The organism is Protofrankia coriariae (assembly GCF_001017755.1).
In the GTDB taxonomy this organism is placed as follows: domain Bacteria; phylum Actinomycetota; class Actinomycetes; order Frankiales; family Frankiaceae; genus Protofrankia; species Protofrankia coriariae.
In genome coordinates, this window is sequence record NZ_JWIO01000032.1 from 1 (window position 1) to 41,010 (window position 41,010).

The window sequence follows — 41,010 nt, forward strand, 5'->3', positions numbered from 1 at the left end:
CTGCCGTCGTCCGTGCGGACCCGGGCGGTGAGGGTGTGTTTGCCCGGGCTCGGATTGCCCAGCGGGACGCTGAACGGCGTGTCCCGGTCGTCGAGCACCGTGTCACCGTCGAGGGAGAACTTGACCCGTTCGACCTTGTCCAGGGTGTCCGTGCCCGCGGTCAGGTTGATCTCGGTACCGCCCTGGATGGACTGTCCCTCGAGGGGGCTCGTACCGACGGTGAGAACCCAGCGGCCGAGGGGGCGGGCCGGGGTGGACGCTTCGGCGAGCGCGGTCGGGGGCGTGGCGGCCGCGGCTATCTGGGTGGGCACCGGCCTCCGCCCGCCCCGGGCGAGGAGGATGCCAACGATGATGACAAGCACAAGCCCGGCGGCGCCGATTCCCAGCCACGGCCGGTGCCGTGGGTCCGTCAGCGCACGCAGGTTCAGCCTGCGCCCTTCGGACCGGGTGTCGGTGCTTTCGCCGTGGAGGTCCGTGTCGGTGCGGGTGTGGCCGTCCACGGGTGTGGGCCTCATCCGCTTCTCCTTGCTTTCCGGCGTCCGAGTTCGGTCAGCATCGGAGCATACCCGGATCTTTCTGGGCAATCTGCCAGGCTGTAGGCGCCCAGTTGATCGGACACCGAACTGATCGGACCTGATGGTGTCGGCATGTTTGCCAAGTCTGCGCCTGCGGGCTGTCGCCGATGATGCCGGGTCCGACGCCGGGGCGGCGCCGGCCGGCCGCGCCCGCTGCCGCCCGGCGCCCATGTCCCGAGCCCTGCCCCGAGCCCTGTCATGCGCGTGTGTGGTGGCGGGTCGGGGCGATCCGGCGGGCGGCGGACGCCNNGCGGGCGGCGGACGCCGCCGTCGAGGCCGGGGCATCATGGTGCCACCGGATGGTGCCACCGGCCGGTCCGTCGGTGTTGGCCGCGGGCCGCCACGGTTCCTTTTCCATTACCGCGAAAACGCTGTTCATTCGGCCCGGGACGGGCTGTGTCATCCCGGCTTTCCAGGCTGGCGGGCCGGGACCACCGGACGCAGGAACGGCCACTGCCGACAAGGCAGCCGCGGCCGGCCGGCCGGCGGGCGAACTGTTCCGGATGGCTTTTCCGGGGCTGTCGCCATACCGTGTGGCCGACCTCGGCCCGGATTTCCCGGACCGGCTGCCGCACGCACTGGACCTGCTGGTCCGCGCGGCGGCCGATCGTACCGGGAAATGATTGTTCCGGGGGCTTTCCGAGCCTTTCCGGAAAGCGGGGTGAGCCGGGAGCCGCCCCGCGCCGGCGGCCCGCGGCGGCCAGCCTCGCGACGGGCTGCCCGCGTACCGGCCGGCGGGGATTCGGGGTACGGGCCAGGGCCGCGCCGCGGGCTTTGCCGGCCCCGCGGCCGACCTCGCCGCGGGTGCGTCACCGCATGGCTGGGCGAAGATCTGACCGTCATCCGTTGTGAAACATAAACGTAACCTGATGTAGGTCTGCCTGCGGATATGCGGCGCCGGCATCCGGGGCCCAGTGCGGGGGCGGGTGCCGCTCGAGGGTGAGCGACTCGCCGACCTGCGTCTGGATGAGCTCGACGAAGGTCGGATCGTGTGCTTAATGTTGCTGGCTGTCACCACGACGTTGATATCGTGCCCCGGGCCCCGGACACACGCTAGAAAGATGTAGTCATGGCCGCTTGCCCGCGTCCAACGCCCATCCGACTCTATAGCTTTGGCGGTGGGCGTCACTTCTGGTTGGTTGGTTATGTGTCAGGTTGTCGCCTCGGGGGATCGCCGGGTAGACGATGGGGAGGCTTGTGTGCGTGAGGTTAAGGTCAAGTTCCACGTGTGGGACCGGGAGGCGCTCTTCCTGAGCCTCAAGGCGCGAGACATCGAGTTGGGTGAGCCGTTCTTTCAGGACGACCAGGCGTACGCCCCTGATCGTTGGACCTTCGAGGACAGTCGGCTGGGGGTGTCCTTCCCGCGGCTGCGTACCATAAACAACCGTCATTTTTTCACATTGAAACAGCCCACGGTCAACGCCCAGGCGTACGTCTCGTTCGAGACCGAGGTCGCCGATCGTGATCAGATGCATCAGGCCATTCTGAACATGGGTTTCTGTCCCACGGTACGGGTGGCCAAGATCCGGCGAACGGCGCGCCTGGGCAACATGTCGCTCTATGTGGACGAACTCGACGGGCTGGGTATGTTCCTGGAGCTCGACTGCCCGGTGCCCGCGCACGAGTCGGCGGTCGCCGTACAGGAGACGTTGAATGCCTTTGTGGCATCCCTGGGAGTTGATGTGACGCGTACCGAGGAAACATGTGACGCGCTGGTGCGGACCGCCCAGTTGCGTGCCGCCTGAGATCCCTTGAGTGCTTTTTCGGATCTGCTGTCCGGGTGGTCCACGCCCAGGCGGTCCCTGGTGCGCGTCGTCGCCCGCATGCCGCCGCCGCCCCTGGCGGACGTCGCGGCCCGGACCGCGACGGCACCGGGACCCCGGCCGGTCGAAACGGTCCCAGTCGGCCGATACCAGTCGAATAGTGCCAGTCGGGCGGCGCCAGCCGTCCGGTACTAGTCGTCCGGTACCAGCCGGCCGGCGCCGGTAGCCCGGTGCCAGTTGTTCGGTGCCAGCCATGTGGTACCAGTTGTCCTGTATTAGCCCCTTTCGGGACTTGTTGCCTGGCCGTTGACAGAGGAGAGTTCGTTTCCTGTTGGCTGGGTGTCCGGATGCGGTTTGGCCTCCCGCCGCACGGTCCGCGTCGGGCTGTGGGCCTCTGGCGACCGCGGCGGCGTGAGCCCGGTGGCGCACGATCACTGGTATCTGGCCGGGGCGAGGTCGGGTGGTCGCGGCGGCGGGGTGGACGGGCGGCGGCGCGGCCGGGACGGGCCGTGCGCGATCCGCGCCAGCATGAATACGCCAGGTTCATACTGAGGGGGCGGCCACAAAGGTTTCCGGCCGGTTCGGCGCACCCGGTCCCGCCGCTCGCGGATAAAATCTTTCCCGGGTGGCAGGATGCTCGCGCCTGGTAATCATTTGTCGACGTAACCGTGGATTCCGGCCGGAATGGTGACGTGGCGTACCAGCGAGGTGTGAGGTTCTCCACCAGATTTTCCCGCGGATGACGCGGGCAGCCACGGGCGACTACATATGTCACACGACCACATATGACCCGGCTACCCGGGCGATGCAACCGACTACAGACGGGTGGGCCACGGCACATGGTGCAAAGCTGTGCCCGGGCAGATGGCCCGGCCGCGCTTTCACGGGTGTCGGCCACGGCCAGGCGGCCCGGACGGCGGGCCGGCGTGCTGTGCGCCGCTGCTGCCGGTCGTGCCCGAGCGCTCGTCGTCCGCATCGTTCACGCCGTGCTGTCGATCCTGCTCCCGGCGGCGCTGCCCGGCCGGAGCGTCTCTGCCGGCCACGGTGTGCGCCTGGCCCAGCCACGCGGTTCCTCCGTGGTGTCTTCAGCGGCCGGGACTCTCAGGTATGCGATGGCCCGCCGGGGCCCGCCGGGAGCCGTCCACCGGCCGTGAGATGAGCGTTGGCCGGTCCGGCGGTTAGCCCGGCCCGTGGCGGTGTGGCCGTCACGGCGGGGGCCGGCGGCACCACACCCGACAGAGCAGATCGTTTTTCGGGTGCTCGGGGCCGGCACAGCCGCCGCCGGCACGTTGATCCGTCGACGTCGTCTTCCGTCGAGGAGGCTGATCCGACGACCGGATGACGCCGCCACCCACGGCCGCGCCCGCTGCTCGCGTCCGTCTGCCAGCTCACTGTCCATATGCCACGCGCCGGCAGGCTCCTCAATGCCGGCGCTTTCCCTCGATGCCTCCGGGCTGCGCGGTGTGGCGCATCGGTGCGTGCCTGTCACGACCGACACACCGGCCATTCGCGCCCGCCACTGTCACTTCGGCGGATCATGCCGCCGACACGCCCTTCACCATCCAAGGACGGTCCGTGTTGACTACTCTGGGCCCTGAACCCGCCCCACGAGGTGACGCTCCGCGAGGCGACGCCTCACAGGATGACACCCCACGAGATGACGCCTCACGAGATGGCGGCGAGCACCAGCCGCCAGCTGCCGATGGTCCGGTGGCCCGGCGCCAGCCCGGTCAGTTGGAGGCGGCGGTCCTCGCGGTTGTCTGGGCGGCGCGCGCACCGGTGAGCACCGGCGACATCCAGCGGGAGCTGGGTGGGGAACTCGCGCACAGCACCATAGCCACCACGCTCGCCCGCCTCATCGGCAAGGGGCATGTCGAGCGGGTCCGAGTCCGTCGGCTCTGGATGTATCACCCGACCCGGCGCCAGGAGGAACACGCCGCCGCCCAGATGCTCGCGGCACTTCAGCGGGCGGGCGACCCCGACGCGGCACTGGGCCATTTCGCCGCGGCTCTGCCGCCCGGGCAGGCACGCCTGCTGCGCAGGCTGCTGGAGCCCGCGGCCACGGACACCCCTGCGACCACAGATGCTCCCGGAGGCGGGGATCCGGACGCGGGGTGAGGTGACGATCCGAGCACCGGGCGCGGTACCGAGGGGACCGACGGCGATCGTGGCGCGAAATGCGGGATGAGACGGTGCAGGCTGGGACGAGGCACGGACGGGACGTGGACGGGACACAGCCTCGGGCCTCGGCTCGGCATCTGCCGGGCGGCCTTCCTCACGGGAGCGGCGCGTTCCCACGAGGCGTGCCACAGCCGGCACACAGGCCGCGAAAGATGATCTGTGCCTCGTCCAGGGTGGCGATACCGGCATGGGCACCGGCGTCCGGATGCAGACAAGGGGGTGTGCCGAGGACGCAGGCGATGTCCTGGATCGACCCGCAGGAGCGGCAGACGAAGTGGTGGTGGAAGGTACCGCCCGCTTCGTAGAGGGTCACGCCCGAGCCGACGTCCGCCAGCAGCGCGAGCCCGGCGGTGGTGAGGTCGCGCAGGACGTTGTAGACACTGGCCCGGACAAGATCGTAACCCTGGCCCGTCAGGTGGTTGTGCACCTCGTCGGCACGCCGGTGGCCACCGAGACGTACCAGGGCGTCCAGCACCGCGAGCCGGGGGCCGGTGGCCCGCAGGCCCGCGGTGCGTAGCCGGGCGCTCAGTTCAACTGTGCGCCAAACATCCATGTGTGCTTGTCCAGGGTCGCGGTGAGGCCGATCAGAAGGTCCTGGGATACCGGGTCGAGTTCGTCGAGCTGGTCCACCCGCGTACGGAGGGCGTCGGTGACCTTCCGTAGCCGGTCGGCGATCGCGCGAAGCACGTCGGCGTCACCGATCGGCCCCGCGGGCAGTTCACTCAGCGGTGTCTCCTTGGCCACGGTAGCGCTGCGCCCGTCCGGATGGTAGCCAATGGCCACCGCGCGTTCCGCCACCTCGTCCGCGCCCAGCCGCACGTCGTTGACCAGTGTGTCGAGCTGTTGGTGCACCGGGAGGAAGCGGGGGCCGACGACGTTCCAGTGGGCCTGTTTGCCCTGCTGGGCAAGATCGATGAACTCTACCAGTGTGGCTTGGAGCAGACTACCCACGCGATCAACCTTGTTGATCATATTCGCGTCTCCTCTTCTTTGGACTATGTCCAATCTACCCGCTGTCCGTGATGTGATCACGATGTTTTTCCGGGTGGCCGAAGACGCCGGAGATGCCGTCGCGAAGCGGCGTCGCGGTGTCGCGGGGCCCCGTGCGGGTGAGGGTGTGGCCGTCGGGAGTCGGGACGGTCCACCCGGCCGGGCCCGACCGAGGCGGGCGGGGCGGTCCATACCCCCTCGCGGGCGGGCCGACACCAGGCCGATCGCGACGGCGAGCGCCGTGCGCTCGAGAGGACGAGTGCCGCGTACCCGCGAAAAAGGACCGTCGCGGCGATGGCGAATCCGCCGCCGCCGAGCGCGTTCGACGTCACCGACAGTGGTGGTGTGACTCGTGCGCGCCGGTTCTGGGTGGGAAAGGGATGGCTTTGGCGGGTAGGGGGCCTGGGCGGTTGTGCCGCCGTCGGCCCGTCGGGTATCGGATCAGCGCTGGTGATGGGCGTCCCCGCGGGTCTCATGCCTGGCCTGGCTTGACGAGATGTGGTTGAGCCGCGTTCTCAAATACAGGCAAATGATTGTCATGTTTCTGTCCAGTTGGCCCGCATGGTCGACCGTCGAAGCCACCTGGAAGTCCGGTGTGACAGGGAAGGCGATCTGGTTGTCTTCGGCTGTCCGGGTGACGCCGCGGGCCCGCTGTATCCCGTCATTCCGTGGATTTGAGGTCGTTGCGGATGACGTCGACAACAGCGACCAATGGGGCGCTCGTGCCTGGTGGATGTCACTGGACAGGGCCGCTGAACAGGGCATTCGTCAGTACGGTGCGGTATCCGGGCCGGGGTGCGGCCTCCGGTGGTGGCCGTTGTCCCCCACGGTTGTCTTCCGTGGTCTGAAGGCGGGCGTTCACCGCCGAGAGGGCTCGGGCTGGCGGACGGAAAGGCCCCGGGGCATCCGCCGGACAGTGGTCAGTCAGATCCGCTGCGGTTGCACGCCCGGGCATCGGAAGCCCGTCGATGTGGGTACGTCGATTGTGTGTCACACGGTGTTGTCCAGGGGCCTCTCCGGGGGCTCCCGTCCGCGCGCTCCCTGCCCGCCGGCTTGTCCGATTGCTCACGAAGAGTGACGATCGAATCGTCTTCGTTCGGTCAGATCTTTCGCCGTCGGTAGTACTCGACGATCCACGCGTCGATGTCGCGCTTGCGCCAGACCCGGGTCCCTTTGGAGCCCTCGGTCGGCGCGTTGACAACCTGCAGGGGAGGAGGGAACTGCGGGTCTTTGCGCGTCCAGTAGTCAACCGCCTGGCGCGTGATCTTCAGTTGGAACGCTATGTCCCCGATGCCAACCAATCGCTCACCGTCGTCCACGCGGAACATCGTAGCCTCTTTGCTAACCGTCAAGGTTGCCGCTATGGTTTGTTTTGCTAAACAGCAAATACTTTGGGAGGACGTCGATGGTGACACCGGTGACCCGTCGTGCCGGCGTTCGAGCGATGCTCGACCGCGACGAAGCATATGATCAAGATCCGAAAGGGGAGCCTCCGATCTCGGTACCCCGGTACCGCCGGGCCCTGCGGGCAGCGATCGATGTCGGCCCCGAGCTCGTGGCAGAGCAGGGAATGCCCAGGTCAGGAGCGGAAGCCAAGGCATACTCGGCAGGCGTGCGCGACGCGCTGGACACGGTTGTGGGCGCTATCGCACAGGAAATCGAGTATGTCCCGGCCACGAGCCCCTCGGCCGACGAGCCCCCGCGGACCGAGAGGTGACCGGTACGACACCCCAGGAGCGGGGCATGCGTGCTCAGGAGGAAGGCCGGCTGGCACCGGACGGGCCGGGCGGGCCGGACAGGCCGGACAGGCTTGTCGGACGCTTCCAGCAGGTCGGATGCTTCCAGCAGGGAGGAGGAGCGCTCGTGTGGGACGGGGAACGGTCCGACGACGACCGTGACATCGGTTGGGGTGACGATCAGGACTGGTTGGAGGAGGAGCCGGACGCCGACCTCGAGCGGTTGCGTGCCGAGCGCCCCCCGCACCACATCGAACGGGACGTCCGCTGACGTGCGCGAGGACGGGACCAAGACGTCGCTGCGCGCACGCCTGCTCGCGGCGCGAGCAGGTCGCATCACCGGTACGGACCACCCCGTCGCCGTAGGGGCGACCGAGACGGACGGCGCCGCGACGACGGCTCGGCGGATTCTCGATCTCCCGGAGGTCGCCTCGGCCCGCTGGGTGGCGGCCTATGCGAGCCTGCCCGGTGAGCCCGAGACCGGTCGTCTGCTCAGACGGCTCAGGGGGCGAGGGATACGGGTGCTGCTGCCCTCCATGCGGCCCGATCTTGATCTGGATTTCCGGGAGTACACGGGCGCGCTGATCGCCGGCGCGTTCGGTACCCGTGAGCCGCCTCTCGGTGCGGCCATCTTCGAACTCGTCCAGGCAGATGTGATCGTTGTCCCGGCGCTGGCGGTCGACGTGCACGGCCGCCGGCTCGGTCGTGGCGGGGGGTCCTACGACCGGGCGTTGCGCCGGGCGAGGCCGGACGCCCTGATCGTGGCTGTCGTGCACGACAACGAGCTGGTTGATCGTGTTCCCACCGAGGCGCATGACGTCGCCGTTCATGTCGTTGTCACACCAAGAGTCACGCTGCGTTGCGGAACGTCCGATGGTGCACAGGATTCATACTCGCGGTGACGTTGTGGGTGCGTGATGTTGTTCGTGTCACTCCACCGGGCAGAGATCGAAGATCATGTTTTTGCCGGCGGAGCTCGCGGGCCGACTCGGAGAAGGGTGTCCGGAGCGTAGGGCGCCGGGCCGTTCGCGGCTGTCAGGGTGCTCTTGGAACGCGCGAGGTGTGTCTCGGGTTAGAGTTAGCAGTCGTCGAAGTCGAGTGCTAACTCCGGGGAGGAGTCCGTGCCGCGCTACGAGTACCGCTGCACCGCATGCGATCGTGACCTCGAGGTTGTGCAGAGTTTCAATGACGCGGCGCTGACCGAGTGCCCCACCTGCAGCGGCAGACTGCGCCGGGTGTTCAGTTCGGTCGGGGTCGTGTTCAAGGGCTCCGGTTTCTACAAGACCGACAGCCGGTCCGGCGGTAGCAGCGGCGTCCGGGACAGGGCGAAGGACAAGACCGGCAAGGATGCCGGCGCTGGTACGTCGGGCAAGGAGGCAGTGGGTGCTGGTGCCGCTGCCGGCGGTTCGACGGAGGGCTCGTCGAGCACGTCCAGCTCTTCGACCTCCACGAACTCGTCGTCATCCCCGTCGTCCACGTCATCTACGGGATCGTCCACTTCGGGTACCGCCGCGGCCTGAGCCCCGGCTGCCACGATGTACGTCTTCGTGCATCACACGTCCACCGTCATGGCCTGATATTCACAGGCCATGACGGTGGACGGCACTTGGCCGCGAGTTGTCCACAGCGCGCGGTCGAGCGATGACGCCGGTTCGCCGGACGGCTAACGTGATCTTCGTTCTGTCGAACGATGATCACGGAGGTCACGATGTCGCTCGTCGAACGCCGGGTGGCCCGTTCCGGGTATACGCGTGCCTGGCGAATCGCGGTCGGCGCACGACGTCGGGTGCTGGCGGCCGTTCTTGCCGCTTCGGCCATGCTCTTTGCCGTCGCGGCGGCGCGCCCGGCACGGCCGCCGTCCCCGACGCCGGTGGTGGTCGCGGCTGCTGATCTGGCCGGTGGGGCCACCATGGCGGCGACCGACGTCCGGATGGTGTCGTTGCCGACGGATGTCGTACCGGCCGGCGCCGTACGCAGCCCGCAGGATGCGGTCGGACGTACACTGACGGCCGCGGTCCGGCAGGGCGAACCGATCACCGATGCGCGCGTCCTCGGCCCCGGGCTGATCACGCGGAGGCAGGCGGCGGCTGGCCTGGTGGCCGCACCGGTCCGTATCACGGACGCCGGTTCGGTCCTGTTCCTGCGTGTCGGTGACCATGTGAACGTGCTCGCGGCTGCCACCGACGTCGGTGGCATGTCGCTACCACAGCCGCGGGACGGGGCAGCATCCGTGGGCCAGCCCGCGGGCCAGTCCACGGATCACGCCGGGCCCGCCGATATCGAGGGGTCGGTGACGCCGCCGGCGGAGGTCCCGCGCGCGAAGGTCCCGCGCGCGGAGGTGGTTGCCTCGGACGTCGTCGTTCTCGCGCTTCCCGGAATCGGGGAAACCGCGCAACGCGGTCTCGGTACGGAAGAAGGCGCACTGGTCATCGTTGCCGCGACCGCCGGGGTGGCCGCGGCGCTCGCGGGCGCGGCAGTGCACGCCAGGCTGTCGGTGACCGTGCTGGGCGAGACGTCCGTGGCCGTTACATCGTGATTGCTAAGTTGTGATCGTTACGTCGTGATTGCTACGTTGTGGTTGGTGCATCGTGACTGGATCCGTGGACGCCGGCATCCACCCGTGTCCGTCCATCCCGTGCGTCCGTTCGCCCCGCACGCCGGGGCCAGCCTGTCCGATCAGCTGGTTGCGCACTGTCCAGTCGCACTCCCGCGCAGCCCCTCCGCTGTGGTGGCCGGTCGTCGATGCCCGCGGTTCGTTACGCTAAGAAGTCAAGACAAAACGGAAAGTTTTAACCCGGTGTACGGGCTTCGGGCTGTGCGTGCTTGTATCGGGCTTGTCGGCCGAGCGGACTTTGGCCGTCCCCGGCACGGGACTGTTCACAGCGACTGATCCGTGCCACTGGTAACTGGGCTGCGACGAGGCAGCTCAGACACACGCAGGAGGGAACGACGATGGGTGTCTCCATCGACGATGGTGCCTGTGGCACGTGGCAGCGTGTGCCCGAGGAGGTCATCGGCCGGTTCGACGGCCTTCCGGGCGCGGCGTACGAAGTACCGGACGAGGTCACGTGCGCCCTGGAGAGCGGGCACCCCGACAAACACATGGCCGTTCTCCAGGGCTGGGGGAATCGGGAAGCGTGGCTGGTCTGGAGCACACCCGCGACGGTCACCGCCCCTGGATGCCGCGCCGAGGGCCTGACCTGCCTGCTGTCGGCGGGACACGCCGGCCGACATCATGTGATCATGGCGGACGTGGTGGAGGACGAGGGCCCCTACTGGTGCGACAGCCGTGCCGACCTTGAAATGCAGCGTGCGCGTACCTGAAGGCCGGCCAGCATGGATCGCCGTCCTCACCCGTGGTCGGCGGCTGCGTCTGCGCCGTCCGCGCTGAAGATCAGGACGACGTCGGTGTCGCTGGCGAAGTCGACAAGACGGGCACTGGCGGGCAGCCCGCCGAGCAGCCAGGAAAGATCGAAAACGGTGGTTCCTTCGCAGACCGTGACGGCATGCTCGTGCGACGTGGCGTTGTCCGGGTGTGGGCGTGGCGGGTCGTCGCTCGCTGTCCGTAGCTGATCGCCGGGTTCGCGGGCAGCGCGCGCGGCGGCGGTGAGGGCTTCGGCAAGGCGGTGGGCCTCCGGCGCCGCCAGGTAGGTGGCGTGGTCGGTGTCGGGCAGCGATGGCCGGATGCGGAGCAGGATCGCTGCCGGCCCGATGCCGGCGCCGGGCTGGACGCCGATGCTGATCTGAGTGCCGTCGGCCCGGCTGACGAGGGTGGACACTCGGTCGTTCCCCGATCGGGACTGTGCTGCTGCGTTGGTCATGCGACCAGCGTCGTTGGTGATGGTTGTCGGATCCATCCCGTTAGGCGGGGAGTTTTACTGGTTTGTCTGGTTTGGGAATGATATATTCGCCTGCTGGGAAGCCGTCTGTCGCCAGTGGCCCGTCCAGGGGTGGGCCGTTCGTCGAGCTGGTCGGAGGGCCGGTCACTGAGCCGGCCACGGTTGGCTGCGGAGAGCCATGGTTGTTCGTAGTGGTTGTCCGCAAGGGGCCGTGGTTGTTCGTAAGGAGACAGTGTGGGTTTTCGCGGTTCGGGGTAGAGCCGGGGTTGTCACGTCCGATCAGGGGCGGACAGCGACGCGGGAGCGCACCGGCCAGCTCTCGCACCGCTGGGAACGTCCGGTCGGTGCGGGAGCCATGTATCCCAGCGTTCGTGTCGAGGTGAGCGGCCGGCAGGCCGTGGTCGTCCGTCCCATCGGTGACGTCGACTACTCTTCGCTGGAACCTCTGCGCGAAGCGCTGCTGGACGCGCGGATCGCCGGGGCCAGGGACATCGTCGTGGACCTTGCCGAGGTCAGCTTCATGGACTCGCAGGGTCTCGCTGTGATTCTTTTTGCGCACCAGCGCCAGCGTTCCGTCGGTGGTCGCCTCATCCTGCGCAGCCCCAGCGAGGAGATCACTCGGTTGCTGTGCGTCACCAATGTTGCCCATGTCATCGACGTCGAGAGCGGGAACAGCCAGCGTGACCCCGCTGTTCCGCGTGCCGGGGGAGAGGCTCCCCGACGTTCCCAGTGGCGCGGACAGCGCGGATAGGATCGTGGGCGCGCGGCTCGGCGCATCCCGCGGTCCCAACGTAGACGGCCGGGCACACCACAGAACGTCTCGGCGTCCAGTCCCGGTGGCAGGGCTGTCCCACCGTCGGTGGTGACCGGCCGTCCGCGCCACCGTCGCCGACATTTCTCCGGCCTCGCCCGGCAAACGCCGGCGGTCGTCGGTGCGGACAGCGGACGGACAGCAGGCGGACAGCGGACATCAATGGGCCAGGGGAGGTCCATATCGCCGGACGGCCGGGGTCGCTGTGGCACGGGCGCGTCCATGCCGGTCGGGGGGCGTACCACCGTGACCTCCGTGGCCACTTTTTTCGATCCCGGATGTGTTCTGATCAGTGTTCGTTTCGTGTCCGCTTCCATTCATCTTTCGTTCATGCTGAATCGCTTCGATTCTCGCCGGCACCCCAGTCCGGGGGCGGACGGAGCAGCGCTGTTGCGCTGAAGTCGAAGGGTCGCTTTGTGAACATAGGGAAGCGTCGGGTTGCGGTCGTGGGCCTTGCGATGTCGGCGGTGCTGGGGGCGGCCGCCTGTGGTTCCGACAACGAGGAGGTGACGCCGCCGGGAGGTGGCGGCACCACGTCCGCGATCTCCTGCGCGACAGGGTCGATCACCGCGTCGGGCTCCTCGGCGCAGAAGAACGCGATAGACGAGTGGGTGAAGAAGTACCAGCAGGCATGCGCCGGTGCGTCGATCAACTACCAGTCGGTCGGCTCCGCCGCGGGCAGGCAGGCGTTCATCGACGGCCAGACGGCGTTCGCCGGCTCGGATTCGGCGATCAGCGGTGACCCGGCGGCCAACGCGGCCAAGCGCTGCACCGGCGGCCAGCTCGTCGACCTGCCCGTGGTCGCAGGGCCGGTCGCGGTTATCTACAACCTCGCCGAGGTGAAGGATCTGCAGCTCAGTGCCCCGGCGCTGGCGAAGATCTACACTGGTGTGGTCACCAGGTGGAACGACCCCGTGATCGCGGCCGACAACCCCGGGGTCTCCCTGCCGGACAAGGCGATCGTCTCGGTGCACCGTTCCGACGGCTCGGGTACCACGGACAACTTCACCAAGTATCTCGGTGGTGTCGCCAAGGCCGACTGGACGCACGGATCCGGCTCCGACTGGAAGGCTCCGGGCGGCCAGGGCTCCAAGGGCAGTGACGGGGTGACCCAGACCGTCAAGTCGACCGCCGGTGCCATCGGCTACGTCGAGCTGTCCTACGCGGAGAACGCCGCCCTGTCGACAGCAAAGATCAAAAATGGTGCCGGTGAGTACGTCGCGATCAGCACGCAGGCCGCGTCCAAGGGCCTGGGCACAGCCAAGATCGCCGAAGGTAACGACCTGAAACTGACCTTCGACTACACCGCGACGACGTCCGGCGCGTACCCGATCTACCTGGTCACCTACGAGATCACCTGCACCAAGGGTCTGCCCGCGGACCAGGCCGCGCTGGTGAAGTCCTTCCTGGCCTACACCTCCTCCCCGGACGGTCAGACCGCTATCGCCGATCTCGGTTACGCTCCGCTCCCGAGCGAGCTCGCGGCCAGAGTGAACTCGGTTGTAGCGACAATTTCATGATCCTGAAACGGCGATCAGGTACCCAGTCCGGTACCCACAAGTCCTGACCGGACGATCCATCGCTGTGCCCGCCCGCCGCGTGAGGCGGGCGGGCACACTGCCTGACACAACCTGTTGAGAGGCATGATGAGCAGTGAGCCGGACGGCCCCCGGAAAGGCTCGTCGAGAAACGACACCACCGTGGCCGCGGCGAAGTCCGCCAGCAGCAGTGACGGCGCCCGGGTCAAACCCGCGGACGCCCTGTTCAAGAATCTGACCCGGTCTGCCGGTCTCGGCCTTCTCGCGCTCATCGCCGCGATCGCGGCCTTCCTGGTGCTGGAGGCGACGGACGCTCTCAGCGCCAACACCGGCAACTTCCTGACCACCACGGAGTGGTTCCCGAACGGCTCGCCGCCGGTCTTCGGGGTCGCGGCCCTGCTGTTCGGCACGCTGCTCACAGCCGTAATAGCGATGGTCATCGCCGTGCCGGTGGCGGTCGGCATCGCGCTGTTCATCACGGTGTACGCGCCTCGCCGGCTCGCGACCCCGCTGGCGTTCGTCGTGGACCTGCTCGCCGCCGTCCCCAGCGTCATCTTCGGGCTGTGGGGCCTGATCGTGCTCGTCCCACGGATGGAGGGCGTCCAGAAGTTCCTCACCGACTATTTCGGCTGGATTCCGCTGTTCGCCACCGACAACGGCGTTGTCGGACGCTCGATCTTCGTCGCGTCGGTCGTCCTGGCCATCATGATTCTGCCGATCGTCGCAGCCCTCTCCCGGGAGGTCTTCCTCCAGGTGCCGACCGCGCACCGGGAGGCCGCTCTCGCTCTCGGCGCGACCCGGTGGGAAATGATCCGTACAGCGGTGCTTCCGTATGGCCGGCCGGGAGTCATCAGCGCGTCGATGCTCGGGCTCGGGCGCGCGATGGGGGAGACGATCGCGGTCGCCCTGGTGCTGCCCGCGTCCTTCGACATCTCCTGGCAGGTCCTGTCGCCGGCCGGCAACACCATCGCCGCGAACGTGGCGAACGGCTTCGCCGAGGCCAACGACGTCGGTCGCGGGGCGCTCATCGCCTCCGGTCTCGTCCTGTTCGTCGTCACCATGATCGTCAATATGATCGCCCGGGCCATCATCGCCCGCCGACGTGAATTCTCGGGTGCCGCCGCATGAGTACATCGACTGCCACCGTGGCCGCCGCCCCCGGTGGCCTGAACCTGGTCGGCCGACAACTGCCGCGGGCGGCGTTCCCCGCGATCGGCGCCGGTGCCGTCGCCGTCACCGTCGTGCTGTACGTGCTGGCCCCGATAACGAGCCGGATCCAGTTCGTGCTGATCGCCGGGGCGCTTTACCTGATCGGCCAGACGGTGGCGTCGATCGCCGTCGAGGGCTCCCGGCGGGCCACCGACCGAGGCGTCACCACCCTGGTGTATCTCGCCTTCCTGCTCGCGGTCATCCCGCTGGTCGCGGTGCTGGCGAGCGTGATCTCCAAGGGCGCGCAACGTGTCGACGTCGATTTCCTCACCCACTCCATGCGGAACATCGGGGCGCGTGACGCCGGTGGCGGCATCTACCACGCCCTGATCGGGACCCTGGAGCAGATCGCCCTGGCCAGCCTTTTCGCCGTCCCGTTCAGCCTGCTGGTAGCGATCTACCTGGTCGAGTACGGCCGGGGACGGATCAGCCGGACCATCAGTTTCTTCGTGGACGTGCTGACCGGCCTGCCCTCGGTCATCGCCGGCCTGTTCATCCTGGCGTTCTACATCCTCGCGCTCGAGCGGAAGCCGACCGGTTTCGCCGGTGCGCTCGCCCTGACGATCCTGATGATCCCCGTTGTCGTGCGCTCCGCCGAGGAGATGCTCAAACTCGTCCCGAACGATCTTCGGGAGGCCAGCTACGCGCTCGGTGTCAGCCGGTGGCGCACGATCGTCAAGGTCGTGATCCCGACCGCGCTGCCGGGAATCATCACCGGGGTGATGCTCGCGGTGGCCAGGGTCGCCGGTGAGACCGCGCCGCTGCTGCTCACCATCTTCGGGACCGACTCCATCAACTTCAACCCGTTCTCCGGCCCGCAGTCGGCGCTGCCGCTGTACATCTACTCGCAGGCCGGCCAGCCCCAGCAGGTCGCCATCGACCGGGCCTGGGGCGCCGCGCTGACGCTCATCGTCCTGGTGATGCTGCTCAACGCGGCCGCGCGGCTGGTCGCCCGGCTGACCAGGGTCCGGTGATGCCCTCCTCTCCCGCGTCCCCTGCCCCGTTCATGTCGTCCGCACCGTCCACACCGTCCGTCGAACGACCGAAGCGCGAGAAGCCGAGGTAACCCATGGCCACCCGTATCGACGTCTCCGGGCTGACCGCCTACTACGGAAAGTTCAAGGCCGTCTCCGACATCCACTTCAGTATCGAGCCGAAGAGCGTCACCGCTTTCATCGGACCGTCCGGCTGCGGCAAGTCCACGGTGCTGCGCACGCTCAACCGCATGCACGAGGTGCTGCCCGCGGCCCGGGTCGAGGGCCGGGTGCTCCTCGACGGCGAGGACCTCTACGGGCCGGGGGTCGACCCGGTGAACGTGCGCCGCGCCGTCGGGATGGTCTTCCAGCGGCCGAACCCCTTCCCCACGATGTCCATCTACGACAACGTCGTCGCCGGCCTGCGGCTCAACGGCGTCCGCAAGAAGTCGCTGCTCGACGAAAGGGTCGAGGAGTCGCTGCGTGGCGCGAACCTGTGGGAGGAGGTCAAGGACCGGCTCGGCCGGCCCGGCGCGGGCCTGTCCGGCGGCCAGCAGCAGCGCCTGTGCATCGCCCGGGCCATCGCCGTCGAACCGCAGGTACTGCTCATGGACGAGCCGTGCTCCGCCCTCGATCCGATCTCCACCCTGGCCATCGAGGACCTGATCAGCAAGCTCAAGTCGAGCTACACGATCGTCATAGTGACCCACAACATGCAGCAGGCCGCCCGGGTCAGCGACACCACGGCGTTCTTCACCCTGGACCGGACCGGCGATCCCGGCCGGCTGGTGGAGATGGACCGGACCGAGAAGATCTTCTCCAATCCGACGGAGAAGCGTACGGAGGAGTACATCACCGGACGCTTCGGCTGAGCCGGTCCTGTCGTGTCCGTGAGCCACTGTGGAGCCATCACGATTCCTCGGATGCGTCTTGTGCGGCCATCTGATGACGGGTCCGGGCCGGTGGGGCGGCACCGTCCGGCCGACGAGCCCATGACGTCCGGTTCGCCGCGTCCACCGGTGCCGGTGCCGGTATCGGGCCCGCTGCTACCCGGTCCGGTGCTGTCACCGGGCCCGGCGGCGCTGACAGGCCCGGTGAGGTCGGGCCTGTCAGCGCCGCCGGGCCCGACGCTGCTGGTCGCCGACGCCGCCGCGGACACCGAATTGCTCACTGCCCTCGCCGACGAGGGCATGGGGGTCAGCGTCGCCCCCGACGGCGCCCGGGCGCTGCTGGAGATCGGCCGTCTCGCGCCGGCGGTGGTGCTGATCTCCGCCCGGCTGCCGATCGTGGACGGGGTGACGGTCATACGGACCGTCCGTACCCGGGACGACATGCCGATCCTGCTCGGGGTCGGCCCGCAGGACCGGCGACAGGCCGCGGCGGGGCTCGCGGCCGGCGCGAGCGCCTGTGTCGCCAAGCCCTACCGGGTCAACGAGGTGCTGGCGCTGGCCCGGTCCATGTGGGGAAGCGACCTGGAGCGCGCCTGGCCCACGGTGCTGCGAGCCGGAGCGATCACACTGAATCTCGCCGCCTACGACGTGTGGGTGGACGGTATTCCGGTGCGGCTGCCGCCGCGGGAGTTCAGGCTCCTGCGGATCCTGCTGGAGCAGGCCGGATCCGTGGTCACCCACCAGACGCTGCTCGAGCGTGTCTGGGGCACGAGCAGCCACGAGACGAACACGCTCGCCGTGCACATCCGCCGGTTGCGCGGCCGCCTGGGGGACACGGGGAAGCCGGGAAAGCCCCGGCTGATCGAGAGCGTCCGCGGAGTGGGCTACCGTCTCCGGCTCGCGGACAGCCCGACGCCCGGCCCCTGATCCTGATGCCCGGCTCCACCCGGCGGCCGTGGGCCGGCGGGACGTCACGTGGCTGGCGGGGACTAGGCCGCCGGCCGCGTGACCGGATGGCGAGCGTGATCATGCGCCCGTCGGCTGGGCGGATCAGGGCCGGTCGGAGCCGGACTCGGGCTGGACCCTGGGCCTGCGCAGGTAGGAGATGTCGCAGCGGTAACGGCTGAAGCCGAGGGTCTCGTAGAGACGTACTGCCGGGCGGTTGGTGTCGTCGACGTAGAGCATCACCGTGGCCAGGCCACGGTCGCGCAGGTGGTGGAGGCCGATCAGGGTCAGTACCCGGCCGAGCCCGCGTCCGGCGGCGGTGGGCGCGACCCCGACGACGTACACCTCGCCGATGCCCGCCTCCACCTTCGTCCAGTGGAAGCCGACGAGCTGGCCCGCCGCTTCGGCGAGGAAGAAGCCCGCCGGGTCGAACCACGGCTCGGCCTCGCGCAGCCGGAGATCCTCCACCGTCCAGCGTCCCTGTTCCGGGTGGGTCGCGAAGGCGGCGCTGTTGACCACCACCCACGCGTCCTCGTCCTGCCCTGGGACGAAGGTCCGGATGGCCACCCCGGGTGGCGGCGTCACGTCCGGAAGAGGGGGGACATCGGGACCGGAGAAGTGGCCAGGGCGGGGGCCGGGAGGGTGACCGACGGGGTTGTCGGGGTGCGCCGTCCCACGCTCGTCGGGGGAGCCCGGGGTGGGCAGCGGGCGGCGCATCTGCCACAGCACCCGCTGCCGGGCGAAGCCGTACCTGTCTGCCAGGGTCGCCGCCGCGGGTGTGTCGCCGTGCGCCCAGACGTGCAGGTCCGCGCCGGCCTGGTCGGCGGCCGTGGTCAGGGCGGCCAGCAGGTGCCCGCCGACACCCTGACGGCGGTGGGCGGGGTGCACGACGACCTCCGCCTGCCAGTCGTGGTCGTCAGGGGCGGCCAGATGGGCGTATCCGGCGATCGTTCCCGCGTCTGTTCCCGCGTCGTGGTCCCGGGCGGTCCCCGCGTCGTTCCGGGAGGCCGCCGCCTCGCCGTCCTGGGAGGCTGCGCTGGCCGGGACGTCCGCGGGCGCCGCGGGGCTCGGAACGGTGACGATCAGGTGCTGCGCGGCGGTCAGCGGCTGCGTCGTCAGCCGTAACGCGGCGTCGTCGGACAGCGGGCCGACTCCGTCGGTCTCCGCGGCCGCGGCTACCAGGTGCCGCAGGTCGTCCACTGTTCGGGGAGCCAGGTGCCGCGTCCAGCGCAGTTTCATTCCCGCGACATTATGGTGTTCCGTACCGACTTTCATCCGGGCGGGCCTGACGTGGCCGGAGATTTCCCGGTTCGGTCACGAATCTTTCTTGATCACATCGCTGGCCGGATATCGGACGATGCCGTGGCGGCGGGAGCCCCGGCGCGCGAACACCTGCTGGTCACAGCGTCAGACGGGCGTGTCGTGCCCGTCCGGAGATGACACCGTACGTTTTCTCGCGCCGAGGTTCCCGCCATGTCGCGAAACGGCCCGGAGGTCCGGGTAAAGCGACATGACCGGTCCGGCGGACCCGGACTCCGGCTGGAACCACCCGGACCCTGACGGGCACTACACGCGTTCGGGAGTACGTATTACTTCCCGACTGTCGGAGCCGGACACCGCCTCGCCGCCGGGAAGCGGGGCGATCGGAGGAGCGACGAACTTGTAACCGACGTGCCGCACGGTGCCGATCATCGATTCGTGCTCCGGGCCGAGCTTGGCCCGCAGGCGACGCACGTGGACGTCGACGGTCCGGGTGCCACCGTAGTAGTCGTAACCCCAGACCTCCTGCAGGAGTTGGGCGCGGGTGAAGACCCGGCCCGGGTGCTGCGCGAGGTACTTCAGCAGCTCGAACTCCTTGAAGGTGAGCTCAAGCGGACGGCCACGCAGCTTGGCCGAGTAGGTGGTCTCGTCCACCGACAGGTCGCCGGAGCGGATGACACCGGCTTCGGCGGTGCCACCGGCGGCCGCCACCCGGCCGATCNGCGGCCGCCACCCGGCCGATCGCGAGCCGCAGCCGCGCCTCGACCTCGGCCGGCCCGGCGCTGTCGAGCACGACGTCGTCGACGCCCCAGTCGGCCGACACAGCGGCCAGCCCACCTTCGGTGACAAGGGCAAGCAGCGCGGTGGTGAGCCCGGTCGTGCGCAGCAGGCGGCACAGGCCACGGGCGACAACCAGTTCCCGGCGCCCGTCCACCACCACGACATCCACCGGGGGAGCGTCGAGGAGGGCGCTGGCCTCAAGCGGAGCGACACGAACGGTGTGGGTCAGGAGCCCGAGCGAGGGAAAGGACTCCGCGGACGGTCCGGGGGCGTTGGTGAGCAACAGGACGACGCTCAAGTTGACTCCTCCAGGGTTCGGTTGCGATGTTGGGGCAGCGTCGACCCACGGATACGTTGCGGTCGGTTCGCGTTCCACGGCCGTCATGGGCGCGAAACGAAGACCGGCCTGTGGGGAGGATAGCGGAGTGTCGTACTCCACTCCTACCGCATGAGGAGTTCTCCCCGCTGTGGGCGCTGAGATTCTCGCCACGGTCCATCGTTACCGTGATCGTTCCGTAACCAGCCAAGATTTTGATCTTGACAGGGTCGCCGCTCGTGGCTTTTCCGGATTTCGTGACAAGCTCCCGGTAGAGGTCGGCGCCGACACCCTCGGGCGTTGCGTCGACGCGCTCGCGGCCGGCCAGCGCGACCCTGGCCGGCCCTGGATCGGACGCGCTCTCGGTGACCACGACGCCCCTCGGGAGGTCGGGGATGCCGGGGCGGACAACAGCGGGAGGATGGGTCGATGGCCCGCGTGACGGTCCACTACTGGGCCGCTGCCCGGCACGCGGCCGGCGTGCCCGAGGAGCGGCAGGACGCCGAGACCCTTGCCCACCTGCTGGCAACCGTGGCGAAACGCCACCCGGGCACCCTCGCGGAACTGCTGACCCGCTGCGCGTTCCTGGTGGACGACCTGCCGGTCGGTCACCGTGACCATGCCGATGTGACGCTCACGGACGGCGCTGTCGTGGAGGTGCTGCCGCCGTTCGCCGGCGGGTGAGCCGTCCTGCCCCGAGGCCGCCCCGCTCGGTGTGGCCTCGGGATGGCCACGGCCACGAGGAGCCACGAGGAGTCGCGAGGAGCCGAGGGGAGTTCCGGCCGGCGTCGGAGTGTGGCGGTGATACCCGTCTGGGCGTCCACCTGGGTGTTTCACCCGGTTCGTCGCTGTCGTCCACGGCCGTCCACGACAGCCGTGGGAATATGGGGGCGTGTGCGCCCGCGGAGGCAGGACGGCCCTCAGGACGAAGCCGGCCGGCACGCCGGCGGACAGCCCCCCGCGGCGACCGGACGGCCTCCGCACGGCCCTCGTCGGCTTCTGCGTCGCCGTCGCCACTGTCGTACCGGTGCTCGCCGCGGCCGTGGGGCGGCTTCCGCTCGCCGCCGTCATTGCCGTCGAAGGGGTCCTGCTCGGCCGGGCCTGGGTGCGTGCGCTCGGAGCGTCGACCGGGACGCTCGCGATCGTGCTGGTGGCGGCGCTGGCCGCGGACGCCACCGCCGCGCTGACCGATTCCGACGGGATCGGGAACCTGGCCGGGGTCATCGGTCCCGCCGTGGTGGCGGTCATCCTCGTCCAGTTGACCAGACGGCGCGGGCGGGCGGAGGCCGCCGGCGCTCCGCCGCGGGCCGGGCTGCCCGCGGTGGCCCGGGTCCGGCAGTGGAGTGATCATGTTCTTTCCGTGACGCCGGTCGGGCGGCTGCTCGGGGCGGGCGGGCCGCGGGCCGCTGCCCNNGGCCGCGGGCCGCTGCCCGCCGTCACGGTTCCCCCGCGGGACGGTCGGCGACGGTCACGGTCGACATGGCCGCGGGCCTGAGCGGGGTGGTCCTGGTCGCTCTGCTGGCCGGCTGTCTGAACGTGGCCGCCATCCGGACGCCGGACGGCCGGGTGGTCGGCCCCACGGTGCTGGCCGCCGGTCTGCTGGGCGCGGGTACGGCCGTTCTCGTCACACGGCTGTGTGCCGTGAGGCTGCGCGCGGGGGCGTCCGCCGGACCCGTGGGAGCGGTGGGACTCGCCGGGCGGGGCAGCGTTCGCCCTGGTCGGCGGGCCGGCGGGCCGGCCGTCGCACTGGCTGTCGTGCCAGCCGTCGGGCTTGCCGCGGGTATCGGCGCGGGTGCTCTCCTCGGCGGGTTCGCGGACGATTCGGCGGCCTGGGAGGCGGCGCTGATCGCGGCTGCCGCTGCCGTGGCGGCGGTTGTCGCCGACCGTGCCGTCGCCCGCGCGGCCACCGGGATCCGCACCGAGCCGGTGGCCGGGCCAGGCGGCGCGGCGGTGCCCNGGTGCCCGCCGGCGTCCCCGGGCAGGTGCCCCACCATGACGGCCACCCCGCTGGATGGCCGCTGGTAGCGATCCTCCCGCTGGCCGCGGCCGCCGCGTTCGTGTATGCGGTGGGCCACCTGCTGCTGGGATGACCGACACCCGACGCGCAGCCCAGGCCGTGCCGAAAGGATCCGGACCGCGGTGAAACAGTCCAGCCGGTGTTGGGGTAAGCGGGCTGGGGGAGTGTGGGTGGGCGGGAAGATGTGGATGGGCGGGGGCGCTGGTCAGTGGTGTGACCGGTTTGTGGGTGCTGGTGGCCGCTGTTGGATGTGCCGTCGGGTTGGCGGTGCTCGTCCGGCTGCGGGACGGGCGGTTTCGGGTGGCCCCTCCGGGCCCGCCGGCGCCTGCGGTGGTGCTCGGCAGGGCCGCGGCGGATGCCACCGGGGCTGCTCCGGCCCGGCCGGTCGGTAACGACGTGAGCGCCGGCAGCGACGGGAAAAACAACAACGTGAAAAGCAAGGTGACGGACGGCGACGAAGCGCCGGCCCACCATGACGGGACTCGTCCCGACGATGCAGGTCCGGACGGTGCAGGTCCGGACGAGGCAGGTTCGCTGCCCGCGGTGGACGCCGAACTCGTCGCGCTCGGGGTGACTCCCGGGACGCGGGCCACGCTGGTGCAGTTCTCCACCGCGTTCTGCGCGCCCTGCCGGGCGACCCGGCGGATTCTCGCGGACGTCGCCGGCAGCGTCCCGGGCGTGCGGCATGTGGAGGTCGATGCCGAATCCCATCTTGAACTGGTCAGACGGCTGCGGATCCGGCGCACGCCGACCGTCCTGGTCCTTGACTCGCGGGCCCGTGAGGTCTGTCGGGCCAGTGGTGCCCCACCAGGGCGGGCGGCTGTTCTCGCGGCGCTGGAGCTGGCGGTTGGTGGGTCGCGCGGGCGGGATCCGGGGGCGCCGCCGGACAGTACCATGATCGATTTGTCCGATCGACCCGATTGGCCGTCGGATCAATAACACATCCGTCATGTTCGCTGCTACGGTCAGGGGGTTATGTTCTCCACCGAGCTCGTCCGGCGCCGCACGGTCGATCTGTGCCGTGTGCGTAGCTCGCTGTGTCCATTTTCCTGAACCGTGCGTTGATGCCGTCCGCCGTCGGCGGGCCTGCCCGTCAGGAGATGAGCTCGTGGTCGACCCAAGAGGTCCCAGGTTCAGCGCGGCTGTCACCAGCGTCGTCCTCGCGGTCGTGTTGCTGACCGCGAATGGCTGGTTGCTCCTCGCGCAGACCGTGGTATTTCTGACAGGTGCGGTGATCGGCGTCCGTCGTGCTCCGTACGGGGTGCTGTACCGGACGCTGGTTCAGCCTCGGCTGGGGCCGCCGGCCGAGCTGGAGGACGACCAGCCACCGCGTTTCGCGCAGGCGGTCGGGGCGGTGTTCGGCGTGCTGGGTACGGTCGGCTTTCTCGCCGACGTCCCCGCGTTGGGGTACGTGGCCACGGCGTTCGCGTTTGTCGCGGCGTTCCTGAATGCCACGATCGGTTTTTGCCTCGGTTGCCAGATATATCTCGTCGTACGTTCTGTGAAAGGAGCGCAAGCATGAGTCGCGCCAACGCGCTTGTCGATGCCGCCTGGGTCGAGGCACATCTGAACGATCCCAAGGTTGTCCTGGTCGAGGTCGACGAGGATGTCTCCGCATACGACAAGGGGCACATCCGCGGCGCGGTCCGGCTCGACTGGAAGTCGGAGCTGCAGGACCCGGTGATCCGTGACTTCGTCAACAAGGAGCAGTTCGAGAAGCTGCTGTCCGGCAAGGGCATCTCGAACGACGAGACCGTCGTTCTCTACGGTGGCAACAACAACTGGTTCGCCGCCTACGCCTACTGGTATTTCAAGCTCTACGGGCACGCCGAGGTCCGGCTGCTCGACGGTGGCCGGAAGAAGTGGGAGCTCGACAGCCGTGAGCTGACCGAGGAGCTCCCGAACCGGCCGGCGACCCAGTACGTCGCCAAGGACGCCCGCACCGACATTCGGGCCTTCCGGGACGAGGTCGTCTCCGCGATCGGCTCGAGGAACCTTGTCGACGTCCGTTCGCCCGACGAGTTCGCCGGCCGGCTGCTCGCCCCGGCCCACCTTCCCCAGGAGCAGTCGCAGCGCGCCGGGCACATCCCCACCGCGAAGAACATCCCCTGGGCGAAGGCCGCGAACGAGGACGGCACCTTCAAGTCGAACGAGGAGCTGACCGCCCTGTACGCGGAGGCCGGGGTGGACCTGAGCCAGGACACCATCGCCTACTGCCGCATCGGCGAGCGCTCGGCCCACACCTGGTTCGCCCTGCACGAGCTGCTGGACCTGCCGAACGTCAAGAACTACGACGGGTCCTGGACCGAGTACGGTTCACTGGTCGGCGTCCCGATCGAGAAGGACGCATAGGACCGTGTGTGGCGCGACCCGTGGCGGACCCTCGCTGGAAGGAATTGACGTGGCAAAGGAAACTGTCATCCAGGGCGTCGTACTGAAGGACGGTTCGCCGGTCGCTTCAGGTTATGCCCGCCTGCTCGACGAGGGTGGCGACTTCACCGCCGAGGTTCCGCTGTCGGCGACCGGGCAGTTCCGTTTCTTCGCCCGGCCGGGCTCGTGGACCGTCCGGGCACTCGTCCCGGGAGCGTCCGGCGAGCGGAAGGTCGTCGCCCGCCAGGGCGAGCCCGTCGACGCCGAGATCGAGGTCGCGGCATAGGGAGCCCCTTGAGACGGGTATCCCGGGACCGGGCCGGATAGTTCCGGTCGGTTCCAGGTGGGCCTTTTCGGGGGTCCGGAGAACTTCCGGGCATCCTGAAAAGGCCCATCTTCGTGTTTTGTGGGGGCTGTCCCGGCGCGGGGCGGATTTCGTGGGGCTCAGGAACTGCCGGCCCGGGGCGCGGGAACACCGTGGTACACGGGTGCCACCCGAGTGGGCACGGCAAACGACATCGGGCCGACGGAGTAGTTGTGCAGATCGTTGTCGGTCGCGAACAGCGCGGCGGAGCTCCGGTCCGGAAATGGTGCGACGACGCGCCGGACTGTCCGCTGCGCGGTGCCGTCGAACTGGACAACTGCGTACAGAACCTCGGGTTCGTGCATCACACAACCACCAAACCGCATCCTCTCGGTGCCGTGAAGGAGCCGCATCGTGTGCCGTGCGTGGTCTGCTGTCGCAGGAGCGGTTGCGGAGCTTGCGTACGACACTACCTACAGTCCTGTTGACTGGCTACTCACAGTTCCTCGGGTGTCCCGCGGGAGACCCGCGGAACACCCGAGGGACACGGAATGGACCGAATGACCGCCCGCCGTGACGGCCGTCGCCCGCGGGCGGGTCGTTGCCTGCCGTCGGTGGCCGTCTTCAGACTGGGGCCGTCCCGCGGCTGGCGGGTACGGCCATCGGCGGCGGACGGCCGTCAGCAGATGGCCGTCAGTAGACGAGAGCCCGCGCCCCGTCGGCGAGCACCTCGGAGACGAAGACCGCCGCGCCGGCGATGCGTATCCCGGGGAGCACGTCGTCGGGGCCGATGGCCCGTCGTGCCGCGCACTGGGTGCACAGCGTCACGCGTCCGCCGGCCAGGATGGCGTCCAGCAGTTCGGTCAGCGGGGCCGACTCGGGCAGCGCGAACCCGGCGGCACGCCCGGGCAGAGCGAACCAGGCCGACTCGCCGGTGAGCCACAGGGAGACGTCCGCGCCGCTGGCGAGCCCGACCGCGGCGACCGTGAACGCCTGTGAGCACCGCTCTGGCGCGTCCGCGCCCGCGGTGGCCTTGATGACCAGTGAAGCTGTCATGGCTGTCAGTCTGCACTGGGCGGTTCGTACCGGTCGTCCGGCCCGGGCCCGTACGGTTGCCCTGGCAGGGCTCGGCGTCCGCCGTCGCAGGGCCCCGTGCCCGGCGCCGGAAGGCCCGGCTTCGCAGGGGCCGGACGGCTTGGCCGATGTCACACAGCTACCGCCAGCGGGGCGGGAAGAGGGCGGTCAAGGCTAAGCTGGTCCCGTGCTGGAAATATTTTTCACCGCTTTGTTGATCCTTGTAGCGGTGCTCATCGGGTGGTTCTCCGTCTACGCGGTGTACAAGCTGTACTCGGGCCAGCGTTGAGCGTCCCGGCCGTACCCGCACCCGTACCCGTGCGCACCGCTGGCGCGTGGACGTGACCGTGCGGCCCGGGCCGGTGGTCGACCTGCACCCGAGCCTGCTGCCGATCGCCTTCCTGCTGGGCACCTGGCGGGGCGAGGGCGTCGGCGGCTACGAGGGGATGGACGCCTTCCGTTACGGCCAGGAGGTCGTCTTTTTCAGCACCGGGCGTCCCGCCCTGTCCTACACGTCCCATACCTGGTGGATCGGTGAGCCCCGGGACGGGCGCAGCGAGGGCAGCCCGCTGGCGACCGAGACCGGTTTCTGGCGGGTGCAGCCCGGGGAGGGCGACGGGCCGCCCACGGTCGAGGTCATGCTCGCCCATCCCTTCGGGATCAGCGAGATCTACGTCGGGGACGTCGTCGGGACGCGGGTGGAACTGCGTTCCAACGTCGTGATCCGGACCGCCACCGCACGTCGGGTGGACCGCTCCCAACGGCTGTACGGCCTTGTCGAGGGTGATCTTGCCTATGCCATCGACATGGCGGCCGAGGGCAAGCCGTTGCAGTCACACCTGTCCGCCCGGCTCCAGCGGGTATCGGCTGCTGACCGACCGTAGCCTGATCGGTCCGCTCGGCGTGTCCGACCGGTTCCAGCTCGGCGCTGACCGGCTCGGCCGAGGCTGGCCCGGCAGAGCCGGTCAGCGGCCGGGCCTGGCCCGGGCCGCCAGCCAGCTGCCGGGGCCGGCTCAGGCGCGCATCCGGGAGCCGTTTTCGGCGGCGACCCGGGCGCGCCAGGCCTTCTCCCGCGCGATGGCGCCGGCGAACCCGAGAGCGACCGCCGGATCGAAGTTCTCGTCCGAATAGGTGCGGGTGCATCCGAGCACTCGGTCGATCTCGTCGGCGGTGACCGCCGCCAGCGGAAGCTGGCCGGTGAGGTAGACATCGCCGGCGAGATCCACCGAGAAGTGCACACCGTAGGTCTTCGCGTTGCGCCCGAGCAGGAAAGCGTATGTACCCGCCTCGTTCTCGGCGGGCCNNCCCGCCTCGTTCTCGGCGGGCCTGCGCATGAAGAACGCCTCGATGAGCAGCGTGTGGTCCCCAACCACCAGCCAGGTCATCGTCCTCAGCCGGTGCTCGCCCTCCAGGGTGGCGAGGAACGATCCCTCGCTCACCCGTTCGTAGGGCAGGCCCAGCTCCGCCAGGGCGTCGTCGATCAGGCGGTCGAGGCGTGCCCGTTCGGCGCTGTCGACAGGTACTGACACCGGTTCCCACCTCCACCATGATCCTCATGGGTCGGACGGCTGGATCACTGCCGTGGCCACCGGAGACTTTCCAGGCCGCGGCCGACGGCGGCCGGACGCGCGGGCGTCAGGCCGTTGCCGGGACGGTAACCGGTGTCGCAGCGTTACGGTAACCGGTGAGAACGCCGCGTGCTGTCGCGGACCAGCCGAACTCCGCCGCCCGCGCGACCGCCCCGGCGGCCAGGCGCCGGCGCCGGCACGGCTGGCCGATCACCTGGGCCAGGGCGTCGGCGTAGGCGGCCGGGTCGCGCTCCGCCACCAGGATGCCGGAGACGTCGTGCTGGACCGCCGTCCGCAGCCCGCCGACCGCGGCCGCGACGACCGGTGTCCCGCAGGACTGGGCCTCCAGCGCGACCAGGCCGAAACTCTCGCTGTGGCTGGGCACCACGACCAGGTTCGCGGCCCGGTACCAGTCAGCGAGTTCCGGCTGTGGCACTGGCGGCTGTAACCGGACGATGTCGGAGATGCCGAGCTCGGCCGCGAGCTTCACCAGCGCGTCCGGACGGTCCAGGCCGGACCCGCTGGGACCGCCGACCACCGCGACGACCAGGCGGTCACGCAGCGCCGGTTCACGCGCCAGCAGGTGCGCGGTGGCGTGCAGCAGCATGTCGGGCGCCTTCAGCGGCTGGATACGCCCCACGAACAACAGCACCAGCGCGTCCGGCGGGACACCGACGCGGCTGCGGGCCGCCNACGCGGCTGCGGGCCGCCGCCACGTCCCCGGGGCGGAACACCTCCAGGTCGACGCCGGGTGCCACCACGTCGACCAGTTCGGGGGCGGCACCGTAGAGATCGACCAGGTGGCGCCGCTCGTCCTCGGTGGACGCGATCAGTCGGTTCGAGCCGTCGACGACGTCCTGCTCGCCGGCGATGCGGTGCGGTGGATCGGGGCGGTCGCCGTCGGCGAGCGCGCTGTTCTTCACCTTCGCCAGCGTGTGGGCGGTGTGTACCAGCGGGACGGCCCACCTGCGCGCGACCGCGAGCCCGACCTGGCCGGAAAGCCAGTAGTGCGAGTGGATGACGTCGAACCAGCCGGGTTCGTGCGCGGCCTCGACCCGCAGCACGGCCGCGGTGAAGGCGCACAGCCAGGTGGGCAGGTCCTCCCGGCCGACGTCCTCGAACGGCCCGGCGGCGACATGGCGCACCACGACCCCCGGCGCGAGGGCGACCTTCGGCGGCATCCTGCTGCTGGTGGCCCGGGTGAAGATCTCCACTTCGGTGCCGAGCAGGGCCAGCTGCCGGGACAGCTCCACCACGTACACGTTCATGCCGCCGGCATCGCCGGTACCCGGCTGCTCCAGCGGCGACGTGTGCATCGACAGCATGGCGACCCGACGAGGGAAGCCCGACCGGACCCGACGCACCAACCACCTCCACACCGATCCGGACTCACCGACCACTGGATGGCCCGGTCCTGCGAACAACCGATCCGAGGGCCGCATGCCCGGCGCCGACTGCCCCGGATCCAGCCGCCTGGCGCCGGCCGGCCGCGCCCGCGCCTGCCTGCCGACCGCGCTGGGTAACCGCGGTCGCGGCCCGTCACCGGATGCCACCATCCGGATCCGCTGGCCCTGTCCTGCCGACATCCGCCATTACGTTCCGTTATGGACTCTTTCCCGGCGGACGCCCGGACTCATCCTGCCAGTGGCGCGGCGAACCGGCGATTGGGTGACAGGTGAGATTCACCTGTTTTTCTGCCTCCGGCCCTGGACATCGAACCGGGAACGCCTGACACGGCCAGCCGCCCGGCGTGTACTTCATGATCGTTGTTGGTGTTCCGTACCGGCCCGGTAACCCGCCAGTCCTGGCGAGCCGGCCGCCAGAGCCCTCCGGGGCGGATCGTCGATCGCGCGGATCGGTGCCGCTCGGGACACGATGCCCGCGGGGAGAGGCGGCCGGGCCGGTTCTGCGATCGTGGATGCGTGTCAGGTACCTCCCCCGCCCGCCGCCGCGAGCCGCGGCTGGCCGCGGGNNNCTGGCCGCGGGCCGCGCCAGAACGCTGGGGCTCGCCACCCGTGGGACGACCGCTCCCAACCGCCTGCGCCGGGTCGATCGTTGGATCGTCGGGACACAGGCGGCCCGGTTACGCGCCGCCGCCAGCCCGCTTGTCGTCGACCTCGGATACGGCTCGTCGCCGGTCACCACGGTGGAGCTCTACCAGCGGCTGAGCCGCCTGCGGCCCGACGTCCGGGTCGTCGGCCTGGAGATCGACCGGGATCGGGTCGCCGCGGCGGCCCCGGCCGCGCGTCCACCAGGGCTGGTTTTCGCCCGTGGCGGCTTCGAACTCGCCGGGCTGCGCCCGGTGCTGGTCCGCGCGATGAACGTGCTGCGCCAGTACGAGGAGGCGGCTGTCGCCCCGGCCTGGGCGGCGCTGCTCGAGCGCATCGCGCCCGGCGGCCTGCTGGTCGAGGGCACCTGCGACGAGATCGGCCGGCGTGCCTGCTGGTTCGCCGTCGACCGCCCGCCCGAGGCGTCGTCGGAAGTGCCCGGGGCGCCCGGCGGACCTGTCGGGACGCCGCGGCCGCGGCGCCAGGGCCGCACGCTCACCCTGGCCGCGCACCTGCCGAGCCTCGCGCGTCCGTCTGAGCTGGCCGAGCGGCTGCCCAAGTCGTTGATCGCCCACAACGTTCCCGGCGAGGACGTGCACACGCTGCTGGCCGCGTTCGACGACGCCTGGCGGCGCGGCGCGCCGCGGGCCGTGTTCGGGCCGCGGCAGCGCTGGACAGCCGCGGTCGAGTCCCTGCGGGCGGACGGGTGGCCCGTGCGGGGCACCCGTCCGCGATGGCGGCTGGGTGAGGTCACCTTCGCCTGGCCGCCGGTACGGGCGGACGCGGACGTCACCGTCACCGCCCCCGGCGGCAGGGGCGGACACGACGGGTGAGGTCCGGGACGGCCCGCCGCTCAGGCGCCCGGCCGCCGGGACGGCGCGATCTTGTCGAGGACGGCGAGGTCGTCGGCGCGCGGCTGCCACTCGCTGGCCGCGACGTTCGCCCGGACCTGCTCCGCCGTCGTCGCCCCGGCGATCACGGACGCGACCGCGGGCTGCGCGGCCAGGCCACCGATCGCCACGTCCAGCAGCGAGCGGCCGCGTTCCCGGCCAAAGGTCTCCAGGGCTTCGACCTGGTCGAAGACCTCGTCGGTGAGTTCGTCCTGGCGGCCGGCCAGCCGGGTGCCAGGCGGGGGCTGCTCGTCCCGGAAGTACTTGCCGGTGAGGATGCCGTTCGCGAGGGGGAAGTACGGCAGAATGCCGATGCCGTACTTCTGCGCGGCCGGGACGAGTTCGGCCTCGATGCCACGCTCCAGCAGGTTGTAGTGGTTCTGGGCCGAGATGAAGCGGGTCGTGCTGGAGGCGCGCGCGGTCCATTCGGCGTCGGCGACCTGCCAGGCCGCGAGATTCGACGAACCCACGTAGCGCACCTTGCCCTCGCGCACTATCTCGTCGAGAGCGGCCAGCGTCTCCTCGATCGGGGTGAACGCGTCCGGGCTGTGCAGCTGGAAAAGATCTATGTAGTCGGTCTGCAGCCGGCGCAGCGATCCTTCCACGGCTTTACGGATGTACCGGCGCGAGGCGCGGGCGTTGAAGTCGGGCCCATACACCCCACCCATGTCGTTGCCGAACTTGGTGGCGAGAACCACCTCGTCGCGCCGGGTCCGCAGGATATGGCCGAGCAGGGTCTCCGAACCACCCTTGTTGCCATATGTGTCCGCTGTGTCGAACAGGGTGATGCCGTTGTCGAGCGCGGCCGTGACGACGGCCCGGGTGCCCTCGAGGTCGACCCGTGAGCCGAAGTTGTTGCAGCCGAGACCGACGACGGATACCAGTAGGCCGGAAGATCCCAGTGGGCGATATCTCATATCATCAGTACAACACGACATACCATGAACCCCGGGCGCCAGGTACCGGGATTCTCCACAGGCCATGATCACAGGGCTGGGTCGGTGGTGTCTGGTTGTTCTTTTCGAGTGGCGGCGAAGTTGCCGTCGTGAGACGGAACGGCCAGGGTGCGCCCGGCCGTTCGGTCAGTCGGACTGCGCGGTGCCGCTCTTCTTCTCGGCGCTGTCCGCGGACTTCGTCGTGGCCGAGGAGCGCACCGCCCGGGCCCGGTTGACCACGTTGCGGGTCCGGGTCACGGCCTCCTCGGTCGTCGGGTTCTGGCGGATACGGGCAACGCGCTTCTCACCGCGGTCGGCGAAGTTGCTGTAGAGCGAGCTCGCGCGTCCCTGAAGGTCGGAAAGCTGGGAACTCACCGACGTGGGCAGGGAGGTGACAGCGGTCTGCACGTTGGCCGGAAGCCGCTGGGCGTGGACGGAGAGGCCGTTGACCCGGCTGGAGAACTTCTTGATCTCGTCGGCGTAGACGGTGGGGATGCTCCGGATCTTCTCCACCGCGGCGTCCGCGGCACCCACATAGGCGTACAGGGGCTTGCGGACCTCCGACAGCGGGATCTTGACGTCGGCCGAGGCCTCGACGGTGTCGCCCGACTTGTCGGCGCTGGTTCGGATGGTGGCCATTGCTACCTCCAGTTTTGTGACTCAGTTTTGAGGCTCAGTTTTGTGACTCAGTTGCTGGCTCGATCTGTGGCTGTGACACGCCCGTCGAATGTTGTTCCGTTGTTACTTTGTTGATGATGAGGTGTCGTCCGACGAGTCGTGGGCGGCGGCTCCGTTGGTAGCCGCGGTGGTGCGGGTGGAGCGGCCGGTGGCTCGGCCGGCTTTCGGGGCAGCATCCCCGCTGCCTCCGTCGGCCTTGCCGGTACCGCCGGTGGCCGCTGTCGTGCGTGGCCGCCGGGTCGCCGTTGCCCGCTTCGGGGCGGCGTCGGAGGCGCCGGGGGCGCGCGGGGTGGGCGTGGCCGCCGCTCGGGTGGCCCCGGTGGCCCGGCGGGTGGTGCCAGCAGGCTTTACCTCGGTGGCCGTGGTCGCGGTAGCCGACGCGAGGCCGGTGGGCGCGGTGGATCCGGTGGGCGCGGAGCCGGTGAGGGCCGTCTTCGTCGCGGGCGGGGAGGCGGACACGGGCGGGGAGGCGGATATGCCCTGCCGCAGGCCGTCCGGCAGGGTGGGGCGGCCGGTCAGCCCGTATACGGCGTTCTCCTTCCGGAACGCGTCGTAGATCTCGACGATGACCTGCTTCTGCCGTTCGGTGAGCGTCGAGTCGGCGAGAACCGCCGCGGTCACATCGCTGTCCGACGCCCGTTCGTCGAGAATGCCGGCCTGCACGTACAGCACTTCCGCGGAGATCCGGAGCGCCTTGGCGATCTGTTGCAGAATCTCCGCGGACGGCTTGCGCAGGCCGCGCTCGATCTGACTCAGATAGGGATTGCTGACGCCGGCCTGCCGGGCGAGCTGACGAACCGAGATATGTGCGGCCTTGCGCTGGTCCCGGATGAAGTCTCCGAGATCGCGTACGTTCAGGGGCGGCACGTTCAGTGTCGGCCTCCTCTCCTTGGGGGTATGCGCCGGTGCGCTGGGTGGATCATGTTTGCCGGATGGACTTCACCGGGTGAGCCATGCGCACGGTCACGGGACCCGCTGTGTCGCTGAACCGATGGTTCGCAGCGTACGTCCAGATGCTAGCTGTGGCAAGCGTTTGGCAAGCATCCTGGAATGCTTGGGACGCCTTCGCCCGGGCCGACCCTGGCGGTTTCTGTGCGTCCGTCGCGTACGGATACGCGCACGCGGAAATTCAATGTGTATTCGCTGTATTAACGATGTTGCAGATGCGCTAAACGCGGTGAACACTGTGAGTATTGATGTATGTATCAAGCGTTACGAAACGCTTTGCGTAGCCATATTTCAGTCACTGAAAGTAGTCAAAATGACCCGTATGGTCATACGTCGGCGAGTTGTTGATCGGAGCTGCTGATCGGCAGCCGGCCGATGGTGGTCAGTCGGTTGCCTGCCGGTCCCGCTGGTCAGCGGGTCGCGTGTGCTAGCCACTCGCGCTGTGTTGCTAGCGCCGACTCGGTCTCGGCCACCTCGTCCGTGCGTCCGTGAGCTCGAGCACGTTCCAGCCGCGCCTCCAGCTTGGCGACCGACTCCCGCAGCGTCGCCACAAACGGGGACTCGACGGCCTCCTGCCGGCGCCACCGGGCATCGGACGCGGACCGGATGCGGTCACTGACGGCGGACAGCCGTCGTTCGAGGTCGCTGACGGCGTCCCGGGGCACCTTCCCGATGAGGTCCCACTGTTCCTCGATCTGTCGCAGCCTGCGCAGTGCCTGGTCGGGCCGGGCGAGGTCGAGCGCGGCAACCTCGGCGAGCAGTTGCTCCTTGGCGGCCTGGTTCACCCGCAGATGCGCGTCCCGCTCGGCGTTGGCGGCGTTGCGCCGGGCGAAGAAGGTGTCCTGCGCGGCGCGGAAACGGGCCCACAGCGCGTCCTCGACGTCCCTGGGCGCACGTCCGGCCGACTTCCACTGGTTCATCAGCGTTCGGTACTGGGCGCTGGTGGCCGACCATTCGGTGGAGTCGACGAGCGCCTCGGCCTCGGTCACGATCGCTTCCTTGCGCTGCCTGGACTGGGCTCGCTGCTGGTCGAGCGCGGCGAAGTGAGCGGTCCGGCGCTGGTTGAACTCCTCGCGCGCGGCGGTGACCCGCTTCCACAGGTCGGCGTCGGTGCGGCGGTCCACCCCCGTGATCGCCCGGAAGTCGACGGCGATCGAACGGAACCGCTCTCCGACGGCCTTCCAGTCGGAGCTGCGGGCGAGGCGCTCGCTCTCGGCGACGAGCGCCTCCTTCGCCTCCACCGCGGCGGCGGCCCGCTGGGCGCGCTCGGCCTCGCGCTGCGCGGTACGTTCGCCGACCGCGTCCAGCACCGATCCCAGACGTCCGGTGAGCGCGTCCAGATCACCGACCACCGCCGCGGTGCCGAGGGAGGCCAGCAGCCGCCGCGCGCTCGCGGCAAGACCCGTCAGGTCGGCGCTGGGGACGGTCAACCGCTGTTCCAGCAGCGTGACTTCGGCGGCCAGATCGTCGTAGCGCCGGGCGAAGTGGGCAAGGCCCTCCGCCGGGGAGCCTGCCCGCCAGGAGCCGACGGGGCGTTCACCCGCGGTCGTGCGTACGTACACGGTGCCGTCGTCGCCGACACGCCCCCATTCGGAGCTGTTGCGCTCGCTCATCGTGGTCCCGAAGATCGGCGTCAGGTCAGGTGCCATTCTTACAGGGATCGCGCGGATGGGGCACATTCTGCTGGCCGCCGGCAAGCCGAGGAGGCGCTGGCGGGCGTCGGGGCCGGGCGTCGGGCATCGTCCTGGTGGGAGCGCCGGACGACCGGGTCCTCTCCGGTCGCCCCGGTGCCCGTCCCCGGTGTCGGGCCGTGGCGCGCGCCCACAGCGCCCACCGCGCTGTTTCCGGTACCGCCTCGATGGCGGGCGGAACGCTTCCACGGCGGAAATCGCACCCCGGACGGAATCGCGGCTGGCGGATTTCTGATGTGCGTTCCCCAACATTGTCGGAAATATGACAGCAGGCTGCTGGCCGGAAATCCCGTGTCAACCACGGTTTTTCTGAGCGGGCCGTCACGCGTGTGGCCGCGGTGACATGCCCCGGTCGTACACAGATGTTCTCCTGACCGCCAGGATTCCAGCCGTGTACCGAGCAGATGGGACCCGCCCGGGGACGCCGGCAGGAGCGCCTGCCGGCGGTCGCGCCCATGGGCGGTCGGCGGCCGGCGAGCCTTNACCGGCGTCAGAACCGGCGGCGTCGGGGCGTGAAAGCCTGAAAGGAAGAAAATTGAACCGGATTCCGCGGGCGACGCGGTTCGTCGCCGTCGCCGCCGCCGTATGCACGATCGCCGCGTGTGGGGTGGGCGGTTCCGGCGGCTCGTCGCCGACGGCCNCGGCCGGCCTCCGACCGCCGGTCCGCCCGGCCACCGTGGCCGTGACCGACGCGAACGGGGCCACGGCGTCGCTCCAGTGCGCCACAAGTGTCAGGACGCTGCGGATGATCGTCAGTGGCCCGCTCGCCGACACCGCGAAGGCGGCCAGGGCGCACATGGAAAAGGCCCATCCCGGCCTGACCGTCGACATCACGTCCACCGCGACCAGCTATTCCCAGATCGTCCAGCAGATCGGCGCCGACGCGGCCGCCGGGCGCAGCACGGACCTCGCGGTGGCCGGGCTCGACCTGCTGGCCACCTTCGTCGAACGGCTCGACGCCCAGGAGGTGTCGCCGCGGTCGCTGCGCGCCTCCTACGACCAGCGGTTCGCCACGCTGGGCACGGTGGGAGGCAGGCAGCTGTTCGTCGTCCCGCAGCAGGTCTCCGTGCCCGTCCTGCTCTACAACGCCGACATGCTCGCCCAGGCCGGGGTGGACCCGGGGTCGCTGAAGGACACCACCGGTCTCCTTGCCGCCGCCGAAAAGATCAGACAGGCCCTGCCCGGCGTCCAGCCGGTCGACCTGCCGACTTCGGACCAGTTCGGGCAGTGGTTCTTCAACACCATCGCGGGGTCGAAGGGCGCGAGCATCCAGAACGCCGTGGGGCAGCCGGACTTCACCAGCGCCGCGGCGCGTGACACCGCAAGCTTCCTGGCCAGGGTGGGCGGTTACGGGCCCCAGTCGAACACGCCGGCCGACGCCATGGTCCGCTTCGCCCTCAACCGGAAGTCCGCGATCGTGGGCGCGAGCATCAGCTCGGTGGTGCCGGGGCTGCAGACCATCGAACGCCAGGGCAAGGGCGCGTTCCCGCTCGGCGTGGCGCCGCTTCCCGTCCTGCCGGGTGGGACGCAGCATCCGGTGGCCAGCGGGAACGGTCTCGTGATGCTGGCCACCGACCGTTGCCAGTACGAGATGGCCACCGAGCTGATGATGGCGATGCTCGCGCCGGACGTGGTGGCCGCCGAGGTGACGACGCTGAGCTATCTGCCGGTCGACATCGAGGCCGCGAACCGGCTGGTGCCGTTGTACCAGCGGTATCCGCAGGTCGTGCCCTTCAACGCGCTGATCGATTCGATCGTCCGCGCGCCGTACTGGTCCGGGCCGCGCGGCGGTGAGGTGCCTGTCCTCGCGTCCGAGGCGGTCGCGAGGATCATGATGGGCGCGAATCCGACGACCACGCTGACCGAACTGCAGAAGCAGGCGGAGGCGCTCCTTATGTGATCACCGATCATCTGATCGGTGATCATCGGGTCGGCGGTCGCTCGGTCTGCGGCCGCCGTGAGGCCGTTGTTCGTCGGGGGTGCTCGCCTTTGCCGCCGCTTTGCTCCCGTTCTGTTCGCGGTTCTATTTCTTTCTATATTCATTAAATTCTTTTATAAGATTGAAAGCGGAGAGTAGGCAACCTGGAACGCTCCGTGTGATCTCGCTGTGGTACGGCCTCTTGTGGGACGCGCGACCGGCGGTAGCATGATGGCAGGATCTTGCTGAACAGCAAGCAGATGAGCAGTCAATGACCTGTGCGGGATTTTGTGCGGTGCATTCGCGGCCATCGTGTGAGCACGCGTGCAATCGGTGTTAAACGGTGCGTGTTGTTGTCCTCCTGTGGTCTTTTGCGCACGCATCGCTTCCTGTTTGTCACTGTGTCGCGAAGATGTCACCACATAGCGTCGTTAGCTGCTCACCAGATGCGACTCGAAGGAGACAGATGATGTCGACCGAGGGCGCCGGCGCCTGCGCTCACCCGCTCGCGTTCGTCCGGGCGCAGCGTGGCTGGTCCTATCAGCGACTGGCCCGGGTGGTGGCGCGCCGCGCACGCGACCTGGGCGTGGCCAACATGGCGGCGGAACGTCAGAAGGTCTGGCGCTGGGAACACCGGGGTGTCGTGCCCGACCGGGTCTCCCAGCTCGCCCTTGCCGCTGAGCTGGGAGTCTCGGCCGAGAAGGTCGAGTCCCATCCCTGGCCAGCCTGGCTGCCGACCGGTGACGTCGTACGTACCGACTACCCGTGGAACAGCGCAGGCAGTGTGACATCCATGATCGATGTTGTCGAAGGCGCCCTCACCGACCGTCGAGGGTTTCTCACCATCACCGGAGCGGGTGTGGCGAGCCTGGCCAACGAGTGGCTCAACCTGGAGCCCACCCGGCTCGTCGCCGCCCTGGACGGCGGTCGGGTGGACGAACAGGTGGTCCACCGCATCGAGCACAACATCCCGGGGTTACGGCTGATGGACGACCGGCTCGGCGGGGAGGGCGTCCGGCGGCTTGTCGACGCCGAGCTGCGAGTGGTCACCGAACTGCTCGCCAAGGGCTCGTACACGGAAAAGATCGGGGCGAGCCTCCAACTGCTCGCAGCCGAACTCGCCCGGATCGCCGGGTGGGCATCGTTCGACGCCGGCTACCACACGAGCGCGCAACGTTACTGGATCGCGGCCCTGCACGCCGCCCACGCCGCCGGGGACCGGCTGGTCGGCGCGAACATCATGAAGAACATGTCATTGCAGTGCGTCGACTTCGCCCGTCCCAAGGAAGCCCTCGACCTGGCGGAAGCGGCCGTGGCGAGCGGCGGCGGCATCAGCGGACGCGTCGGCGCGATGCTCCAGATGAGGCTGGCCCGGGCGCACGCGGCCCTGGGCGATCAGGCCGGATGCTTCCGCGCGCTGGCCCAGGCCGAAACGGCGGCCGACCGCTCCAGCCCGCAGGATCCGGCCTGGGCGGGCATCTTCGACGAGGGGTTCCACGCGGCCCAGCTCGGGATCTGCTACATCGATCTCGGTCAGTTGCCGCAGGCGGACCGGTGGCTGACGCACGCCCTCAAGGTGCACCCGGTCGCCCGCGCCCGTGACCACGCGACATACCTGCTCCGTCGCGCGGCCGTGCAGATCGACCTGGGCAACATCGACCACGGGTGTGCGCTCGTCCGTCAGGCGGTGCCGTTCCTGGAGGCCACCCGCTCGCAGCGCAACGCGCGGCGGGCGGAGGAGCTCCGGCGCTCCCTGCGCCGGCACGCGGCGCATCCGGAGGTCCGCGAGGTGGATCAGCTCCTCGCTCGTCCCACCTGATCGTGTCCTGTCGTCTCGTCCCAGCTGGGTGGTGGCCGCCCCCCGCCGGAGCGGCCGCCACGGGGCGACACGCGGAGGCGACGTATGGGGGCGACGTATGGGGGCGGACTGTCCGGCTCGGGTCAGTCGACGAGACGGCCGGCCGGGCGAGTCGGCTGGTCGGGCCCGCTCGCCGGCTCCACGGATGCCGCGACATCACCCGTCTCCGGGTCGACGACGACCAGGGCGGTGTCGTCGGGCACGGTCCGTTTGACGATTGCCAACGCGATCGGGCCGAGTTCCGCGTGCACGACGGACGTGCCCACGAACCCGACCGTCCGGCCACCGCCGCTCACCGGGGCGCCCCGGGCGACCGTCGTGCCGTCCAGATGCAGCAGGACCATGCGTCGGGGTGGGCGGCCCAGATTGTGCACGCGGGCAACCGTCTCCTGACCGCGGTAGCAGCCCTTGTCGAGGTGGACGGCGGTGGTCAGCCAGCCGACCTCGTGCGGGATCGTCCGATGGTCGGTCTCCGCGCCCAGGCGAGGGCGGCGGTCAGCGACCCGTGCCGCCTCGAACGCGCCGACACCGGCGAGGGACGCGCCTGCGGCGACGAGCCGTTCGACCGTCCCGCGCAGCGCCCGGCGCGGGACGAGCAGGTCGAGGCCGTCGGGCATCGCCCGGACGAGGATGTCGTACCCGTCCGGATCCTCCTGGCCGCCCGCACCGCCGCCGGCCACCGGGCCGCCCGTCGCGGGGGCGCCGGCCACGGGACTGTTGGCCACGGGACTGTCGGTTATGGGGCTGTCGGTTATGGCTGGTGATGCGGCGGCCGGCCGGACGAGCGCCCGGGCAAGCGGGTACGGGCCCCGGGCCAGCAGGTCACCGTCGTAACCCACCGTCACATCGCGGCGGGCAGGCCGGTGGAGCGGAGGGTCGAGCGGAGCGAACGCGCTGGTCACGACGTCCACGGCGGTCGGGCCGAGGACCGACAGCACGGCGTGGTCGGCGTGGACGTCGACCGGTTCGACCCGCAGCAGGAAACGCATCGACTCCAGGTAGGCGAGCAACGCGGCGCTGGTGCCCGGTTCGACGTCGAGCCAGGTGGCCGTCCCGTCGTCGGAGATCATCAGATGGTGTTCGACATGGCCGTGCGGGGAGAGCACCAGCGCCTCGCTGCCCCGCATGGCCGGCAGCGCGGCGAGATGTTGGGAGGTGATGCTGTGCAGCCAGGACAGCCGGTCCACACCGGTGATGCGCAGCACTCCGCGGTGCGAACGGTCGACGACCACCGCGCCGCGCTCGCCGGCGCGTTGCTCGCGCAGCGGATCCCCGTAGTGGTCGGCGACCCCGAGGTCGGCTCCGGTGGCGGGCACGGCACCGGCGATGTCCAGCAGCGGTGAGCGGTAGCGGGAGCCGTCGTCCGGGCTGCCGGGGCCGCCGGGCGCGGGCGGCCGGGTGCCGGTTGCGGGCGGGGCGATGGAGTCGGCGGTCATGGCCTGTTCAACCGGAACCCGGGCCCGCGCAGTCCCCGCACCGGCCGGCAAGCGCGACATGGCTGACGTCCACGGAGAAGTCGAAGTCGTCGCGCAGCCGGGTGACGATGTCGGCCAGTACGTCCGAGGGGATCTCCTGTACCGCGCCGCAGCCGCCGCACACCAGGTGGGCGTGCTCGGCGAGGCCGGCCGCGTGATAGGTCGGCGCGCCGTGGCTGAGGTGCGCGTGCGAGACGAGATCGAGCTCCTCGAGAAGGTCCAGGGTGCGGTACACCGTTGAGATGTTGACCCCGCCCGCGGTACGGCGGACCTCCGTGACGATCTCCTCAGGGGTGGCGTGGCCGAGCCGGGTGACCGCTTCGAGAACAAGCTGACGTTGTGGGGTGAGACGGTAGCCGCGGGAACGCAGCTGTGTCTGCCAGGTGTCGTCCCCCGCCGGCCCCGCGGCCGGTGAGCCTGGGGCCTGGACCTTCGGCGGCACAGCGGAAACCGGCGCGGTGCCGGGCGCGGCGTCGCGCCGCTGCCGGCTCTCCCGGCCTCCCGCGACGTCCACCGCCATGGAAACGAGTTTAGGCCGTGCTCGATGGATCTTCGATCGCGCGGACGGTGGTCTTGCCGTGCCACTGTCACGACCGACCAGGACCGTAGCTGAAAGTTATGTATATGTTACTTTTTGCTGTCGTGAAGTCGCCGGCGACGCCCCGAAGGTTGGTGGGGAAAAGCGGTTGCCGAGCCCACCCCGTCCCCGTAGCGTTGTCCGTACACGGGAAGGGAGGTGGTCCAGTTTTGTGTGATAAACGGACTCGTGAGGTGACTGTCCGCTAGCCGGTCTCGTGGTCCTCACCCCTGCCGGGTGACCTACGGGCACCGGCACCGGCGAGAACCAGACAGGCACCGGACCTCCGGGCGTCGTCGCTGGTCCCGACGGCCCGTCGTCCCTTCTATGGGCGATGGAAACGCCCGGAGGTCTCTTTTGTTTCCAGCCGTTTTGTCTCTAGCCGGGCAAGCGAGAACGTCACCTAGTGGCCGCGGTGGCAGTACGCGGTGGCAGTACGCGGTCACCGGCGGTGGACGCGTCTGGTATCTGATCGACGACTCGAACCAGAGCGCCTGGGTGATCTATGCCGGTACCGGCCATCCCAGGGTCACCGACTGACACCCAGGTTGACAGCCAGGACGGCGGACGAGGGCGGACGCCAGCGGGCCGGGCGGCCAGGGCCGGGGGTACCGGTGTGGGGCGGTGAAGGGCCGGGCGTCGCGGTCGGAGCGGCCCTGAAAAGTGTCCCGGGCGGGTGCGCCACGGCCGATCCAGCCGCATCGCGGCGGCGGGTTGCGGCAGGATCGAAGTCATGCCGACGCTCGTTCTGCTCCGCCACGGCGAGAGCACGTGGAACCGAGAAAACCTGTTCACCGGCTGGGTGGATGTCGACCTTTCCGACAAGGGCCGCCAGGAGGCGGCCCGCGGCGG

Annotated in this window: 42 protein-coding genes and 1 pseudogene; 25 read left to right on the top strand and 18 right to left on the bottom strand. The window is 69.7% G+C overall.

The window, feature by feature from the left end:
* On the bottom strand, nt 1-515 hold a 515-nt coding region (locus FrCorBMG51_RS17755), incomplete at its 3' end, for an Ig-like domain-containing protein (protein WP_235433690.1).
* Between the two features lie 386 nt (nt 516-901).
* Between FrCorBMG51_RS17755 and FrCorBMG51_RS29050 the strand changes: the two genes are divergently transcribed.
* From FrCorBMG51_RS29050 to FrCorBMG51_RS28500, 3 genes are all read left to right on the top strand, one after another.
* Complete coding sequence (locus FrCorBMG51_RS29050; protein WP_200902485.1) at nt 902-1,198, top strand: hypothetical protein; 297 nt, start codon at nt 902-904, stop codon at nt 1,196-1,198.
* A gap of 576 nt (nt 1,199-1,774) precedes the next feature.
* A complete protein-coding gene (locus tag FrCorBMG51_RS17765) occupies nt 1,775-2,320 on the top strand; it encodes a class IV adenylate cyclase (protein ID WP_047224191.1) in 546 nt (181 codons plus the stop codon).
* A 1,728-nt stretch (nt 2,321-4,048) separates the two neighbouring features.
* Complete coding sequence (locus tag FrCorBMG51_RS28500; protein ID WP_047224192.1) at nt 4,049-4,456, top strand: BlaI/MecI/CopY family transcriptional regulator; 408 nt, start codon at nt 4,049-4,051, stop codon at nt 4,454-4,456.
* Between the two features lie 157 nt (nt 4,457-4,613).
* Here FrCorBMG51_RS28500 and FrCorBMG51_RS17775 read toward each other — a convergent pair whose 3' ends face one another.
* From FrCorBMG51_RS17775 to FrCorBMG51_RS17785, 3 genes are all read right to left on the bottom strand, one after another.
* Nucleotides 4,614-5,072, bottom strand: coding sequence for a Fur family transcriptional regulator (locus tag FrCorBMG51_RS17775; RefSeq protein ID WP_013875256.1), 459 nt, complete (start codon nt 5,070-5,072; stop codon nt 4,614-4,616).
* On the bottom strand, nt 5,045-5,470 hold the full coding sequence (locus FrCorBMG51_RS17780) for a Dps family protein (RefSeq protein WP_235433691.1): 426 nt from the start codon (nt 5,468-5,470) through the stop codon (nt 5,045-5,047). Before FrCorBMG51_RS17780 ends, FrCorBMG51_RS17775 begins: the two co-directional genes overlap by 28 nt.
* A gap of 1,139 nt (nt 5,471-6,609) precedes the next feature.
* Nucleotides 6,610-6,837: a hypothetical protein gene (locus tag FrCorBMG51_RS17785; protein WP_013875254.1), complete on the bottom strand. Its 228-nt coding sequence runs from the start codon at nt 6,835-6,837 to the stop codon at nt 6,610-6,612.
* A gap of 77 nt (nt 6,838-6,914) precedes the next feature.
* Here FrCorBMG51_RS17785 and FrCorBMG51_RS17790 point away from each other — a divergent pair, with 77 nt between their 5' ends.
* The 6 genes from FrCorBMG51_RS17790 (at nt 6,915) to FrCorBMG51_RS17815 (ending at nt 10,569) form a co-directional block, all read left to right on the top strand.
* A complete protein-coding gene (locus FrCorBMG51_RS17790) occupies nt 6,915-7,226 on the top strand; it encodes a hypothetical protein (protein WP_047224194.1) in 312 nt (103 codons plus the stop codon).
* 26 nt (nt 7,227-7,252) lie between these two features.
* Entirely contained in the window at nt 7,253-7,516 is a 264-nt protein-coding gene (locus FrCorBMG51_RS17795; RefSeq protein ID WP_139342435.1) for a hypothetical protein, read from the top strand.
* A gap of 1 nt (nt 7,517) precedes the next feature.
* A complete protein-coding gene (locus tag FrCorBMG51_RS17800) occupies nt 7,518-8,147 on the top strand; it encodes a 5-formyltetrahydrofolate cyclo-ligase (RefSeq protein WP_235433692.1) in 630 nt (209 codons plus the stop codon).
* A gap of 219 nt (nt 8,148-8,366) precedes the next feature.
* The gene (locus tag FrCorBMG51_RS27150; RefSeq protein ID WP_076844775.1) at nt 8,367-8,765 is read left to right on the top strand and encodes an FmdB family zinc ribbon protein; all 399 of its coding nucleotides are present in this window, start codon (nt 8,367-8,369) and stop codon (nt 8,763-8,765) included.
* 188 nt (nt 8,766-8,953) lie between these two features.
* Nucleotides 8,954-9,781: an SAF domain-containing protein gene (locus FrCorBMG51_RS17810; protein WP_076844794.1), complete on the top strand. Its 828-nt coding sequence runs from the start codon at nt 8,954-8,956 to the stop codon at nt 9,779-9,781.
* Between the two features lie 416 nt (nt 9,782-10,197).
* Nucleotides 10,198-10,569, top strand: a complete 372-nt coding sequence (locus FrCorBMG51_RS17815; protein WP_047224198.1) for a hypothetical protein — start codon at nt 10,198-10,200, stop codon at nt 10,567-10,569.
* A 26-nt stretch (nt 10,570-10,595) separates the two neighbouring features.
* Here FrCorBMG51_RS17815 and FrCorBMG51_RS17820 read toward each other — a convergent pair whose 3' ends face one another.
* Complete coding sequence (locus tag FrCorBMG51_RS17820) at nt 10,596-11,066, bottom strand: hypothetical protein (RefSeq protein ID WP_076844771.1); 471 nt, start codon at nt 11,064-11,066, stop codon at nt 10,596-10,598.
* A gap of 373 nt (nt 11,067-11,439) precedes the next feature.
* Here FrCorBMG51_RS17820 and FrCorBMG51_RS17825 point away from each other — a divergent pair, with 373 nt between their 5' ends.
* The 6 genes from FrCorBMG51_RS17825 to FrCorBMG51_RS17850 all read left to right on the top strand — a co-directional run bounded on the left by FrCorBMG51_RS17825 (nt 11,440) and on the right by FrCorBMG51_RS17850 (nt 17,433).
* Nucleotides 11,440-11,835 (top strand): STAS domain-containing protein, encoded by a 396-nt coding sequence (locus FrCorBMG51_RS17825; RefSeq protein WP_047224199.1) that lies wholly within the window; start codon nt 11,440-11,442, stop codon nt 11,833-11,835.
* A gap of 476 nt (nt 11,836-12,311) precedes the next feature.
* The gene (gene pstS / locus FrCorBMG51_RS17830; RefSeq protein WP_047224200.1) at nt 12,312-13,415 is read left to right on the top strand and encodes a phosphate ABC transporter substrate-binding protein PstS; all 1,104 of its coding nucleotides are present in this window, start codon (nt 12,312-12,314) and stop codon (nt 13,413-13,415) included.
* A gap of 126 nt (nt 13,416-13,541) precedes the next feature.
* The gene (pstC, locus tag FrCorBMG51_RS17835) at nt 13,542-14,561 is read left to right on the top strand and encodes a phosphate ABC transporter permease subunit PstC (RefSeq protein WP_047224222.1); all 1,020 of its coding nucleotides are present in this window, start codon (nt 13,542-13,544) and stop codon (nt 14,559-14,561) included.
* Nucleotides 14,558-15,616, top strand: a complete 1,059-nt coding sequence (gene pstA / locus FrCorBMG51_RS17840; RefSeq protein ID WP_047224201.1) for a phosphate ABC transporter permease PstA — start codon at nt 14,558-14,560, stop codon at nt 15,614-15,616. The genes pstC and pstA overlap by 4 nt, the downstream gene beginning before the upstream one ends.
* Nucleotides 15,617-15,711: 95 nt before the next feature.
* The gene (gene pstB / locus FrCorBMG51_RS17845; RefSeq protein ID WP_013875242.1) at nt 15,712-16,488 is read left to right on the top strand and encodes a phosphate ABC transporter ATP-binding protein PstB; all 777 of its coding nucleotides are present in this window, start codon (nt 15,712-15,714) and stop codon (nt 16,486-16,488) included.
* Between the two features lie 120 nt (nt 16,489-16,608).
* A complete protein-coding gene (locus tag FrCorBMG51_RS17850; protein WP_235433693.1) occupies nt 16,609-17,433 on the top strand; it encodes a response regulator transcription factor in 825 nt (274 codons plus the stop codon).
* A gap of 123 nt (nt 17,434-17,556) precedes the next feature.
* On the opposite strand, the gene mshD is transcribed toward FrCorBMG51_RS17850, so the two are convergent.
* Together mshD and FrCorBMG51_RS17860 are read right to left on the bottom strand one after the other, a co-directional pair.
* A complete protein-coding gene (mshD, locus tag FrCorBMG51_RS17855; protein ID WP_047224202.1) occupies nt 17,557-18,690 on the bottom strand; it encodes a mycothiol synthase in 1,134 nt (377 codons plus the stop codon).
* 327 nt (nt 18,691-19,017) lie between these two features.
* Nucleotides 19,018-19,789, bottom strand: a pseudogene (locus FrCorBMG51_RS17860) (winged helix-turn-helix transcriptional regulator).
* 169 nt (nt 19,790-19,958) lie between these two features.
* Here FrCorBMG51_RS17860 and FrCorBMG51_RS28505 point away from each other — a divergent pair.
* From FrCorBMG51_RS28505 to FrCorBMG51_RS17895, 6 genes are all read left to right on the top strand, one after another.
* A complete protein-coding gene (locus FrCorBMG51_RS28505; protein ID WP_157180556.1) occupies nt 19,959-20,249 on the top strand; it encodes a hypothetical protein in 291 nt (96 codons plus the stop codon).
* Nucleotides 20,237-20,491 carry a MoaD/ThiS family protein gene (locus FrCorBMG51_RS17865; RefSeq protein WP_047224203.1) on the top strand — a complete coding sequence of 85 codons (255 nt, stop codon included), beginning with the start codon at nt 20,237-20,239 and terminating at the stop codon, nt 20,489-20,491. The genes FrCorBMG51_RS28505 and FrCorBMG51_RS17865 overlap by 13 nt, the downstream gene beginning before the upstream one ends.
* A 1,546-nt stretch (nt 20,492-22,037) precedes the next feature.
* Entirely contained in the window at nt 22,038-22,763 is a 726-nt protein-coding gene (locus tag FrCorBMG51_RS27155; protein ID WP_086055540.1) for a thioredoxin family protein, read from the top strand.
* A 169-nt stretch (nt 22,764-22,932) separates the two neighbouring features.
* Nucleotides 22,933-23,346 carry a DUF4395 domain-containing protein gene (locus FrCorBMG51_RS17885; RefSeq protein ID WP_047224206.1) on the top strand — a complete coding sequence of 138 codons (414 nt, stop codon included), beginning with the start codon at nt 22,933-22,935 and terminating at the stop codon, nt 23,344-23,346.
* Entirely contained in the window at nt 23,343-24,176 is an 834-nt protein-coding gene (locus tag FrCorBMG51_RS17890) for a sulfurtransferase (RefSeq protein ID WP_047224207.1), read from the top strand. The genes FrCorBMG51_RS17885 and FrCorBMG51_RS17890 overlap by 4 nt, the downstream gene beginning before the upstream one ends.
* A gap of 4 nt (nt 24,177-24,180) precedes the next feature.
* On the top strand, nt 24,181-24,480 hold the full coding sequence (locus FrCorBMG51_RS17895) for a DUF1416 domain-containing protein (RefSeq protein ID WP_013875232.1): 300 nt from the start codon (nt 24,181-24,183) through the stop codon (nt 24,478-24,480).
* 158 nt (nt 24,481-24,638) lie between these two features.
* Here the strand turns inward: FrCorBMG51_RS17895 and FrCorBMG51_RS17900 are convergent, their stop codons facing one another.
* Both FrCorBMG51_RS17900 and FrCorBMG51_RS17905 read right to left on the bottom strand, forming a co-directional pair.
* A complete protein-coding gene (locus FrCorBMG51_RS17900; protein WP_047224208.1) occupies nt 24,639-24,863 on the bottom strand; it encodes a hypothetical protein in 225 nt (74 codons plus the stop codon).
* A gap of 328 nt (nt 24,864-25,191) precedes the next feature.
* Nucleotides 25,192-25,554, bottom strand: coding sequence for a DsrE family protein (locus FrCorBMG51_RS17905; RefSeq protein ID WP_047224209.1), 363 nt, complete (start codon nt 25,552-25,554; stop codon nt 25,192-25,194).
* 353 nt (nt 25,555-25,907) lie between these two features.
* On the opposite strand from FrCorBMG51_RS17905, the gene FrCorBMG51_RS17910 reads away from it, so the two are divergent.
* Complete coding sequence (locus FrCorBMG51_RS17910) at nt 25,908-26,456, top strand: heme-binding beta-barrel domain-containing protein (protein WP_235433694.1); 549 nt, start codon at nt 25,908-25,910, stop codon at nt 26,454-26,456.
* 129 nt (nt 26,457-26,585) lie between these two features.
* Here FrCorBMG51_RS17910 and FrCorBMG51_RS17915 read toward each other — a convergent pair whose 3' ends face one another.
* The 7 genes from FrCorBMG51_RS17915 to FrCorBMG51_RS17945 all read right to left on the bottom strand — a co-directional run bounded on the left by FrCorBMG51_RS17915 (nt 26,586) and on the right by FrCorBMG51_RS17945 (nt 34,288).
* Entirely contained in the window at nt 26,586-27,101 is a 516-nt protein-coding gene (locus tag FrCorBMG51_RS17915) for a type III secretion system chaperone family protein (RefSeq protein ID WP_047224210.1), read from the bottom strand.
* Nucleotides 27,102-27,207: 106 nt separating this feature from the next.
* Nucleotides 27,208-27,792 (bottom strand): glycosyltransferase, encoded by a 585-nt coding sequence (locus FrCorBMG51_RS34945; RefSeq protein ID WP_476742196.1) that lies wholly within the window; start codon nt 27,790-27,792, stop codon nt 27,208-27,210.
* Nucleotides 27,710-28,726: a glycosyltransferase gene (locus FrCorBMG51_RS34950; protein ID WP_476742197.1), complete on the bottom strand. Its 1,017-nt coding sequence runs from the start codon at nt 28,724-28,726 to the stop codon at nt 27,710-27,712. Before FrCorBMG51_RS34950 ends, FrCorBMG51_RS34945 begins: the two co-directional genes overlap by 83 nt.
* Before the next feature lie 1,315 nt (nt 28,727-30,041).
* Entirely contained in the window at nt 30,042-30,995 is a 954-nt protein-coding gene (locus tag FrCorBMG51_RS17930; RefSeq protein ID WP_013875224.1) for an aldo/keto reductase, read from the bottom strand.
* Nucleotides 30,996-31,160: 165 nt separating this feature from the next.
* Nucleotides 31,161-31,652 (bottom strand): hypothetical protein, encoded by a 492-nt coding sequence (locus FrCorBMG51_RS17935; RefSeq protein ID WP_047224212.1) that lies wholly within the window; start codon nt 31,650-31,652, stop codon nt 31,161-31,163.
* 102 nt (nt 31,653-31,754) lie between these two features.
* The gene (locus tag FrCorBMG51_RS32865) at nt 31,755-32,558 is read right to left on the bottom strand and encodes a helix-turn-helix domain-containing protein (protein WP_047224213.1); all 804 of its coding nucleotides are present in this window, start codon (nt 32,556-32,558) and stop codon (nt 31,755-31,757) included.
* A gap of 491 nt (nt 32,559-33,049) precedes the next feature.
* A complete protein-coding gene (locus FrCorBMG51_RS17945) occupies nt 33,050-34,288 on the bottom strand; it encodes a DUF349 domain-containing protein (RefSeq protein WP_047224214.1) in 1,239 nt (412 codons plus the stop codon).
* A 787-nt stretch (nt 34,289-35,075) separates the two neighbouring features.
* Here FrCorBMG51_RS17945 and FrCorBMG51_RS17950 point away from each other — a divergent pair.
* Both FrCorBMG51_RS17950 and FrCorBMG51_RS17955 read left to right on the top strand, forming a co-directional pair.
* Nucleotides 35,076-36,230: an extracellular solute-binding protein gene (locus tag FrCorBMG51_RS17950; RefSeq protein ID WP_235433695.1), complete on the top strand. Its 1,155-nt coding sequence runs from the start codon at nt 35,076-35,078 to the stop codon at nt 36,228-36,230.
* A 487-nt stretch (nt 36,231-36,717) separates the two neighbouring features.
* The gene (locus FrCorBMG51_RS17955) at nt 36,718-38,067 is read left to right on the top strand and encodes an NsdA family TPR-like regulatory protein (RefSeq protein ID WP_047224226.1); all 1,350 of its coding nucleotides are present in this window, start codon (nt 36,718-36,720) and stop codon (nt 38,065-38,067) included.
* Between the two features lie 122 nt (nt 38,068-38,189).
* Here the strand turns inward: FrCorBMG51_RS17955 and ygfZ are convergent, their stop codons facing one another.
* Nucleotides 38,190-39,542 carry a CAF17-like 4Fe-4S cluster assembly/insertion protein YgfZ gene (ygfZ, locus tag FrCorBMG51_RS17960; RefSeq protein ID WP_083731278.1) on the bottom strand — a complete coding sequence of 451 codons (1,353 nt, stop codon included), beginning with the start codon at nt 39,540-39,542 and terminating at the stop codon, nt 38,190-38,192.
* Nucleotides 39,543-39,549: 7 nt separating this feature from the next.
* Entirely contained in the window at nt 39,550-40,101 is a 552-nt protein-coding gene (locus FrCorBMG51_RS17965; RefSeq protein ID WP_086055543.1) for a Fur family transcriptional regulator, read from the bottom strand.
* Between the two features lie 790 nt (nt 40,102-40,891).
* Between FrCorBMG51_RS17965 and FrCorBMG51_RS31670 the strand changes: the two genes are divergently transcribed.
* Nucleotides 40,892-41,010: histidine phosphatase family protein (locus FrCorBMG51_RS31670; protein WP_235433698.1), on the top strand; the 119-nt coding region annotated here is incomplete at its 3' end.

Bases quoted from the DNA above. Each gene is read 5' to 3' on its own strand.
- FrCorBMG51_RS17935 (WP_047224212.1), bottom strand. From the start codon at position 31,652: ATGGCCACCATCCGAACCAGCGCCGACAAGTCGGGCGACACCGTCGAG.
- FrCorBMG51_RS17955 (WP_047224226.1), top strand. From the start codon at position 36,718: ATGTCGACCGAGGGCGCCGGCGCCTGCGCTCACCCGCTCGCGTTCGTC.
- FrCorBMG51_RS17905 (WP_047224209.1), bottom strand. From the start codon at position 25,554: ATGACAGCTTCACTGGTCATCAAGGCCACCGCGGGCGCGGACGCGCCA.
- FrCorBMG51_RS17890 (WP_047224207.1), top strand. From the start codon at position 23,343: ATGAGTCGCGCCAACGCGCTTGTCGATGCCGCCTGGGTCGAGGCACAT.
- FrCorBMG51_RS17865 (WP_047224203.1), top strand. From the start codon at position 20,237: ATGGCCCGCGTGACGGTCCACTACTGGGCCGCTGCCCGGCACGCGGCC.
- FrCorBMG51_RS17815 (WP_047224198.1), top strand. From the start codon at position 10,198: ATGGGTGTCTCCATCGACGATGGTGCCTGTGGCACGTGGCAGCGTGTG.
- FrCorBMG51_RS17900 (WP_047224208.1), bottom strand. From the start codon at position 24,863: ATGCACGAACCCGAGGTTCTGTACGCAGTTGTCCAGTTCGACGGCACC.
- FrCorBMG51_RS17950 (WP_235433695.1), top strand. From the start codon at position 35,076: ATGATCGTCAGTGGCCCGCTCGCCGACACCGCGAAGGCGGCCAGGGCG.
- FrCorBMG51_RS17810 (WP_076844794.1), top strand. From the start codon at position 8,954: ATGTCGCTCGTCGAACGCCGGGTGGCCCGTTCCGGGTATACGCGTGCC.
- pstC (WP_047224222.1), top strand. From the start codon at position 13,542: ATGAGCAGTGAGCCGGACGGCCCCCGGAAAGGCTCGTCGAGAAACGAC.
- FrCorBMG51_RS17930 (WP_013875224.1), bottom strand. From the start codon at position 30,995: ATGAGATATCGCCCACTGGGATCTTCCGGCCTACTGGTATCCGTCGTC.
- FrCorBMG51_RS17965 (WP_086055543.1), bottom strand. From the start codon at position 40,101: ATGGCGGTGGACGTCGCGGGAGGCCGGGAGAGCCGGCAGCGGCGCGAC.
- ygfZ (WP_083731278.1), bottom strand. From the start codon at position 39,542: ATGACCGCCGACTCCATCGCCCCGCCCGCAACCGGCACCCGGCCGCCC.
- FrCorBMG51_RS17850 (WP_235433693.1), top strand. From the start codon at position 16,609: ATGACGTCCGGTTCGCCGCGTCCACCGGTGCCGGTGCCGGTATCGGGC.
- FrCorBMG51_RS17785 (WP_013875254.1), bottom strand. From the start codon at position 6,837: ATGTTCCGCGTGGACGACGGTGAGCGATTGGTTGGCATCGGGGACATA.
- mshD (WP_047224202.1), bottom strand. From the start codon at position 18,690: ATGAAACTGCGCTGGACGCGGCACCTGGCTCCCCGAACAGTGGACGAC.
- FrCorBMG51_RS17795 (WP_139342435.1), top strand. From the start codon at position 7,253: ATGCGTGCTCAGGAGGAAGGCCGGCTGGCACCGGACGGGCCGGGCGGG.
- pstA (WP_047224201.1), top strand. From the start codon at position 14,558: ATGAGTACATCGACTGCCACCGTGGCCGCCGCCCCCGGTGGCCTGAAC.
- pstB (WP_013875242.1), top strand. From the start codon at position 15,712: ATGGCCACCCGTATCGACGTCTCCGGGCTGACCGCCTACTACGGAAAG.
- FrCorBMG51_RS17790 (WP_047224194.1), top strand. From the start codon at position 6,915: ATGGTGACACCGGTGACCCGTCGTGCCGGCGTTCGAGCGATGCTCGAC.
- FrCorBMG51_RS17825 (WP_047224199.1), top strand. From the start codon at position 11,440: ATGTATCCCAGCGTTCGTGTCGAGGTGAGCGGCCGGCAGGCCGTGGTC.
- FrCorBMG51_RS17945 (WP_047224214.1), bottom strand. From the start codon at position 34,288: ATGGCACCTGACCTGACGCCGATCTTCGGGACCACGATGAGCGAGCGC.
- FrCorBMG51_RS17775 (WP_013875256.1), bottom strand. From the start codon at position 5,072: ATGGATGTTTGGCGCACAGTTGAACTGAGCGCCCGGCTACGCACCGCG.
- FrCorBMG51_RS17820 (WP_076844771.1), bottom strand. From the start codon at position 11,066: ATGACCAACGCAGCAGCACAGTCCCGATCGGGGAACGACCGAGTGTCC.